General features: G+C 63.7%; 45 protein-coding genes and 2 pseudogenes. 25 read left to right on the top strand and 22 right to left on the bottom strand.

Annotated features, from left to right (window positions below; all coding sequences use genetic code 11):
- Positions 1 to 597 precede the first annotated feature (597 nt).
- The 6 genes from ACZYSP_RS34820 to ACZYSP_RS34795 all read right to left on the bottom strand — a co-directional run bounded on the left by ACZYSP_RS34820 (position 598) and on the right by ACZYSP_RS34795 (position 8,652).
- Positions 598 to 2,388 (bottom strand): acyl-CoA dehydrogenase, encoded by a 1,791-nt coding sequence (locus ACZYSP_RS34820; protein WP_354339038.1) that lies wholly within the window; start codon positions 2,386 to 2,388, stop codon positions 598 to 600.
- Between the two features lie 265 nt (positions 2,389 to 2,653).
- Positions 2,654 to 3,184 (bottom strand): MarR family winged helix-turn-helix transcriptional regulator, encoded by a 531-nt coding sequence (locus ACZYSP_RS34815; RefSeq protein WP_436318413.1) that lies wholly within the window; start codon positions 3,182 to 3,184, stop codon positions 2,654 to 2,656.
- An 83-nt stretch (positions 3,185 to 3,267) separates the two neighbouring features.
- Complete coding sequence (locus ACZYSP_RS34810; RefSeq protein ID WP_354339042.1) at positions 3,268 to 4,074, bottom strand: alpha/beta fold hydrolase; 807 nt, start codon at positions 4,072 to 4,074, stop codon at positions 3,268 to 3,270.
- Positions 4,075 to 4,199: 125 nt separating this feature from the next.
- Positions 4,200 to 5,417 carry a xanthine dehydrogenase family Fe-S subunit gene (locus ACZYSP_RS34805; RefSeq protein WP_354339043.1) on the bottom strand — a complete coding sequence of 406 codons (1,218 nt, stop codon included), beginning with the start codon at positions 5,415 to 5,417 and terminating at the stop codon, positions 4,200 to 4,202.
- Positions 5,418 to 5,422: 5 nt separating this feature from the next.
- On the bottom strand, positions 5,423 to 6,274 hold the full coding sequence (locus ACZYSP_RS34800; RefSeq protein ID WP_354339044.1) for an FAD binding domain-containing protein: 852 nt from the start codon (positions 6,272 to 6,274) through the stop codon (positions 5,423 to 5,425).
- Positions 6,271 to 8,652 carry a xanthine dehydrogenase family protein molybdopterin-binding subunit gene (locus ACZYSP_RS34795; protein WP_354339045.1) on the bottom strand — a complete coding sequence of 794 codons (2,382 nt, stop codon included), beginning with the start codon at positions 8,650 to 8,652 and terminating at the stop codon, positions 6,271 to 6,273. Before ACZYSP_RS34795 ends, ACZYSP_RS34800 begins: the two co-directional genes overlap by 4 nt.
- Positions 8,653 to 9,321: 669 nt before the next feature.
- Here ACZYSP_RS34795 and ACZYSP_RS34790 point away from each other — a divergent pair.
- The 14 genes from ACZYSP_RS34790 to ACZYSP_RS34725 all read left to right on the top strand — a co-directional run bounded on the left by ACZYSP_RS34790 (position 9,322) and on the right by ACZYSP_RS34725 (position 22,442).
- Positions 9,322 to 9,639, top strand: coding sequence for a non-heme iron oxygenase ferredoxin subunit (locus ACZYSP_RS34790; RefSeq protein WP_354339046.1), 318 nt, complete (start codon positions 9,322 to 9,324; stop codon positions 9,637 to 9,639).
- Entirely contained in the window at positions 9,636 to 10,889 is a 1,254-nt protein-coding gene (locus tag ACZYSP_RS34785) for an NAD(P)/FAD-dependent oxidoreductase (protein ID WP_354339047.1), read from the top strand. The genes ACZYSP_RS34790 and ACZYSP_RS34785 overlap by 4 nt, the downstream gene beginning before the upstream one ends.
- A gap of 29 nt (positions 10,890 to 10,918) precedes the next feature.
- The gene (locus tag ACZYSP_RS34780; RefSeq protein ID WP_354339048.1) at positions 10,919 to 12,226 is read left to right on the top strand and encodes an aromatic ring-hydroxylating oxygenase subunit alpha; all 1,308 of its coding nucleotides are present in this window, start codon (positions 10,919 to 10,921) and stop codon (positions 12,224 to 12,226) included.
- Positions 12,223 to 12,738 (top strand): aromatic-ring-hydroxylating dioxygenase subunit beta, encoded by a 516-nt coding sequence (locus ACZYSP_RS34775; protein ID WP_354339050.1) that lies wholly within the window; start codon positions 12,223 to 12,225, stop codon positions 12,736 to 12,738. Before ACZYSP_RS34780 ends, ACZYSP_RS34775 begins: the two co-directional genes overlap by 4 nt.
- A gap of 17 nt (positions 12,739 to 12,755) precedes the next feature.
- Positions 12,756 to 13,751 (top strand): amidohydrolase family protein, encoded by a 996-nt coding sequence (locus tag ACZYSP_RS34770; RefSeq protein WP_354339051.1) that lies wholly within the window; start codon positions 12,756 to 12,758, stop codon positions 13,749 to 13,751.
- Positions 13,752 to 13,774: 23 nt separating this feature from the next.
- Positions 13,775 to 14,818 (top strand): 2,5-dihydroxypyridine 5,6-dioxygenase NicX family protein, encoded by a 1,044-nt coding sequence (locus ACZYSP_RS34765; RefSeq protein WP_354339052.1) that lies wholly within the window; start codon positions 13,775 to 13,777, stop codon positions 14,816 to 14,818.
- The gene (locus ACZYSP_RS34760) at positions 14,815 to 15,456 is read left to right on the top strand and encodes an isochorismatase family protein (RefSeq protein ID WP_354339054.1); all 642 of its coding nucleotides are present in this window, start codon (positions 14,815 to 14,817) and stop codon (positions 15,454 to 15,456) included. The genes ACZYSP_RS34765 and ACZYSP_RS34760 overlap by 4 nt, the downstream gene beginning before the upstream one ends.
- 80 nt (positions 15,457 to 15,536) lie before the next feature.
- On the top strand, positions 15,537 to 16,715 hold the full coding sequence (locus ACZYSP_RS34755; RefSeq protein WP_354339055.1) for an ABC transporter substrate-binding protein: 1,179 nt from the start codon (positions 15,537 to 15,539) through the stop codon (positions 16,713 to 16,715).
- A 15-nt stretch (positions 16,716 to 16,730) separates the two neighbouring features.
- Positions 16,731 to 17,600: a branched-chain amino acid ABC transporter permease gene (locus ACZYSP_RS34750; protein WP_319362206.1), complete on the top strand. Its 870-nt coding sequence runs from the start codon at positions 16,731 to 16,733 to the stop codon at positions 17,598 to 17,600.
- Positions 17,597 to 18,610, top strand: a complete 1,014-nt coding sequence (locus tag ACZYSP_RS34745) for a branched-chain amino acid ABC transporter permease (protein WP_354339057.1) — start codon at positions 17,597 to 17,599, stop codon at positions 18,608 to 18,610. The genes ACZYSP_RS34750 and ACZYSP_RS34745 overlap by 4 nt, the downstream gene beginning before the upstream one ends.
- A complete protein-coding gene (locus ACZYSP_RS34740) occupies positions 18,607 to 19,371 on the top strand; it encodes an ABC transporter ATP-binding protein (protein ID WP_354339058.1) in 765 nt (254 codons plus the stop codon). Before ACZYSP_RS34745 ends, ACZYSP_RS34740 begins: the two co-directional genes overlap by 4 nt.
- Complete coding sequence (locus ACZYSP_RS34735; protein WP_354339059.1) at positions 19,352 to 20,074, top strand: ABC transporter ATP-binding protein; 723 nt, start codon at positions 19,352 to 19,354, stop codon at positions 20,072 to 20,074. The genes ACZYSP_RS34740 and ACZYSP_RS34735 overlap by 20 nt, the downstream gene beginning before the upstream one ends.
- A 226-nt stretch (positions 20,075 to 20,300) precedes the next feature.
- The gene (locus tag ACZYSP_RS34730) at positions 20,301 to 21,542 is read left to right on the top strand and encodes an MFS transporter (RefSeq protein WP_354339060.1); all 1,242 of its coding nucleotides are present in this window, start codon (positions 20,301 to 20,303) and stop codon (positions 21,540 to 21,542) included.
- A 27-nt stretch (positions 21,543 to 21,569) separates the two neighbouring features.
- Complete coding sequence (locus tag ACZYSP_RS34725) at positions 21,570 to 22,442, top strand: LysR substrate-binding domain-containing protein (RefSeq protein WP_354339061.1); 873 nt, start codon at positions 21,570 to 21,572, stop codon at positions 22,440 to 22,442.
- Positions 22,443 to 22,463: 21 nt separating this feature from the next.
- Here ACZYSP_RS34725 and ACZYSP_RS34720 read toward each other — a convergent pair whose 3' ends face one another.
- Together ACZYSP_RS34720 and ACZYSP_RS34715 are read right to left on the bottom strand one after the other, a co-directional pair.
- On the bottom strand, positions 22,464 to 23,324 hold the full coding sequence (locus ACZYSP_RS34720) for an EamA family transporter (protein ID WP_487849868.1): 861 nt from the start codon (positions 23,322 to 23,324) through the stop codon (positions 22,464 to 22,466).
- A complete protein-coding gene (locus ACZYSP_RS34715) occupies positions 23,324 to 24,202 on the bottom strand; it encodes a MurR/RpiR family transcriptional regulator (protein WP_354339063.1) in 879 nt (292 codons plus the stop codon). The genes ACZYSP_RS34720 and ACZYSP_RS34715 overlap by 1 nt, the downstream gene beginning before the upstream one ends.
- Positions 24,203 to 24,290: 88 nt before the next feature.
- Here ACZYSP_RS34715 and ACZYSP_RS34710 point away from each other — a divergent pair, with 88 nt between their 5' ends.
- Entirely contained in the window at positions 24,291 to 25,187 is an 897-nt protein-coding gene (locus ACZYSP_RS34710; RefSeq protein ID WP_354339065.1) for an oxidoreductase, read from the top strand.
- A 107-nt stretch (positions 25,188 to 25,294) separates the two neighbouring features.
- Here ACZYSP_RS34710 and ACZYSP_RS34705 read toward each other — a convergent pair whose 3' ends face one another.
- From ACZYSP_RS34705 to ACZYSP_RS34680, 6 genes are all read right to left on the bottom strand, one after another.
- Positions 25,295 to 26,278 (bottom strand): Bug family tripartite tricarboxylate transporter substrate binding protein, encoded by a 984-nt coding sequence (locus ACZYSP_RS34705; RefSeq protein WP_354339067.1) that lies wholly within the window; start codon positions 26,276 to 26,278, stop codon positions 25,295 to 25,297.
- 119 nt (positions 26,279 to 26,397) lie between these two features.
- On the bottom strand, positions 26,398 to 27,174 hold the full coding sequence (locus tag ACZYSP_RS34700) for an enoyl-CoA hydratase/isomerase family protein (RefSeq protein ID WP_354339068.1): 777 nt from the start codon (positions 27,172 to 27,174) through the stop codon (positions 26,398 to 26,400).
- Between the two features lie 9 nt (positions 27,175 to 27,183).
- Positions 27,184 to 28,374 (bottom strand): CaiB/BaiF CoA transferase family protein, encoded by a 1,191-nt coding sequence (locus tag ACZYSP_RS34695; protein WP_489019099.1) that lies wholly within the window; start codon positions 28,372 to 28,374, stop codon positions 27,184 to 27,186.
- A 48-nt stretch (positions 28,375 to 28,422) separates the two neighbouring features.
- A complete protein-coding gene (locus ACZYSP_RS34690; RefSeq protein WP_354339072.1) occupies positions 28,423 to 29,202 on the bottom strand; it encodes an SDR family NAD(P)-dependent oxidoreductase in 780 nt (259 codons plus the stop codon).
- A 10-nt stretch (positions 29,203 to 29,212) separates the two neighbouring features.
- Positions 29,213 to 30,349 (bottom strand): thiolase family protein, encoded by a 1,137-nt coding sequence (locus ACZYSP_RS34685; protein ID WP_354339073.1) that lies wholly within the window; start codon positions 30,347 to 30,349, stop codon positions 29,213 to 29,215.
- Position 30,350: 1 nt separating this feature from the next.
- Positions 30,351 to 30,710 carry a Zn-ribbon domain-containing OB-fold protein gene (locus ACZYSP_RS34680; RefSeq protein ID WP_354339075.1) on the bottom strand — a complete coding sequence of 120 codons (360 nt, stop codon included), beginning with the start codon at positions 30,708 to 30,710 and terminating at the stop codon, positions 30,351 to 30,353.
- 187 nt (positions 30,711 to 30,897) lie between these two features.
- Here ACZYSP_RS34680 and ACZYSP_RS34675 point away from each other — a divergent pair, with 187 nt between their 5' ends.
- Together ACZYSP_RS34675 and ACZYSP_RS34670 are read left to right on the top strand one after the other, a co-directional pair.
- Positions 30,898 to 32,043, top strand: a complete 1,146-nt coding sequence (locus ACZYSP_RS34675) for a PrpF domain-containing protein (RefSeq protein WP_354339076.1) — start codon at positions 30,898 to 30,900, stop codon at positions 32,041 to 32,043.
- A gap of 222 nt (positions 32,044 to 32,265) precedes the next feature.
- Positions 32,266 to 33,045, top strand: a complete 780-nt coding sequence (locus tag ACZYSP_RS34670) for an SDR family oxidoreductase (protein ID WP_354339077.1) — start codon at positions 32,266 to 32,268, stop codon at positions 33,043 to 33,045.
- Between the two features lie 56 nt (positions 33,046 to 33,101).
- On the opposite strand, the gene ACZYSP_RS34665 is transcribed toward ACZYSP_RS34670, so the two are convergent.
- Positions 33,102 to 33,941: an AraC family transcriptional regulator gene (locus ACZYSP_RS34665; RefSeq protein WP_489019095.1), complete on the bottom strand. Its 840-nt coding sequence runs from the start codon at positions 33,939 to 33,941 to the stop codon at positions 33,102 to 33,104.
- Positions 33,942 to 34,226: 285 nt separating this feature from the next.
- Between ACZYSP_RS34665 and ACZYSP_RS34660 the strand changes: the two genes are divergently transcribed.
- The 8 genes and pseudogenes from ACZYSP_RS34660 to ACZYSP_RS34625 form a co-directional block, all read left to right on the top strand.
- Entirely contained in the window at positions 34,227 to 34,535 is a 309-nt protein-coding gene (locus tag ACZYSP_RS34660) for a hypothetical protein (RefSeq protein ID WP_354339078.1), read from the top strand.
- Positions 34,496 to 36,550 carry an FUSC family protein gene (locus ACZYSP_RS34655; RefSeq protein ID WP_354339080.1) on the top strand — a complete coding sequence of 685 codons (2,055 nt, stop codon included), beginning with the start codon at positions 34,496 to 34,498 and terminating at the stop codon, positions 36,548 to 36,550. The genes ACZYSP_RS34660 and ACZYSP_RS34655 overlap by 40 nt, the downstream gene beginning before the upstream one ends.
- Positions 36,547 to 36,759: a DUF1656 domain-containing protein gene (locus ACZYSP_RS34650; RefSeq protein WP_354339081.1), complete on the top strand. Its 213-nt coding sequence runs from the start codon at positions 36,547 to 36,549 to the stop codon at positions 36,757 to 36,759. Before ACZYSP_RS34655 ends, ACZYSP_RS34650 begins: the two co-directional genes overlap by 4 nt.
- A gap of 20 nt (positions 36,760 to 36,779) precedes the next feature.
- A complete protein-coding gene (locus ACZYSP_RS34645) occupies positions 36,780 to 37,763 on the top strand; it encodes an HlyD family secretion protein (RefSeq protein ID WP_489019092.1) in 984 nt (327 codons plus the stop codon).
- Positions 37,760 to 39,220, top strand: coding sequence for an efflux transporter outer membrane subunit (locus tag ACZYSP_RS34640; RefSeq protein ID WP_489019090.1), 1,461 nt, complete (start codon positions 37,760 to 37,762; stop codon positions 39,218 to 39,220). Before ACZYSP_RS34645 ends, ACZYSP_RS34640 begins: the two co-directional genes overlap by 4 nt.
- Positions 39,221 to 39,301: 81 nt before the next feature.
- Positions 39,302 to 39,478, top strand: a pseudogene (locus ACZYSP_RS34635) (LysR family transcriptional regulator); the annotation flags it as partial.
- Between the two features lie 39 nt (positions 39,479 to 39,517).
- Positions 39,518 to 40,207, top strand: a complete 690-nt coding sequence (locus ACZYSP_RS34630) for a substrate binding domain-containing protein (RefSeq protein WP_489019109.1) — start codon at positions 39,518 to 39,520, stop codon at positions 40,205 to 40,207.
- A 1,517-nt stretch (positions 40,208 to 41,724) separates the two neighbouring features.
- Positions 41,725 to 42,002, top strand: a pseudogene (locus ACZYSP_RS34625) (IS630 family transposase); the annotation flags it as partial.
- Positions 42,003 to 42,026: 24 nt separating this feature from the next.
- Here the strand turns inward: ACZYSP_RS34625 and ACZYSP_RS34620 are convergent.
- From ACZYSP_RS34620 to ACZYSP_RS34590, 7 genes are all read right to left on the bottom strand, one after another.
- Positions 42,027 to 43,907, bottom strand: coding sequence for a DUF7151 family protein (locus ACZYSP_RS34620; RefSeq protein ID WP_489019088.1), 1,881 nt, complete (start codon positions 43,905 to 43,907; stop codon positions 42,027 to 42,029).
- A 452-nt stretch (positions 43,908 to 44,359) separates the two neighbouring features.
- Positions 44,360 to 44,935 carry an OmpH family outer membrane protein gene (locus ACZYSP_RS34615; RefSeq protein WP_176656917.1) on the bottom strand — a complete coding sequence of 192 codons (576 nt, stop codon included), beginning with the start codon at positions 44,933 to 44,935 and terminating at the stop codon, positions 44,360 to 44,362.
- Between the two features lie 183 nt (positions 44,936 to 45,118).
- Positions 45,119 to 45,433, bottom strand: coding sequence for a hypothetical protein (locus ACZYSP_RS34610; RefSeq protein ID WP_489019085.1), 315 nt, complete (start codon positions 45,431 to 45,433; stop codon positions 45,119 to 45,121).
- A gap of 64 nt (positions 45,434 to 45,497) precedes the next feature.
- Positions 45,498 to 45,872: a hypothetical protein gene (locus ACZYSP_RS34605; RefSeq protein ID WP_489019083.1), complete on the bottom strand. Its 375-nt coding sequence runs from the start codon at positions 45,870 to 45,872 to the stop codon at positions 45,498 to 45,500.
- A 56-nt stretch (positions 45,873 to 45,928) separates the two neighbouring features.
- Positions 45,929 to 46,264, bottom strand: coding sequence for an SMI1/KNR4 family protein (locus ACZYSP_RS34600; RefSeq protein ID WP_489019081.1), 336 nt, complete (start codon positions 46,262 to 46,264; stop codon positions 45,929 to 45,931).
- Between the two features lie 45 nt (positions 46,265 to 46,309).
- Positions 46,310 to 46,639, bottom strand: a complete 330-nt coding sequence (locus ACZYSP_RS34595; RefSeq protein ID WP_176656916.1) for a hypothetical protein — start codon at positions 46,637 to 46,639, stop codon at positions 46,310 to 46,312.
- 639 nt (positions 46,640 to 47,278) lie between these two features.
- Positions 47,279 to 47,608 (bottom strand): DUF6794 domain-containing protein, encoded by a 330-nt coding sequence (locus ACZYSP_RS34590; protein WP_489019078.1) that lies wholly within the window; start codon positions 47,606 to 47,608, stop codon positions 47,279 to 47,281.
- Positions 47,609 to 47,800: the final 192 nt, after the last annotated feature.

Genomic DNA, 47,800 nt, shown 5'->3' with positions numbered 1-47,800 from the left:
TCTGGCTTCGATCCCCTGGCTCGATGAATCGCTTCATGTGGCAACCCAGTTCGTGGCGTTGTCTCAATCTAGGCGACGGTATTCACGGATTCAATGCGTTTTCACACAGCCTCAGTCTGAAGCAGCCGCTTAGCACGCGGCATTCTGTATGGCTTGCGGAGCCATACCCTACCCTATCGAAGCGCTGCCGATACAAACCGCTTTCGCGCCAACGATGCGACGGGCGGCCAACCGACAATAACCAAAGGCACGTAAACACCCAATTACCGTCAGTTGGGCTCGCTACCTCCTCATCTCACAAGAGGGAGATTGCCACAAGGGCTAGACGAGCAGCCGCCGTCATCAGCCCGATCCACGGCCAAGCTCAACGGGCACGCCTCCCATGCCTACCTGCGCGATGTCCTGACGAAGCACTCCTTCCGCATCGCTGGCGGCAGCGTTGATCGCCGCACTCGTCATCAAGCGAGTTGCCCGGACGCCTACGCTGAATAGACACCTCGTGATGAATTCACTGACCCGTGGAGAAGTAAGTCGACATCCACCAAAGAACGAGGAATTAATACTTGCAGTAAGAGCTTCGTCTGCACATCAATCCCGTCAGTACATATCGGCTGGCAGCGCCGTGACGCTCTCGGCGCCGTCAACGATGCTGTCGCGAATGCCCGGCACCTTGTTCAGGATGTGCTCGGCATAGAAGCGCGCGGTGGCGATCTTGGCCTGCATGAAGGCGACGTCCACGTTGTGCGAGGCCTGGTCCTGCGCCACGATCAGCGAGCGCGCCAGCTGCCAGCCGGCCACGAGGTTGCCCGCGAGCATGAGGTACGGCACGCTGCCCGAGAACACGGCGTTCGGCGAGGCCTTGGTCTGGCCGGCGACGAAATCGACCACGTCGATGAAGGCCAGGCGCGCGGCGGTCAGGCGCTTGAGGACGGCTGCGGCAGCAGCACTGTCGCTCTTGGCGAGCTCGGCCTCGGTCTTCTCGATCTGCGCGGCAATCGCCTTGGCGGTCTGGCCGCCGTCGCGCGCGGTCTTGCGGCCCACGAGGTCGTTGGCCTGGATCGCGGTGGTGCCTTCGTAGATCGTGAGGATCTTGGCGTCGCGGTAGTACTGCGCCGCGCCGGTCTCCTCGATGAAGCCCATGCCGCCGTGCACCTGCACGCCCAGCGAGGTCACTTCGAGGCTCATCTCGGTGCTGTAGCCCTTCACGAGCGGCACCATGAATTCGTAGAAGGCCTGGTTCTGCTTGCGCGCGTCGGCATCGGGATGGTGGTGCGCCGCGTCGTACGCGGCGGCGGCCACCGAGGCCATCGCGCGGCAGCCTTCGGTGTAGGCGCGCATCGTCATCAGCATGCGCTTCACATCCGGGTGGTGAATGATGGGCGCGCTGGCGTTGATCGAGCCATCGACCGGGCGGCTCTGCACGCGGTCCTTGGCGTAGGCCACGGCGTGCTGGTAGGCGCGCTCGGCGATCGCGATGCCCTGCATGCCCACGGCGTAGCGGGCCGAGTTCATCATGATGAACATGTATTCGAGGCCACGGTTTTCCTGGCCCACGAGGTAGCCGACGGCGCCGCCGTGGTCACCGTACTGCAGCACGGCGGTCGGCGAGGCCTTGATGCCCATCTTGTGCTCGATGCTCACACAGTGCACGTCGTTGCGCGCACCGAGCGAACCGTCGGCGTTGACCATGAACTTCGGCACCACGAACAGGCTGATGCCCTTCACGCCCTCGGGCGCGCCGGTCACGCGGGCCAGCACGAGGTGCACGATGTTCTCGGCCATGTCGTGCTCACCGTAGGTGATGAAGATCTTGGTGCCGAACACCTTGTAGGTGCCGTCGGGCTGCGGCTCGGCGCGGCTGCGCACCATGGCCAGGTCGCTGCCGGCCTGCGGCTCGGTGAGGTTCATCGTGCCGGTCCATTGGCCGCTCACGAGCTTCTCGAGGTACACCGCCTTGAGCTCGTCGGAGCCGGCGGTGAGCAGCGCCTCGATGGCGCCGTCGCTCAGCAGCGGGCACAGCGCGAAGCTCATGTTGGCCGAGTTGAGCATCTCGCCGCAGGCCGCGCCGATGGTCTTGGGCAGGCCCTGTCCGCCGAAGTCCGACGGATGCTGCAGGCCCTGCCAGCCGCCCGACACGTACTGCGCAAAGGCTTCCTTGAAGCCCGGCGTGGTGGTGACCGCGCCGCCCTTGAACGACGAGGGGTCGCGGTCGCCCGCGACGTTCAGCGGCGCCACCACGTCCTGGTTGAAGCGCGCGCATTCCTCGAGCACGGCCTGTGCGGTCTCGAGGCCAGCGTCCTCGAAGCCGGGCAGCTTGGCGATCTCGCCGATGTTGGCCAGGTGCTCGATGTCGAACAGCATGTCCTTGAGGGGGGCGGTGTAGCTCATCTCAATCCTGCTTCCAAAAGCAGTCCCAAATTACTTAGTAAACACAACTTGCGTGTGGTCAACCGACGGCCAACAACCTGACCTTCGACGGCTTCCCACGACTCTCAAGGCATCCAGAGAAATCCCGCAGAAGACCGATGCATGGAGATATCGAGTCGACGAAGACGGCAGCTGCTGCGGCCGTTCAGCAATGAATACGGGCGCTGAAAGAAATCAGTGCGCGATAGTGATCAGTCTGTGAAAGACGGAAATGCCATCAGACGACTCAGCTTTCCTTTTCCTTCTTTTCATGTGCATCGACAAGCTGCGCAAGCAACCTCATGAAGACAACGCGATCCTCCGGCGACAACGGTTCGATCAGCAGTTCTTGGGAGCGATGAATGCTCTCATGCAAGTCGTTGATCAGGTTGAGTCCATCCGTGGTGATCACCGACAGTCTTGACCGACGATCGTCCGGGTTGACGCGGGTTTCGACCAACCCCTTGTCACTGAGACGTTTGAGCACTTCCGCCGTCGTAGTCCTGTCCAGCGAAAGCTCTCGACCGATCGCTTTCTGATCCAGCCAAGGGTTCATCGAAAGCGCTGTCAGCATGCCAACCTGAAGCGGCGTGATGCTCTCGGACTTGCATAGATCGAAAAAGATCGCCTGTCCGATCTGGGTCAGCCTGCGGATGAGGAAACCCGGGCGACGCCACATGACCTGGCGCAATGGATTGAAAGGCTCCAGGACCGGTTGCTTTGCCACATCGGCCGTGCCGACTGTCTTTTTCTGAGCGGGAGAACGCTTTGTCATTATCTCGAGATCGCTGAAGGTGTCAGCCGACGAGTTTATCGACTCCCTTGAGAGTGAATGGAAACCAAATCGCGCTTCAGGTTGCGCTAACGCAGGTCGACCTTCAGGTAATCACCAAGCAAGCGATAAAAATCTTCCTCGTCATCCCACGGGATCATGTGCCCGGCATTCAAGGCCGTGCATTGCGACAATCCAGGCGCGAGAGCCTCGATCTCAGCAAGGTCTTCCGGCAGCATCACCCCTCCTCGGCCGGCCGCCATCACAAGTCCCGGCGTCTGCAGTTTGGGTAGATCGGCGTGGATGTCGTCCTCATGGAAGCCGGCATGCGCCTGAACAATGGCACCCTGGTCGCAGGTATGAAGCCATTCGGCCCGAAGCTGCAACTGTTCGTCTGACCAGGTGGGTGCATAGGGGCGAAGCTCTTCGGCCGTGATGCCCTTGACAGCCATTTGGATCGACTCGACATACCAAGACAGGGGGACTGGGTAAGGCCGGCGCCCAGGGCCGGACATGGGCGGATCGACAAGCAGCAGCCTGTCCATGCGTCCCGGATCGCGCGCCGCGGCGCGAATCGCCACGCGGGCGCCCATGGAGTGAGCCAGCACCGTCACGGACGACCACCCCAGGACATTCAGCAGGTCCAACACATCGGCCGCCATGGCATCGAGGCCCGCGTCCATCCCGGGCGCGCTGAAGGACAGACCGCGCCCCCGGAAGTCAAGGACATGGACGTCGAAGTGCCGAGCCAATCGCTCGGCGACGAAGCCCCAGGTGATTGCAGGACTCGTGATTCCCGGCAACAGGAGCAGTCGAGGGCCCTGCCCGCCGTAGCGCAAGAGGTGCAGCCGCACTCCGTTCGCGCGCACGTGATAGCCACGAAGAAAGGAACTCATTGAGACTCCAAAAAAGATTCACTCACTCGCCCGTATGCGAGGATCCAGCGTCCCGTTGGAAGCTGCGGTGAAAGCACCATCCAATCGCTCGCGTGTTTTGCTCATCGCACCTGAAGCGAGTTATGTCAGGGCTGCGGCGGTTTTCCAAACCAGCCACGGATGCGACCCCAGAGCACGCTCCACATCATCCCGGCGACGGAAACCGTGGGTTGTAGTTCATTGGACGCAACCGTCTGCCCGCCCAACCGTCGCGTGATCTGTTTGCCGAAGTCCGCGACCATGCGGCGCACGAAATCCTTCACGAGTCCGGAACGCGAGAATTGCGCCAGTGGACCCTGGAGGGCATAGATCATGTCCACGTGGACACGAGTGTTGCCCGCCGTCAGTGCTTCCAGGCGATAGGTGATGTCTCCCTGGGTGCGCGACTTGCTCAGGCTGTCCTGGCCCGCACCGCGCAGGACTGCGCGCCTGGCAACGTCGTCACGCTCCAGCCGCGCTGCACCAGCGAACGCCGCCGACATCGGACCGAACTTGATCGCGATGGTGCCCTTGACCCGCTCTCCCTCGTGCGAGTCGATGGTCGCACCGGGCAAGCAGGACGCAACGGCAGGCAGGTCGCCCATGAACTCCCACACCTGATCGGCCGGATAGGGCACATCGAAATGCACTTCGATCGCGTTGCCCTTGGCCTTGGCCTTGGCCATCGCGACGGGATCGACCTCCGCCATTTCCGCGGCAGCCACCGGATCCGCCGTGGGCGGCTTGGCGGTCGAACGCGCGGGCGGCTGCGCCTGGCTCGGCGTCGTGACCGGGCCCAGTGCCACGGTTCGCGGCAGGCTCAGCGTCTGCCGCAGCTTTTCGACTTGCGTGTCGGGGGCGACACGCTGCTGTTGCAGCACATCCAGGATGGCGTCCACGATGCCCTGGTAGCCGGTGCAGCGGCACAGGTTCCCGGACAGCTCCAGGCGCACGCGCGCCTCGTCGGCGTGGGGCAGACGCAGCACGATGTCGCGCGCCGTGGTGAGCATGCCGGGTGTGCAGAAGCCGCACTGCAGTGCGTGATGACGCGTGAACGCCGGACGCAGCCTCTGCATCACCGCATCATCGTCGTAGCCCTCGATGGTGGTGACCTCCTGGCCTTCACATGCCACGGCGAAAGTGATGCACGAGCGCGTCGGTTGCCCGTTGACGAGCACCGTGCATGCGCCGCAGACGCCATGCTCGCAGCCAAGATGGGTTCCTGTCAGGCGCAGTTCGTCCCGCAGGAAGTCACCAAGATGCATCCGCGGTTCCGCCTGCCGGCTGAAGCCGCGGCCGTTGACCTGAATAGAGATGGGGTTCAAGTCTCTTACTCCGCTAGCTTGTGGTTGGAAAAAACACCCGACTGCTCGAGCGCGCGCTCGACGCAGGCCGTGAAGAGCTTCCGGTCGATACCGTCGCGATCAGGAAGCACGAGGCCGACGGCCGCGCCCACCTTGTCACGCCCCGCAGCCTGCGCACCCTTGCTGGCAACTTCCGCCGCGAACTCGTCCAAGAGGATCGGGGGCCCGTCCGCTGCCCCCAGAACCACGCGTGCACACTTGCGCGAGACATCGAAATAAACCGCTGCACTGGCTTCGGCAAATTCCCCAGGCTTGCGGCAGACCTTGTGATACCCCCAGCGCGTGCTCGGCGTCTCGGATGGCACATGGATCGCCACGATCAACTCGTCAGCCTCGAGCACGGTCGTATAGGCGCCGAGCATGAGGCCGTCGGCCTCGATCGTGCGTTCGCCGCGCGGCGACCTGAGCACGATGCGGGCACCAAGTGCAGCGAGCGTCACCACCCAGTCCGCAGCCGGATCTGCATGCGCCAAGCTGCCTCCGACGGTGCCGCGGCTTCGGATGGCCCGGTAGGCGATGCCACCCGCGACCTGACGCATGGGATGCGCAGCCAGCGGCGGATACACACCATCCTCGATCTCGGCATGCGTGACGGCAGCGCCGATCTCGACCCACTCGCCCTTGCGACTGACGGCGCGCAGCACCGCGATATGGGCGACGTTGACCACTTGCGCGGGTCGCGCCAGTCTCAAGTTGAGCATGGGACCGAAGGACTGGCTTCCGCTCATCGCCTTGGCCGTGCCACCGCCCTTGGCCAGCACCTGGATCGCCTCATCCACGTCGAAGACCCGCGTGTATGCAAATTTCGCAGCCTTCATTTGACGAGCTCCTGTTGCGGCTTCGCGCTTTCAAGGGCCTTGAGCAAGCGACGTGGCGTCAGGGGCGTCATCAGCACCTCGGCAGCACCCGTGCCCCGCAACGCGTCGTTCACGGCGTTGAAGATCACCGCGGGCGGCGCGATCGCGCCCCCCTCCCCCACGCCCTTGGCACCGAACTCGGTGTGAGGCGAAGGGGTCTCGAAGTGCTCGATGCGGATGCGCGGCACTTCCGTGGCGCCAGGCAGGATGTAGTCGGCCAGCGTGGAAGCCAGGGGCTGGCCTTGGTCGTCGTATGGGCTTTCTTCGTACATCGCGGTGCCGATGCCCTGCGCGATGCCCCCGATGGTCTGACCCTCCACGATCATCGGATTGACCATGGTGCCGCAATCCTCGACGACGACGTAGTCGAGGATCTCGACCTCGCCTGTCTGCGTGTCGACGGCGACAACGACCGCATGGGTGGCATAGGTGAAGGTACCCGTGTCGACCCTGGGCTTGTATGCACGCGAAACCTCCAGTCCACCGAGATGCACGTTCTCGGGCAGGTCCTGTGGCGTGAGGTACCACGCGCCGCCCACTTGGGACAGCGGAATCGACTTTTCCCCGGCGACCGCGAACCCCTCGACCAACGCGACGGTCTGCGGGTCCACGCCCATGAGATAGCCGGCGATCGACTGGATGCGAGGCAACAGTTCCTTGCACGCCGTCGAGATGGCGCCTCCGGACATGACGGTGGCCCGAGACGCGTAGGTCCCCGAGGAGAAGGGCGTGAGCGCGGTGTCGCCATGCACCACCCGGATCCGGGCAACAGGAATGCCCAGCACATCATTGGCGATCTGCGCGAAGCTGGTCTCCATGCCCTGGCCATGCGAGTGCACGCCGACGCGCACTTCCAGTCCGCCATCCGCGGTCATCCTGACCACCGCTTGATCGAAACCAGGCACCACCGGCAACCCCCAGTTGGCGAACACGGTCGTGCCGTGCGCGGACTGCTCCGTGTAGGTTGCCGTTCCGAAACCGATCCGACGTCCGTCCGGCTCTCCCCGGGCTTGCCGGTCACGCACAGCAGCCAGTCCGATCATCTCCACGGCGCGGCGCAGGCTCGCGGGAAAGTCACCGCTGTCGAAGTGCTTGTTGGCCACGTTGACGTAGGGCATGGCAGCGGCCGGGACCAGGTTGTCCATGCGGACCTCCCATGGCTCTCGGCCCACTTCACGCGCCACGGCGTCCATGAGGAGCTCGATCGCGAAGCACACGCCGGTGCGCGCCACGCCGCGGTAGGCCATGAAGCCCGGCTTGTTAGTCGCGACACACAGGGTCTCGCAACGATAGCCGCGGAAGGTGTAGGGCCCCGGCAGGTTGCCGATTGCCTGACCAGGCTCCAGACCGACGAAGAAGGGATAGTAGGAATAGGCACCGCCGTCGATGGTGATGACAGCGTCCAACGCGAGGAGCTTTCCCGTGCGGTCCGCGTAGGCAGTGAGTTGGTAGTGATGCTGCCGCGTGTTGGCGCCGACGATCAGATGCTCACGCCGATCCTCAAGATAGCGGAATGGGGTCCGGTACGTCTTGGCCAGCCAGGCGATGCACAGATCTTCGGGGTACAGCTGCCCCTTGTAGCCGAAGGCGCCACCCACGTCCGGTGACACCACGCGCACCGCTTCCTCGTTCATCGAGAGGTGCTGGGCGATACCGACGCGCAGCAGATGCGGGACTTGCGTCGCACTGACGACCACGAGTTGATCGGCCTGAAAATCCCAGTAGGCCAGCACCGATTTTCCCTCCAGCGGCACGATGCACTGACGCGACAGTTCGACGGTGCGACTGACCTTCACTTCCGCCTTCGCGGCAAGTTCATCGAAGTCGCGATCGGCCCGCAGCGTGAGAAACACATTGTCTTTCCACTCAGAATGAAGGAAGTCTCCCGTCGCGGCAAGAGAAGACTCGGCGCCGTGGTAGACGGGCAGCTCGGCATAGGAGACCTGCACCTCCTCGAGCAGGTCTTCCGCCACTGCACGCGTGGGCGCAACAGCCATGGCGACCGCCTCTCCCACGTGCCGGACCTTGCCTGAAGCCAGCGGCGGCAAGGCCGAGTACTGGTATGTGGGCAGCGAAGAAGGCGAACCGATGTCCGCTGCATCCAGCATCATCTCGCGCAGGAACACCTTCCCCGCAATCGCTTCCGGAATCTCGACACCCGTGATGGTGGCGTGCGCCAGAGGGCTGCGCAGGAACGCGACCTCCTGCAGACCCGGCAATACGAAGTCGCCCACGAAATTGCCCTTGCCCACCATGTGGCGCGCATCCTCCTTGCGAGGCACACGGGCTCCGATGCCCTCGCGCTTGAGCACTCTCGCCGGAATGTCTGCTTGGTTCATGCGTTTCCTTTTGCTTGACTAATTTTTCCCGTGCGCCGCACAGGATGTGCGACACGGCGGCACTGCCCCAGCGATCCCAGTGGCTGCTCACTCATGCGCACCGATGGCCCCGCGAAGCTGGCGCGTGACAGCACTTCGTGCGCCGCGTTCGCCGCCGCATCGCTGACTCATCGAAAGCCCCCGAGCGAAGCCATGACCTCGACCAGGCGCGCCCGATGTGCGCGCGAATTCGAAAGCACTGGGACCCCTTCGTGAACGGCGGTCCTGACCAGACACGTTCAACGCTTCATCCGCGCACTTGCCCACCCAATCGGCTCTCATCCAGAAGATGTTCACCTGCCGAATCCCACCATTCGCATCGCAGCTGTCAGCACGCCGTCCGCAGCCAGATTCCTGTTTTATGACAGTACACATGCAAAAGTATAGACGTACTGTCCACGCGTGTGAAGGCAGCGATTCTTGATGAAAACCCTGACGCCATGAACTCACTCATTCGGTGCAATACCCTAATGAATACGCACCTTCTTCGCTCTTTTTCCGGTGCGTTTCCATCCACTCTGGTGCAGTGCCAACAAGTACAAACCCGCACTTGAAAAGACAAATCGATCCAACTAATATGACAGTTCACTGAGTATCTATTTCGAATCTTTCAACGACTGGATGGAGCCCATGGATTGGATCAAGATCGCCTCGGCGCAAGAGCTGAGCAACGATGAAGCGAAGACGGTCGATGTCGCTGGTTACGGTGTCGCGCTGTACCGCATCGACGACGAGTTTTTCGCCACAGACAGCATGTGCACCCATGCCACCGCTTTGCTGTCGGAGGGTTACGTGGAAGACGGTTGTGTCGAATGCCCCCTGCATCAGGGCCGCTTCGACATTCGTACGGGCAAAGCGATGTGTGCGCCGGTCACCGTGGACCTGCGCACCCATGCCGTGAAGCGGGAGGGCGATCACATCTACGTGTTGTCGCCTGCCGGCAAATGACCTCCCGCGGCATCGTCATCGTCGGTGCGGGCCAGTCGGCGGCTGTCGCGGCACACGCCCTGCGCGAGCATGGCTACAGCGGACGCATCACGATGCTGGGGCGCGAGCGCCACAGACCGTACGAGCGCCCGCCTTTGTCCAAGGCCGTCCTGGTCGCTGCCGACGCCCTCCGGCTGGACGTCCTCACGGACGAATCCTGGGCGCGCAGCAGGATCGACCTGCTCAGCGGCAGCGATGCAGTTGCACTGGATCCTGCGCAGCAGCACGTCCGCCTTGCGCACGGGCAGGTACTCGAGTACGAGCTCTGCCTGCTCGCCACCGGCGGCGAGGCGGTCACGCTCGCGTCCGTTCCGGCCGGCCGCCCAGGTGTGCACTACATCCGGACTCTGGATGACGCGCGCAGGCTGCGCGCAGCCCTTCAAGGAACGCCGCAAGTCGCAATTCTTGGCGGGGGGTTCCTCGGCCTCGAAATCGCCCACTCGGCACTATCTGCAGGCGCTTCGGTGACGGTGCTCGAACGCGCCACAGCCCTGCTCAATCGCTTTGTGCCGCCGGAGGCGTCGGTATGGCTTGCATCGCGAATGCAGGCGGCGGGCGCGACGCTCCTGCTCGGCGCTTCCTGCAGCGGCGTTCATTCACTGCCGACCGGTCGGTTGCGCCTGAGCACCAGCACCGGCGAGCTGGAAGTGGATGAGGTGATCGTCGCCATCGGCCTGTTGCCCAACGACGCGCTGGCGCGCGATGCGGGGCTGCAGATCGCGGCAGGCGGCGGCATTCTGGTCGACACGTCCTGCCGCACCAGCGACGCACACGTGTTTGCATGTGGCGATTGCACCAGCCAACGCCGCCCAGGCCAGGCGGCGCCAACGCGCCTCGAATCCTGGCAGAACGCGAACGAGCAGGGGCGCACGGCCGCTGCCGCCATGCTGGGCCTGCCTCTTCCTGCACCCGCGGTGCCGTGGTTCTGGACCGACCAGGGGAAACACAACATCCAGATGCTGGGCCTGCCGGCCAGCGATCTCGAATATGTGCGCCGCGGCGACCCGGCCGACGACAAGGTGCTGTGGATCGGCCATCGGGGTTCCGTCCCCTTGCACGGCGTCGCCATCAATGCAGGCGCCGATCTGCGAGCCGTTCGCCCTCTCTTCGAACGCGGGCGCCCCGTGCAGCTGGAGGACTTTCAACGGGACGCCATCCCTCTACGCGCATGGGCCAAGCAGATGCAGGCCGACGTCGCAATCACCGCTTAAACCACCTCTCTCAAAGCTAAGGAGCTTTCATGTATCAATCGCAGGCGGCCATCGGCATCACGAATGCCCGAAAGAACCCGCCCTTGGAACAGTGCGTCTGGCCAGCGGACGCCATGAACAACATTCCGGACTGGGTCTACACCAGCCAGGCGATCTATGACCAGGAGATCGAGCGCATCTTTCGGGGGGACACCTGGAACTTTGTCGCCCTGGAAGCGGAGATTCCCAACCCGGGCGACTACAAGCGCGGTTACGTCGGCGCCACGGCCGTCGTGATCGTTCGCGCGGAGGACCACACGATCTCCGTCTTCGAGAACCGCTGCGCCCATCGCGGCGCTGAGTTCTGTCGCGCCAGCCAGGGCAATACGAAGGAGTTCGTCTGCCCCTACCACCAGTGGTCGTACGACCTCAAGGGAAACCTGCAGGGCGTTCCGTTCAAGCGCGGCATCAACAAGGTCGGTGGCATGCCGGCGGACTTCAAGAACGCTGACCACGGCACCCGCCAGTTGCGCGTGGCCACGCGCAACGGCGTGGTGTTCGCCACCTACTCCGACAAGACCCCGCCCCTGGAAGAGTACATGACCCAGGAGATCGTCGAGGAGTTCGACGTTCCCTTCTCGGGCAAGAAACTCAAGATCCTGGGTTACTGCCGCAACGAGCTTCCCTGCAACTGGAAGATGTACCACGAGAACCTCAAGGATCCGTACCACGCGACGCTGCTGCATTCGTTTCTCGTGGTGTTTGGCCTGCTGGTTCCCGGCATCAAGTCGATCGTGTTTGCGGACAAGGCGCATGGCCGCCATGGCTTCATGGCGTCGGCCAAGCCGGACGAGATCTATGCCACTGTCGCGGACGACGACAAGGCGCAGATGCGTTCCTTCAGCGACAACCTCCGGTTGCGCGACGAACGGTTCCTGGACTATGTACGGGAGTTCAAGTCGCCCTGGTCCGCCAACATGATGACCATGTGGCCGAACCTCATCGTTCAGCGCCAGATGAACACGATGGGTGTGCGTCAGATCATCCCGAACGGTCCGAACAGCATGGTGATGCAGTGGACGATGTTCGGGTACGAGGACGACACGCCGGAGATGACACGGCACCGCCTGCGTCAGGGCAACCTGATGGGCCCGGCCGGCTTCCTGGGCCTTGAGGACAACGAGGCATTGAAGTTCGTGCAGGAAGGCCTGCGCAACTCGTCCACGAACAACAACGTCGTCAAGCTCGATGCCGGCCACCAGGGCACGGCACGCAATCTCATCTCCGAGTCCTGCATCCGCTCCCTCTACCAGTACTACCGGGACGTGATGGACATCCGTGTTGCGGAGGGAGCATGAAGGATCGGCTCGCCTACGCCAAGACCACCATCTCGCCGCAACGCGCAGCCGAGCTGCGCGCCGAGATCGAGTCGTTTCACGTCGAGTACTGCGCGGTCCTGGATGCGAACGACGTCGAACGCTGGCCGGACTTCTTCAGCCAGGAAGCGACGTACCGCGTGACCTCGCGCCAGAACGCGCTCTTGAACATGCCCGTGGGACTCATCTACTGCGAAGGCCTGGACATGATCATCGACCGCGCCCTCGCCGTCGCGCACTCGCAGATGTTCGCGCCGCGGCACATGCTGCATGTGCTGGGGATTGCGCGCGTGCTGCAAGAGACGGGAAACACGATCAGTTCCCAGACGCCCTTCATCCTCATGCAGACCCTGGTGGAGGGCCCATCCACGGTGCACCTGGCCGGGGTCTATCACGACCGCTTCGTGCGCGAAGGCGAACGGCTGCTGCTTGCCAGCCGCGAAGTGATCCACGACACGGAAATTCTCGACACCGCCTTGGCGTACCCGGTCTGAGGCCACCTAGGAAGACTATGAATCAAATCCCAAAGATCGCGCTGGAGGAACACTTCTGCGCTCCCGGCTTCGACGCCTACTCAGCCCCATACACGCGAGCGCTGCCCGCCGAATTCGTCGCCAAGCTCGACGCCAGGCTGGCCGACTTCGACGATCAGCGCCTTGCGGAAATGGACGCAGGGAACATCGAGTACGTCGTGCTGTCGCAAACGATGCCTGGTGTACAGGCTGAGGCGGATCGCGACACCGCCGTGCGCCGGGCGCGCGAGAACAACGAATTCCTTGCCGAGCGCGTGGCACGCCATCCGCAGCGCTTCGGCGCCTTCGCGCACGTGGCCATGCAGGATCCGAGCGCCGCGGCCAAGGAGCTGGAGCGCACCGTCGTCGAACATGGCTTCAAAGGCGCCATGATCAACGGCCATACCCTGGGTCGCTACTACGAAGGTGGCGCGTTCGATGTGTTCTGGGAGCGCGCACAGGCGCTTGGCGTGCCCATCTATCTGCATCCCAACGCGTTCAGCCAGGCGCCGGCCCTGCTCGAAGGTATGCCTGTGCTCCAGGGCGCGGCATGGGGATGGGGCGTGGAGACGGCGGGCCATGCGTTGCGCCTGCTGTTCGGCGGGGTGTTCGACCGATTCCCGCGCCTGACCCTGGTGCTGGGCCACATGGGCGAGGCCCTGCCATACCAGCGCTGGCGCATCGACAGCCGTTTCGCCGCGTATCCATCCGGCATCAAGTTGGCGCGCAAACCCAGCGAGTACATCGGCAGCAACATCCTGATCACCACGTCCGGCGTGTGCTCCGCACCGGCCCTGCTGGGCGCCATTGGCGAGCTCGGGGCACAGGCCGTGCTCTTTTCGGTGGACTACCCCTATGAGTCCACCGCCCAGGCCTGCGCCTTCATCGAAGACGCCCCCCTGGACGACAAGACCCGGGCACAGGTGTGCCATGGCAATGCGCGCCGTCTCTTCAAGCTAGGCAGCCCGGAAGACCTGGCGCTGCTGCAGTTCTGACACTTCACTCCAAAGGACGAAAAATGGCAGTCAGCGATTATCAGATGATCAAGGCCTGGGACGAGGTCCTGAAGCTCAGCAAAGTCGAGCGCGGACAGACGGTCTCCATTCTGTGCGGCCCCCACACCCATCCGCAGACGCTCCAGACCGCAACGATCGCCGCGCAGGCCGCGGGCGCGATCGTGACGAGGATCGAGCTGCAACCCATCAACGCGGAAAAGGCTACCAGCCGCGACCTGATGAGCTACCTGGGCGCAACGCCCCTGACCAACAACCCGGCCGCGCTGGCGGCGATGAAGAACAGTGACCTCGTCCTGGACTTGATGCTGCTGCTGTTCTCGCCCGAACAGATGGAGATCCTCGAGTCGGGAACGAAGATCCTGCTGGCCGTGGAGCCGCCGGAGGTCCTGGTGCGGGCAGTGCCGACCGAAGCCGATCGCAAGCGCGTGCTGGACGCGTCGAAGCTGCTCAAGAAGGCCAAGAGGATGCACGTGACGTCGCCGGCCGGCACGAACGTGACGTTCCAACTCGGCGAATTTCCGGTCATCACCGAGTACGGCTTCTGCGAGGAACCCGGGCGCTGGGACCACTGGCCCAGCGGTTTTCTCTTTACTTTCGCCAACGAAGGCGGCAGCGACGGCACCATCGTGATCGATCGCGGGGACATCCTGCTGCCGCAGAAGAACTACGTCTCGGACAAGATCACGATGAATCTGAGCGGTGGCTTCGTGCGCAGCATCGAAGGTGACGTCGATGCCGCCCTGCTGCGCGAATTCATGGAAGCCTACAAGGACCCCGAGGCCTACGCCATCGCGCACATCGGCTGGGGGATGCAGCCACGGTGCTACTGGCACACACTGTCTCTGATGGACCGCGAGGCGACGACGGGCCAGGATGCGCGCTCATTCGAAGGCAATTTCCTGTTCTCTCTGGGCCCGAACAACGAGGCCGGCGGCTCTCGCACCACGCCTTGTCACCTCGACATTCCGCTGCGCAATTGCACGGTGGCGCTTGATGACATCGTCGTGGTTCGCGACGGCAAGGTGATCGACGAGGCCTTCCAATGAGCTTCGATCAAGACATCTACCAGAAGCAAGGGTTCGGCAATGCCGTGGCGCCCATGGCGCCCTACGGCCTGTTGATCATCGACTTCATCAATGGCTTCGCCGATCCGCTCACGTTTGGCGGCGGCAACATCGGCCCCGCCATCGAATGCACGCGCGGGCTTCTCTCCCAAGCGCGCCAGCGCCAATGGCCGATCGTGCACACGCGGGTCGTGTACCAGGACGATGGCGCCGACGCCAACATCTTCGCGCTCAAGGTGCCCCCCATCCTTGCCCTGCGCGAGGATGCGCCCGAAAGCCAGATCGTTCCGCAACTGCAGCCGGTAGCCGGGGAGTTGGTGCTGCGCAAGACCAGTCCCTCGGCCTTCTTCGGGACTTCGCTGGCCGCCTGGTTGTCCCTGCGCGGCATACGGACCCTCCTGATTGCCGGGTGCACGACCAGCGGTTGCGTCCGCGCCAGCGTGGTCGACGCCATGTGCCACGGGTTCCGCCCCCTCGTTATCACCGACTGCGTGGGCGACCGGTCGCTGCAGGCCCACGAGGCCAACCTGTTCGACATGAATCAGAAGTACGCAACCTTGATGGCCCGTGATGTCGCCCTTGAAGCGACCACCAGGGCAGAAAACAGCGCCTCGGTCTGACATCCGTTCGAAGGAACGTCACCTCGTTCGCCCCCCTGGCGCTCACGGCGCCAGACACGCCCCACCATTTGGAGAAAAGAATGACCATCAAATTAGTTGCCGCCTTGGCGGTCTCACTCGCGACGATCGCCTTTCAGGCCCGCGCCGACGTCATCAAGGTTGGCGTCATCGCGCCGATGTCCGGACCGTTTTCAGCCGTGGGGCAAACCTGGGAGGGTGCGACCAAGGCATACCAGAAGCTCAATGGCACGACCGTGGGCAAACACACGATCGAAGTCATCTATCGCGACCTTCCGGAGATCAACCCCGCGCAGGCCAAGGCACTGGCACAGGAACTGATTGTCAAGGAAGGCGCCCAGTACATCGCCGGCCTCTATTTCACTCCTGACACCCTGGCTGTGGCTGCGCTCGCGCAGGAGGCCAAGGTACCGGTCGTGATCTTCAACGCATCGACATCTTCGCTTCTGGACAAGTCGGACTTCCTGCTGCGCACCTCGTACACCTTGCCACAGATGGCGGTGCCTGTGGCCAAGTACGCGCTGGAGAAGAACGTCAGGAATGTTGTCACGCTCGTCAGCGACTTCGGTCCCGGCCTGGACGCCGAGAAGGGCTTCACCACGGCATTCGTCAGCGGCGGAGGCAAGCTGCTCGAGGCCATCCGCGCGCCGCTGAAGACAACCGACTTTGGTCCTCTGATGCAGCGCGTGAAGGCGCTCAAGCCCGATGCCCTGTATGTCTTTGCCCCAGGCGGTCCTGCGACCTACGCGATGGTCAAGGCATACAACGAGGCCGGATTGAGGGCGGCCGGCGTGCGCTTTCTCGGCACGGCCGAGACCGATGAGGACCAGCTGCGAGCGATCGGCCCGGATCTTCTGGGCATCGAGACCGGCATGTTCTATTCGGCCACGCACAACTCTCCTTTGAACAACGCCGTCATCAAGGCCCTCGGCGAGGTTGCCCCCAAGGCCATTCCGACCGTCCAGCTTGCGAACGCGTATGACGGTCTGCATGTGATCTATCACATGGTCAAGGCAACCGATGGGAAGCGCGATGGCGCCAAGGCGCTTGCCAGCGCAAAGGGGCATTCCTGGGAAAGTCCGCGTGGTCCCGTGAAGATCGACCCGGCCTCCCGCGAGTTCGTGCAGAACGTCTACATGCGCGTGGTCGAAAAGGATCCGTCCGGACGCTACGTCAACCGGGAATTCCGCACGTTCGAGATGCAGCCCGACTACGGCCGCACCCAGAACGCGTCCAAGTGACGCAGAGTCTGCAGCATGTCTCTCGCGCTTCTTAGCAGCATTCTGATCGACGGGATCGCGTACGCGATGATCCTGTTCATGATCACAGTGGGCCTGTCAATGACGATGGGCCTGATGCGGGTGGTGAATCTGGCCCATGGCGCCTTCGCGATGCTCGGCGGCTTCTTCGCAGCCACGATCCCGCAACGCCTGGGCGTGCCGATCTGGCTGGGTTTCGTGCTGGCCATCGTCCTGGTGGGACTGGTTGCGCTGCTGTTCGAGCGCATCCTGCTACGGCGCTTCTATCGACGCGACGATCTCGATCAGATGCTGGTGACGATCGGACTGATGTTCGTGGCAACCGCCGCGGTGAATCTGCTGTTCGGTTCGACGGTGACATCGGTGGCGCTGCCGGAGCTGTTCAACGGCACGGTCGATCTTGGCTTTCGGTCCATCCCTCGGCATCGCCTCATCGTTGTGGCCTGTGGGCTCGTTGTGGTCTGCGTTCTTTGGCTGGCGGTGGACAAATCGTCCTTTGGCATCCGGGTACGCGCTGCCGTCGACAACGCGCCCATCGCACGAGCCATCGGCATCGATACGACGAAGATCTATGCCGCCACTTTCGTGATGGGTGCAGCGCTCGCCGCACTGGGAGGCATAGCCGGCGCGGAATTGCTGCCCATGGAGCCGACTTACGCCTCCAAATACTTGGTGATCCTCCTGGCCGTCGTCGCTGTAGGAGGCAACGGAAATCTGTTCGGCTCATTCTTTGCAGCGTTGCTGCTCGGCATTGTGGAGACTTCGATGAAATACATGGTTCCGCAGCTCGCATCGGCTGCGTTTTTCCTGACGATGATCATCGTCCTGCTGGTTCGACCGCAAGGGTTGTTCGGGAGACACGCATGAACACGGTCAGTGCGCCCATGACGGTGACCGCACCGTCTCGCGCCCGCCCGTGGATGCACCTGCGCGGAGAGCTCGTGCTGATGCTGGTGGGGCTGCTGGCCTTCGTGCTGTTTCCGCAGGATCTCGGCCTGCTCACCAACATGGCGACCATGTCCATCTTCGCGCTGTCGCTGAGTCTCGTGCTGGGACAGGCCGGCATCGCGACCTTGGGCCAGGCCGCGTTGTACGGCAGCGGTGCCTACGTCGCGGGCTGGACGGCGCTGTATTTGACGGCGGACCCGATCGTCGGCCTGCTGCTGGGCGGGCTGGGCGGCGGCGTGATCGCGCTGCTGAGCGGCGCCGTCATGCTGCGGTCAACCAAACTGACGCTGGTCATGCTGACCATCGCGGTCGCCCAGCTGCTGCTTGAACTGGCCAATTGGGCGAGGTGGCTCACGGGCGGCGACGATGGGCTTGCCGGTTTCAGCATCGCTCCCCTGCTGGGCATCTGGGAATTCAACTTCCTGAGCCACACGGGCTACTTCTATGCCTTGGGCGCACTTGTGCTCGTGTACTTCCTGCTGAGGAACCTCGTGGAGTCACCGTTCGGCCTGACGGCCAGGGCCATCCGGCAGGATTCCGGACGAGTTCAGGCGCTGGGGGGGCGCGTCTACTTGCACTTGCTGGCCGTCTACACCGTCGGCGGCATCGTGGCGGGGCTGGCTGGCGCATTGACAGCGCAGACCAGCAAAGTCGCCAACCTCTTCATGCTGGATTTCACGACATCGGCCGGAGTCGTGGTCATGATCGTTCTGGGTGGAACGCGCCGTCTGTCGGGCGCCGTGCTCGGCACCGTCGCGTACATGACCATCCATCACATCGCATCGACCTTGAACCCCTATCACTGGTTGTTCTTCATCGGGTCGATGCTGATCGTCGTACTCATCGTCCTGCCCGAAGGCTTGATCGGACTTGTGGACCGCGCTGTGTCGTACACCAAACGGCCTGGCCGCAGTGGGGTGGCACGATGACCCACCGACTCCAGACTCATAACCTGAGTCACTCCTTTGGCGGCCTGGCGGTCACGCAGAACGTCACGCTGTCCCTCCCCCAGGGAGCCCGCACGGCATTGATCGGGCCGAACGGCGCCGGCAAGACGACGTTGGTCAACCTCCTGAGCGGGGCGTTGCGCCCGCAGTCGGGTGACATTCAGCTGGACGGCCGCTCGATCGTCCAGCTGCCGCAGTACGCACGCGTGCGCAACGGCATCGTTCGCACGTTCCAAATCAGCCGCCTGTTCAAGGAACTCACTGTGGCGGACAACGTCAAGGTCGCCGTGTTGCAGCGGCACCGGGCTTCCATGCAGTGGTGGCCCTCGCCGACGCGTTCCACACGCGTGCAGGAAGATGTCGACGAGACACTCGGCATGCTGGGGCTGCACCCCTATGCGAATCGGGTGGTGGGACAGTTGGCACTGGGCGAACAGCGGCTTGCGGAGATCGCCCTTGCGCTCGCGATGAGGCCCCAGGTGCTGCTCCTCGATGAACCGGGCGCAGGCGTGCCACAGGGTGAGGGCGGCCGCATCATGGAAGCCATCGGGAGCTTGCCCAAGGATCTGTCCGTCCTGCTGATCGAGCACGACATGGACCTGGTGTTCCGGTTCGCGTCGCACATCATCGTCCTGGTCGCCGGTGCGGTGATGGTCGAGGGGACGCCACAGGAAGTCGCTGCCAACGAGCAGGTCAAGCAAATCTACTTCGGACGAGACAGTCATGCCCAAGCCCACCATTGAACTCCGGTTCGACGACGTCACCGCAGGCTATGGCGGCCTGCCAGTGCTCGAGCATCTGAGCTTCAGCGTACGCGAAGGCGAGCGCCTCGGTCTGATCGGACGCAACGGCGCCGGCAAGACCACGACGCTCGCGACAGCCGTGGGCCTGGCCGACCTGATGAAGGGGCGCATTCACTTCGGCGGCAACGACATCAGCAGCGCGAGCACCTACGCACGCTCGCGCGCTGGCCTCGGTTACGTGCCGCAAAGCCGCGACATCTTCCCCTCACTGACAGTAGAGGAGAACCTGCTGTCGGGCCTGCAGGGACGCTCGGCCAGCGTTGCCCTGCCCCCGATCTATGCGCTGTTTCCGCGGCTCAAGGAGCGCCGACGCAACGGCGGCACGCAGCTGTCGGGTGGCGAGCAGCAAATGCTGTCCGTGGCACGCGCACTCGTCGGGCAGCCGCGCATCCTGTTGCTCGACGAACCGCTGGAAGGCCTGGCGCCGATGGTGCGCGAGGAGCTGATGGACGCCATCGTCCGGATGAGCCATCAGCTCGGCGTGGGCTGCATCATCGTGGAGCAACACGTGGATGTCGTTCTCGAATTTTCCAACAATGTGATCGTGCTGGAACGCGGCTTGGCCGCCTACTCCGGGTCAGCGGCTGTACTGAGCGGCGAAGAGGCATTGCTGAACCGCACCATCGGCATCCAGAAGTGCTGAAGACGAATTCATCGTTGGTTCAACGTGACCTCGAAAGGAAGGCCCACTCTCACGAGGCGATGCGCACCGCTGATCGACTCGGCGCGGTCGAACACTGAAGCCACCGATCCGTCGGCTCCGTTCGACTGCTTTTTGCGGGCGAAGGAGCGCAGCAAGTTTCTTCTCGGCGTGCATGACGACCGCGCCGTTCCACCGTTCACATTCACATCGTCATAAGGATCCGCACATGACGCCCTCTCCTCATTCACCTTCAGAACTGCGGCAGCATTGGCGCTACGTCCTGGGTTGCTTCCTTGGCTTGGCTAGCGGCGTCTCATCGCTGTACTTCTACAGTTCAGGTCTGTTTCTGAAGCCGCTCGCCGCCGAGTTCGGGTGGACCCGAGGCACCGCGTCCCTGGGCTCTCTGATCAGCAGCGTGCTGCTCGGATGCGCGGCGCCGTTCATCGGGCAGGTGATCGACCGGTACGGCGCGCGACGCGTCACCCTGCTCTCCCTGGTGGGCTTATCGACCTCGTTCCTGCTTCTGGGCGTTTGGACACAGGGGTTGGCCAGTTTTCTGGCACTGGTCACGGTCCTGACACTGCTCGGTGGCGCGACCTCGCCCTTGTCCTTCACGAAGATCCTCGTGGGCAAGTTCTCTCGGCAACGCGGACTGGCGCTGGGCATCGCCATCACCGGAACGGGCGTCGGGGCCATCCTGATTCCGCTGATCGTCACGCCGGCCATCACCCATTTCGGATGGCGCGCCACCTACCTGGGCCTTGCGGCGGTTGTCCTTGTACTCTTGCCATTGATTGCCTACTTCCTGCGGGGCGCGGATGCGGCCCCTGCAGACAAGGGCCGCCGTGCCTCAGCCGGAAATAATCTGAAGGCGCTGGCCGATCCGCACTTCTTCCGCATTGCCGCGGTCTTCCTATTGTGCTCGGTCGGCATCTTCGGCACGATCGTGCACGTCGTTCCGATGCTCACCGACCTGGGGCTTTCCCCGAACCGCGCCGCCAGTCTCGCCAGCATCCTTGGCGTGGCGGTCATCGTCGGACGGATCGTCACCGGCTTTCTGCTGGACGTGTTCGATGCCGCTCGCTTGTCGGCGACGCTCTTCATGCTGTCTGCCACCGGCATGCTGCTTCTGGCAACAGGCCAACCGGCGCTGGTGCTTCCGGGGTTGCTCATGACAGGCTTCGCGGTCGGCGCGGAGTTCGACCTCGCAGCCTATCTGGTGAGCCGAAAATTCCCGCTAAACCTCTACAGTACCCTCTTCGGGGGCGTCTATGCCACGGTGGCCATCGGTGCCGGCATCGGGCCATTCCTCGCGGGACGGCTCTTTGACATTTCCGGCAGCTATGTCTCGTGGCTCTGTCTGGCAGCGGGACTGCTGGTTGCGGCCGCAATGCTCTGCCTCACGGAGCGTCCGATCGACAAGCACGCGAGCGGCACGACCGCAGCGGCGGGTCCGGGCGAGCGCTGAGTTCGCTGCGCCTTCACTTTGGTCACGATGCACAGTCTCCGTGCGCTCCTGGGCCCGCTGCGCGTGTTCGATGCAGTGTGCCGCGCCAAGGGGATCACGCGCGCCGCTCAGGTGCTTCATGTGACGCCCGGCGCAGTCAGCCAGCAAGTCAAGCAGCTGGAGGTCGGGCTCGGAGCGCAGCTGTTCCAGAAATCCGGCCGCGAGATCGAACTCACCGCGGTGGGCAAACGACTGGCCCACCGCGTCTCGGATGCTTTCGATCGCCTGAACGATGCGCTCAATGACGTGGTCGATGTCCAGCTGGACAAGCGGCTGCGCCTGAAGGTGACGCCGAGCCTGGCCATCCGATGGTTGGTGCCTCGCCTGCGCGGCTTCTACGCGCAACACCCCGACGTTGACCTGGAGATTTCGACCATTGCAATGGCCGACGACATCCGGCTCGAGGGCGCTGACTGCGCGATCCGGCATGGCATGGGAGAGTGGGCCGATGTCGAACTGGATCACCTCTTCGACGACGAATTTCTTCCCGTCTGCGCACCCCACCTGGCCAGGCATTTGAAGACACCTCAAGACCTGCTGCAAGCCAACCTGCTGCACTCGATGATGCGCCCGGAAGCCTGGTCGCTATGGTTCAGTTCGGCCGAACTTGTGGATTCCCCGCGTCTGCATGGAATCACCTTGGCGAATGCTGCGCTGTGCTACCAGGCAGCGGCCGATGGGCTGGGGATCGCCATCGCCCAGCGCGCCTATGTGGACGATGACCTGCGCAGCGGGCGGCTCGTCATCGCCGTGGATCACGTGGCCAGAACGGAGTCGGGGTACTACCTGGTCTGCGATCCCCTGAAAGCGGCAGAGACTCCCGTGAAGCTCTTCAGAGATTGGATCCGTTCTGTCCGGTAGCAAGGGGTATCGAAGAAACCGTCAAAGACTGATCGCCGCGATCCCCGCCAGCACGATCACCGCGCCGGCCATGCGGCGCGCGAGATGACCCTCGCCAAACAGTCGGCATGCGACGAGTGAGCCGATGACGATGGACGACTCGCGCAGCGGCGCGACGAGCGCCACCGGCGCCTTCAGCATGGCGGTGAGAACGAGGATGTAGGCGAGCGGGGAGAACACAGCCACGATGAGAATCGGCACGGCGTCGACATGGATGGCCGCTCGGATGCGATGGCGCCGGCGCAGCAAACTGGGGGTCAGGATCAGGCTTTGCAGCAGCAGCGTGGCCGCGTAGTAGCTCACAGGCGCCAGGTGCAGCGCAACGACCGCGTAGCCGTCCCAGACGGTGTAGGCGGCGATGGTGGCCCCCGTCGCGGCGCCCCAAAGCAAGCCCTGCAGCGGCCGGCGGCTTGCGCTCCTGAACGGGTTGCCGGTGACGACGAGAATGCCCGCCACGACCAGCGAAGCGCCGAACATCGCCGCAACGGCGAGCTGTTCGTCCAGGAGCAGGATCGCGAACAGCATCGCCAGCACCGGCCCGGTGCCGCGGGCGACCGGATAAACCACCCCCAGCTCGGCGCGTTCGTAGCCGGCCTGCAACGTCAGAGAGTAGGCGGTGTGCAACACGGCCGAGACAGCGGCGCCCGCCGCGAGTTGCCAGCCGAGCACCTGCTGCCCATCCGCCATGAAGACGAGACTGATCGGGACACACAGCAGCGCCGAAGCGTAGGTGTAGGCGCAGACGAACAGGAAGGCATCACCGCGCTTGTACTTCGAGGCCAGGTTCCATACCGCATGGGCGAGCGCAGCGGCGAGGACCATCGCGACGGTGCCGGGCAGCATCAGGCGATATCGGGCAGGTCGATGCCCGCCCGTTCGGCGCGTCGGCTGCGCTGCGGGTCGCGCAGCGCGACAGCCGCGACCAGCGCGTCGATCACCACGAGCTGCGCCAGCCGACTCCCGGCCGCGGCCATCTGGGCCGTCAGTGGTGCCCCGCCGACGACAAGCGCGATGTTCGCGAGGCTCGCCAGCGGCGTGCCGTACTGGTTGGTGACGGCGATGAGCGAGGCGCCGGCAGAAGCTGCCGCATCGGCGATGGCGAGGGTCGTCGAGGTGCGTCCCGTCGAACTGATGGCGATGACGACGTCACCGGGGCCCAGGAGCCGCGTCGCGATCATTGCCGACAGATGGTCCGCGATGCCGATGCTCGTCACGCCGACCGCGCGCAGTCGGAAGACCGCATCGGCGGCGACCGTCGCGGAGGGGCCGGCTCCGAATGCGATCACCTGGTGCGCCTGCTCGATAGTGCTGACCGCCCGCTCGAGCGCCGACAGCTCCAGGGCGCCGCCGAGCGCCGTCAGTGCGTCAGTGCCTGCACGGATCGAAGCCTCGAGCACCGCAGCGGTCGTCGCATCCGCGGTGAGCACGTCAGATGGTGCGAAGAACCCGGTGGTACCGCGGGCACGTGCGATCTCGATCTTGAGTTCGGTGAAACCGCTGAACCCGATCGCACGCGCGGCGCGGATCACGCTCGGCGGCGAAACGCCAGCGCGGGCAGCCACCTGCGCGGTCGTGCTCACGCCCACGAACAAGGGATCGGCGAGCAGGAGCTCAACGACCTTTGCCTCGCTGGCCGCCAGATCGCCAGTTCGGGCCTGGATGCTTCCGATCCATTGCAACAAGCGCTCGTTGCCCGAAATTCTATTACCATTTTCTTTCATATTAGGTAATAGATTACATTACACCGGTGACGAGCGCAAGCACAGCGTGTACGGAACGCTGAAGGGACGCTCGAAGGAGTCTGTGTTCATGAATACAACAAGGGCTGCATCCATCGCGGTCGTGGGTCCGGGTGCCATCGGCACCGCGATCGCGGCGGCACTGCACGAAGCCGGTCGTACACCGTTGCTGTGCGGCCGCACACCCCGGGCGCGCCTGACGCTTCACGATGGCGATCGCCTCATCACCATGCCCGGCCCGGTGCAGGTGGATCCCGCAAGAATCGGCGGGACGGTTGACCTCGTGTTTCTGGCGGTCAAGGCGACACAGATCGAGGCGACGGCAGACTGGCTCACCGTGTTGAGTGGCCCGAAGACCGTCGTGTGCGTTCTGCAGAACGGCGTCGAGCAGCTGGAGCGGGTCGCTTTGCATGCCCGGGCCGGGCAGGTCGTTCCCGCGGTCGTGTGGTTCCCTGTGCAGGCCCAAGCCGACGGCTCGGTGCGCCTGCGCGCAGACATGCGCCTGAGCCTGCCAGACACGTCGCACGCCCGCGTGGTGGCCGAGGCGCTGCAAGGCACACGCTGCCGGGTCGAGCTGGCCGCGAACTTCCACGCGCTGGCCTGGCGCAAACTGCTGCAGAACGCGGTGGCCGGACTCATGGTGCTCACGCACCGCCGCAGCGGCATGTTCGGCCGGTCCGATATCGCCGCGCTCGCCCTTGCCTATCTGCGGGAATGCCTGGCCGTGGCGCGCGCCGAAGGCGCAGAACTCGACGACGGGGTGCCCCAGGAAATTCTCGACAGGTTCCAGACCTCTCCCGCAGACATGGGCACATCCATCCTCACGGATCGCGAAGCCGGCCGGCCGCTCGAATGGGATATCCGCAACGGTGTCGTCGCGCGTCGCGGCCGGGCTCTAGGCCTCGCGACGCCGATCAGCGATATCCTGGTGCCGCTGCTCGCGGCCGCGAGCGATGGCCCTGGCTGATCCTGCGGCCGATGCGCGCACCGTCGCGCCTCTTCCTCTGCGGCGCCCGCAATCCTCCGTCGAGTTGCTGTCCAGCCAGTGTGCGAACACCGGCCTTCGCGGCCCCCCTAATCCGCTTTGAATCCCGAAGCCTTGACCACCGGCTCCCAGAAGGCGCGCATTTCGCCGAACCGGGCTCGAGCCTCGGCCGGCGAGCTTCCCGCCTCCACGAAGCCGAGCGTGCGGATCTTGCGCGCGAACTGCTCGGTTGCCACCGTTTTTCGGATCGCAGTGCTCCATTCGGAGACGACGACCGCAGGCGTTCCAGGCGGCAGGCAGATGGCCAATACGCCCACCGCGGTGAGCTCCTTTCGACCGAGTTCGCCGAACGTCGGAACGTCAGGCAGAAGCGGCGAGCGTTGCGCAGAGGTGACTGCCAGCACGCGAAGCTTGCCGGCGTTGTGATGCTGCGCGAAGTCTCCGACCGTCGAACTTCCCGCGGCGACATTGCCACCGACGAGATTCACGATCATCGGGGCTGCGCCCTGAAACGGCACGTCCTGCAGCGGTGTGCCGATGACCTTGGCGATCTGCAATCCCAGGAAATGGGTTGGGCCTCCCGATGCGGCATGGCCGAAGTTGGCATGCTCGGGATGGGCGCGCACCCATTGAGCATATTCGGCAAAGGTCTTGACGGGGGAGGATGCGGGTACAGCCAGCGCCATCGGAAACTCGACCACCGTCGACGCCGGCAGGATATCCCGCTGCGCCGCGTAGCTGAGCTTGTTGAAGACGAACGGATAGATCGACTGCAGGAAGTCAGGACACAGCATGGCCACGCTCCCGTCGCTCGGCGCGGCACGCAGCGCATCGACCGCGATCTTTCCACCAGCGCCGGGTTTGTTCTCCACCACGACCGTGCGATGGAGCGGCTCATGCAGCTGATCCGCAAGCGCTCGTGTGACCACATCGAGTGTCCCGCCAGGCGAGAAGCCCACAAGAATCCTTGCGGGCGGACGGCTGGCCGACTGCGCCATGGCCGACGACGTGCCGAAGGACACGGCAACGATGAGTGCGAGGCTGCAGAGCCAGGCGGTACTTGGTTTGTTCAAGAGTTGCTCCAGGGAAATTCAGCGAGGTCACGTCGCTTGCTGTGGCCTCGGCACGAGGCCACTCGGGGGTTCGAGCGCGCAGCGACCCACGACGCTTGGCGCCTGTGTGCGAGGCACAGTCAGCGCCCGCGAAAGACCGGAGCGCGCTTGTCGGCGAACGCACGGCGTCCTTCCAGTCGGTCCTCGCTGTCCCTGAGCACGCCAAAGGCCTGGCGCTCCAATTCGAGTCCACCCGCAAGCGGCAGCTCCCGTCCGGTCATGGCCAGACGCTTGGCTGCGGTCATCGCCAATGGCGCATTGGCAGCCATTGCGCGTGCCAGGTTGACCGCCGTTTCCTGCAGCACGGAAAGGGGAACGACCTTGCTGACCAATCCGATTCGCAACGCTTCGTTCGCATCGATGCGCTCGCCCGTCAGCAGCATCCACATCGCGTCCGACTGGCCCACCGCGCGAATCAGGCGTTGCGTCCCACCGGCGCCTGGGATGCTGCCGACGCGCACTTCCGGCAATCCGAACTGCGCGTTGTCGGAACAGATGCGGATGTCCGCAAGCAAGGCCAGTTCCAGTCCGCCGCCCAGGGCATAGCCATTGATCGCGGCGATGACAGGCTTGTCGGTCTGCAGCGTGCCGAAATTGGAATGTCGGGTGCCAGCGCGAAAGACCTGTCGGGCTGCGCTGTCGGCAGGCGGCATCGTCTTCTTGAGGTCCGCACCTGTGCAGAACGCACGCTCGCCCGCGCCGGTCAGAACGAGGACGCGGATGTCCTCGTCGATCGAGATCTCCTCCCAGATCGCGAGCAACTGCTCGTTGGATTCCGGGTCGATGGAATTCATGGCTTCGGGCCGATTCAGGGTGACGATGGCGACGCCATCCTGGACTGTCTTGACGATGGGCATGGGTGTGTCTCAGTTCGAAGGAGAGTCGGCGGCGATGACCGCCTCGATGTTTGCTGGCGGCATTCCCAGTTCGAACAGCACCTCGCGCGTGTGCTGTCCGAGTGTGGGAGCGGCCCGTCGCGCCTGAGGCCGCTCGCCAACCGCACCGATGACGCTGCGTGGCATGGTCAACGCACCTGCGACCGGATGCTGCAAGGTCTCTGTGAGCGCCGCTTCGACGAAGGGCGCGGATTGCGCGACCTCGGCATAGTTGTTGATCGGCCCGCAGATGATGTCCACGGCCGCGAACTGCTCGAGCCAGAAGGCACGGGGATGCGCAAGCATGCGTGCTTCGAGCAGGCGCAACAGCGCCTCGCGGTGCTGCAACCGATTCTTGTTTTCGGCGAAGCGTGGGTCCGATGCGAGTTCAGGCGCACCGATGGCGGAACACAAGGCCTGCCATCGCGCGGGGTGATAGGCCGCCACCATGATCCATCCGTCGGCGCAACGCAAGGACTCGTTCGGCGTCGAATACGGCGCTGCGTTTCCCTGCGGGCCGGGCACCTGGCCATCTGCGAAATAGGACGCGAAACTCACATGCTGCAGCGCGATGGCGCTGGCGAACATGCTTGCTTCCACATGCTGGCCCAGCCCCGTGCGTTGGCGATCCGCGAGGGCAGCCAGGATCGAGATGGTTGCGAACGACCCCGTGACAAGATCGACCACGGGCACCGGCACCTTGCACGGCTGGCCGCCGGGCGCGCCGGTGACGCTCATGAGGCCGCTCACGGCCTGCAGCACGCCATCCACCCCGGGCAGGTCCCTCGCGGCCCCGTGCTGACCGTACGCGGAGACAGAGCAATAGATCAGCCGCGGATTGGCCGCAGCCACCGTGGCGTAATCAAGCCCCAGGCGTTCCATCACGCCCGGGCGGAAGCTTTCCACCAGCACGTCCGCCTGCGCGACCAGCTGCAGCGCCGCTTGCCGGTGGGTCGGCTGCTTCAGATCGAGCACGATGCTGCGCTTGTTGCGATTGAGCGCCAGGAAAGGAACGCCCTCGCCATGAACCCATGGCGACAGCGCTCGCGACAGATCGCCTGTGGGGGCTTCCACCTTCACGACGTCGGCCCCGAGGTCGGCCATGCACAGCGTGCACGTGGGACCCGCCATGACCTGGGTGAAGTCGATCACCTTCAATCCGCTCAATGCATTTGCGAGCATGCGACCTTCGATCTCGTTGGATGTTCTTCTTGGATCCGCATCGGTTCACTACACCGACGGACTGCTGAGACTGCGTCCACCGCAAACGTAAAGCAGCTGCCCCGTGACGTAGCTGGAGCCTGGTTCCGCGAAGAATCGAACGGCACGACCGATGTCTTCCGGCTGGCCGATGCGCTCCATCGGCACGGTCTTGTGAAGACCCTGCCTGACCTCTTCGGTGAGCGTTTCAAACAGCGGCGTCTCGACGATGCCCGGGGCGATGGCATTCACGGTGATGCCCTTGCGCGCATATTCCAGCGCCAGCGAGCGGGTCAGGCTCACCACGGCGCCTTTGGAAGCGGAATAGGCCGCCTGGCCGCGATTGCCCAGCCAGGCACGCGAACCGATGTTGATGATGCGTCCGAACCGGTTTTCCGCCATCTGGGTTAAGACCGCCTTGGAGCAAATGAATTGCGAATGGAGGTTGACCTCGATCACCCGACTCCAGAACGCCAGGTCCATCTTGGAAACAAGCTTGTCTCCACCGATGCCGGCGTTGTTGACCAGGATGTCGATGCGGGCATGGGATGCCAGCAGTTGAGTCACCGTCGACTCCACCTGCTCCACGGAGCTCACGTCGACCTTGAAGGTCTTCACGTCGAACCCCTCGCTCGCAAGGCTGCGCTGGGCCGCTTGCAAGGCTTCGTCGTCGAAGTCCCACAGCGCGATGCGGCAGCCGCTCTGCGCAAGCTCGCGGGCGATGCCAAGGCCGATGCCCTTCGCCCCTCCGGTGACGACGGCGACGAGGCCTTGCAACGAGGCAGGCGCGGTTGGATTTTTCTGGTTCATGTCGACCCGATCAGAGCGAAAGAATGTGGATGGCGCAGGCGGCGTGATCCACGCCCCAGATACCGCCGCCAGTCACCTGCGTGAGGCCGATTCGCGCCCCCTGCACTTGCCGAGCTCCCGCGCGGCCTTGCAACTGCTCGCAGACCTCCACGATCTGTGCGACGCCGGTTGCGCCGGGCGGATGTCCCTTGGCGAGAAGGCCGCCACTCGGATTGACAGGCACCCGCCCGCCCAGCGCGGTCGCACCGCTGTGCAGCAACGCAGCCGCGTTGCCGCGATCGCAAAGCCCCAGCGCCTCGTAGTAGAGCAATTCGGAGATGGTGAAGGCGTCGTGCACTTCCAGCAGACTGAGATCCTGTGGTCCCACACCGGCCTGCTCATAAGCCAACTTGGCGGCACGCGCCGTGATTTCGGCCTCCGTCATATCGACCGGTGTGGTTTCGAACAAGCCGGACTGCACCACGGACGCCAGGACCTGAACCGGCTTTGCAACGCCTTGAGAAGGTCTGGTGCTGAGCACGAGGGCCGCTGCACCATCGACCACGGCGGGACAGCACTGCAGCAGCGTGAGCGGCTCGGCCACGGGGCGGGACGCAAGGATCTCCTCGCGCGTCGCCAGCTTTGCAAACTTGGCGATGGGGTTGAGAACACCGTGCTTTCGGTTCTTCACGGAGATGTCCGCAAGCGTCTCGATCTTGAGCCCGCGGTCGTGCATGTAGCGCCGCGCGCGCATGGCGTACAAGGCGGGCATGATCATGCCCCGCCTGTTGTTCCAGTCTTGCAGGCTCAGCTGCAGCGGCCCGCCGCCCAGACCGCTCAGATGGTCCATTCCGAACACCAGGACCGTGTCGTACTGACCGACCTTGAGCGCCTGCAATGCGAGATTCAGTGCGGTCGCGCCGCTGGAGCAGGCGTTGTCCACGTTGTAGACGGCGCCCCCGTGCGCATGCAGTTCACGCAGTGCACGCTGCCCCGGCAGCATGGCCCCGAGCGCGTTGCCGCAGTAGAACGCCTGTACGTCGGAGAGTCGCGTGCCGGCATCTTCCAGAGCGTCAAGAATGGCCGACTGGACCATGGCCTCTTCGGTGAGCTCCGGAAAGCGGCCGAAGTCGGTGATGCCCACGCCGGTGATCATTGGTGGCTTCATTTCATTGCTCCTGGAAAGCGTAGTCGGGTGTGCCGTCCGGCAATGCGAAGGGCACCACGCGCACGCGGCTTTCGATCGCAGGCGGGCTTCCATCGAACAGGAGCCGACCGAAAGCGCGAACGCCCGACTCGAAGTCGACCATCGCCAGTGCGTAGGCGGGCTTGTCCTTGCCGGGATGGACCACCGTGAAGCTGTAGAGGGACCCGGTCGAGCCGAGCTCTATTTCCTCGACCGGCTGGTCGTTGTGAACGAACTCGATCGGCGGAAACTGGGGGGGCAGCCCGCCTGCCTGCGTGGCCACAAGCACCATGCCGCCGGGGGTGTCACGGATGTGGGAATCCGTACGCTTGATGATCTTCAAAGGTGTCTCCTGTTCCGGTGGCGATGGCCACGGCAGCAGGAAGTGTGGTGACCCAGGGCCGCCCGGTCATTGGATTTGTGCTGCGCACTATTTAGCTTTCCTAAAGAGTCTCAAGCGTGTAGTTCTGCTAAAGCCAGAGCAGCCGAACTGCAAGGACGCGCGCCATGCGCACGCGCATACTGAATGAATGAAAGAACAAATCAGCGTTCCGGTCACCTTGATGCGCGGCGGCACAAGCAAGGCTGTTTTTCTCGCACGGCGCGACGTGCCCTCCGATCCGCAGGCGCTGCAGCGATTCCTGCTGGCGCTGTTCGGGAGCCCCGATGTGCGCCAGATCGACGGGCTGGGAGGCGCCGACATCCTCACGAGCAAATGCGCAATCATCGGCCCCCCGTCACGGCCTGACGCAGACATCGACTACACCTTTGTCCAGATCGGCATCGATCAGCCCAGCGTGAGCTTCGAGATCGTCTGCGGCAACATCTCATCGGCCACCGGCGTCTACGCGCTGCAGGAGCGCTTGATTCCCGTGCAGGAGCCCGCCACCACGGTGCGCGTGCACAACACCAACACTGGCAAGATTCTGCGCATGGTGGTGCAATGTGCGCACGGCGAGCCCCTCGTGGAAGGCGACACCGAAGTGGATGGGGTGCCCGCCAAGGGCGCCGAGGTCGCGTTGGACTACTCCGGCACCAGCGGGGCCACCACGGGCAGGTTGCTGCCCACCGGGCAGGCACGTGATTCGGTCTACGTCGCCAAACTCGGTCGCGAGATACCCGTGTCGATCGTCGATGTGGGCACGGCATGTGTGTTCATCCGCGCAGCGGATCTGGGCGTCACCGGCACGGAGCTTCCCGGTCAGCTCGACTCCGACATCTACGAAATGGCCGAGGAGGTCAGGCGCTGGGCCGCCGATCGTTGCAACCTGCCAGCGTCAGGAACCCTCACGCCCTACCAGATCCTCATCGGCGAAGCGCAGGACTACCGAACCATCGGCGGCGACCGAATCGTCAAGTCATCGGAGATCGACTTCGTGGCGCGCATGGTTCTCAATGGCGGCGCGATGCACAAGGCCTTTCCAGGCGGTGGCTCGGTCTGCCTTTCCGTGGCAGCACAGATCGCAGGAACGATCCCGGCTGAGGCGCGAGGCAGTCATGCCGGTCCCACGCGCATCCGCATCGGTCATCCGAGCGGCGTGATCGGAATTTTTGCGAACGTGGCTCGCGCTGCCGACGACGAGTGGTCGGTCCGAGAAGTGCACTTCACCCGAACCGCTCGGCGGCTGTTGGATGGCACCGCCTACGTGAGACGAGCCCTTCTCGAAGTGGACTGATCCCGCCGGACTGCCGATGCGGCAGTTCCGCAGACAGCGGCGCAGCGGGCCTGTGGTCACGAACCTTGGGGCCACACCGGTGGGCCAGCCGGGGAGCACGGACCGCCTGCGCTCTGCCAGAGCTCCCGTGTCGTTTTCATCCAGGCCAGTACGTCATTGGCGCCCAAAAATCAGACAGGAGATATTTCACATGCGCAAGAACACCACGGCCGAGGCATCGCGATGCTGACGCGCGACCTTTTTTCTCTGCAAGGCCGTACCGCACTCGTCACGGGTGGCTCGCGGGGCATTGGCCGCATGATCGCCGAGGGATTTCTGGCGCAAGGCGCACGCGTCTACATCAGCGCGCGCAAGGCCGCGGCATGCGATCTGGCGGCTTCGGAACTGTCGACGCACGGACACTGTGTCTCGCTGCCCTACGACGTCTCCACCGTCGACGGCTGCCAGGCCCTGGCCGCTGCCTACGCGCAGCATGAGACCACCTTGGACATCCTGGTCAACAACGCGGGCGCGGCCTGGGGAGAAGACTTCGATGCTTTCCCCGAAAGCGGCTGGGACAAGGTGGTCGATCTCAACATGAAGACACCCTTCTTCCTGACGAAGGCGCTGTCCGACCCGCTGCGCGCCGCGGCCAAGGAGCGTGTGGGGAAGATCATCAACATCGCGTCCACAGATGGCATCGGGCTCAATCCTCAGGAGAACTACTCCTACGTCGCCAGCAAGGCGGGCTTGATCCACCTGACGCGGCGCATGGCACTGCGCCTGGCGCAAGACAACATCGCGGTCAGCGCCATCGCACCTGGCGCGTTTCCCTCCGAGATGAACCGCAACGCGCGCGACCGCGGCGACGAACTGTCCGAACACATACCCGCCAGACGCATCGGCACTTCAGAGGACATCGCAGGCGCGGCGATCTTCCTGGCGTCGCGTGCAGGTGACTACGTGATGGGCGCTACCCTGGTGGTGGACGGTGGTGTGACCCACGCCCGGGCCTACAGGTGAGTGTGTCGATGGGATGGCCGCTGGTGTGCGGCGACGCGCTGACATGAAATCGCGTGTCATCCATCGACCCGAAAGCGGTCGTTGATGTAGGTGGCGGGCGGCTTTCCAAAAGCCTTCTTGAACATCGTGTTGAAGGCAGAGGGCGACTCATAGCCCAGGTTATAGGCGACTTGCTGGACGGTCGCGCCACCAGACAGCTCGCGAAGCGCCACGATCATCTGCAGCTGGCGCCGCCAGCGGCCAAAACTCAGGCCCGTCAGCGAGGTGCACAGTCGATTCAACGTTCGATCGCTCATGCCCAGTTCGCTTGCCCAGTTCGTCTGGGTCCTGCGATCGGAGGGATCGCGCATCATCGCCGTTGAGATCTTTCTGAGCCTTGCGTCCTCGGGCATCGGCAGGAACATTTCCTCCGTGGGCATCGCGCACAGCTGGTCGAGCAGCACCTGCGCCAGTCGATCGGTCGACCCGCCGGCTTCGTACAAGGGCGGCAATCCTGCGAGGTACTGAATCATCTCACTGAGCATCGGGCTGATGCGCAAGGTGCAGCAACGATCTGGCAATGGGGCAGCGCCAGGTTCGACGAAGAGGTAGAAGATCTGCGCGTTCGCCGTTCCTCGGTTGCTGTGCGGCGTGCCGCCCGGAATCCACACGCCCGCCTGGGGTGGGACCATCCACAGCGCGCCGGGCACCTCGCAGGAGACCGCACCGCGCAGTGCGATCACGAGCTGGCCGGACCGGTGCTCGTGCACAGGAATCTCTCGCTCGCGCGCCGCCACATCGACGCGCAGTGCCATCACGGGTACTGACGGTTCGTAGTCCAGACCTAGCTCACCGAATTCTGCGCTTCGCATGTTGAGAAAGTGGGTGTTGCTCCCGCCACGGGCTTGTTCGTGCATTGGAACGGGTGCTCTGTTCGAAGCGGTTTCGATCGGCCAAGGCACGCAGAGGGACCGCTCTTCCTGCTGCTGCACCGAAGGCATCGCCGCCGCGCTGCAGCGCCTGTCGCTCGGACGTGCTGGCGGGCAAGGCCCACTTCAGGCCTCACACCGAGTCACGACATCCGCGCTGACGCAGGCTCCGCATCGTTGCCGGGGCACGCCTTCTGCGCGATGACCGAAAAGAGAAGTCATTCGTCCAACTTTGCAATTCTCGGCGCATGCGCCGATCACTAGCATCGTCGCATGAAAATGATTCTCAATAAGAACGAGATGGTTTCGGCCCAGCCACTGCTCATTCTTCTCATCGGGCTGGTGCTGACGGGCGCGGTTCGCCGATCATGGGACACCGCCGGCGGTGCCCTTCCGGAATCGATCTCGCAATGCTTCAGCACGCTGCTGTGCCCAACGATTCCGACGCGGGAGCTGGCACAGCTGACGAGCACCGCTCACCCACGGCTTCGCGATTTTGCCAGCATCACTGTCGGCGGTTTGCGCTTGCGCTCGCGTTTCGCATGGATGCGCGCTCGTGCGATTTCTCGGGGCGCCGCGTGATCGCGCTGCCGCGTTTCTCTCGGCAGGAGTTGCTCTTTTCTCTCAAGAGCTTCGTCGCCGCCATGTTTGCGCTGTACCTGTCGAGCCGCTTCGGACTGCCCCGGCCCTTCTGGGCCATGATGACCGCCTACATCGTGGCCCATCCTCTGGCCAGTCATGTGCGCTCCAAGGCGCTCTACCGCTTTGCGGGCACCTTGCTTGGGTGCGCAGCAACCGTGGTGCTCGTTCCCTCGCTGTCCGGGTCCCCGGAGCTCCTGTCGCTGGCCTTGGCGTTGTGGGTGGGACTGTGCCTGTATGTGTCGCTGCTGGACCGCAGCGCGCGTTCTTACGTCTTCATGCTGGCTGGCTACTCGGCCGCTTTGATCGGCTTCCCTCTGGTCGAAGCGCCCGCGGCGATGTTCGACACGGCCGTCGCACGGGTCACTGAAATCGGGCTGGGCATCCTGTGTGCCAGCGTGGTCCACAGCATCGCGCTTCCTGCCGGCCTGGCCCCGTCCCTGCTTGGCGTGATGGATCGCGCACTTGGCGATGCGCGGCAATGGCTCACCGACCTGCTGCGCGAGCCGCCGATCGAAGCCAAGGACGCTCGAATGGCGGCGGACCGCCAGCGGCTGGCCCTGGACATCACACAACTGCGCCTGCTGTCCACGCATGTGCCCTTTGACACCCATCTGCGCTGGACCGGGGGCGCCATCGACGCCCTGCAGGACCGTCTGGCCGCCCTCACCCCGGTGCTCTCGGCGGTGGAAGATTGCCTGCAAGCGCTGTGCACCGCCACAGGCGGCGTGCCGGATGACATCGGCTCGACCTTCGCGCAGCATTCAGGCTGGCTGGCCCCGAGCGCGACGAACGCAGTAGTGGACGAAGCGCGCACCGCCTTTGGCGCCATAGCGGACGGTCCGGCCGCTTCAGCCTGGATCCGCGCGTTGCGGATCGATCTGGCAACCCGCCTGGAGGACCTGGTCGCGCACTGGGAGGCCTGCACCGCGTTGCGCGGCGATATCGACGCCGGCATCGCCGGGAACCCGGTGGCGTTGCGGCGCACCGCGGCTTTGGGTCGCAGGGTGCTTCACCTGGACAGAGGGCTTGCGCTGCGGTCGGCGATCACTGCGGTGTTGGGCACCTGCCTCTCGTGCGCGCTGTGGATTGCGGCGGGCTGGCCCTTCGGATCGGCCATGGCCATGGGCGCTGCCGTGTTTTGCAGCTTCTTCGCCACCCTGGACGATCCGGTGCCTGCCATGCACAAGTTCATCACGGCGCTGTTGTGGTCGTTGCCTGTGTCGGCTTTTTATGTCCTGGGGGTCATGCCGCTGGCACATGACTTCGGCATGCTGGTGCTGTGCATCGCGCCTGTGTTCTTGGTGGTTGGGTGCTACATGGCACGACCGGCCAGTTCCCTGTCGGCCCTTGGCATGTTCTTCGGCGTCGCCGGAACGCTCGCCCTTCAAGACACGGCCACCGCCGATTGGGTGAGCTTCATCGGCTCCAACCTGGCCTTGTTCGTGGGTGCGGTGATCGCGGCCCGCGTCACCGCGCTCATGCGCAGCGTGGGGCGCGACTGGACGGTCAGGCGCATACGCCGCGCGACGTGGCATGACCTCGCCGATCTGGCCGCCCATGCGCAGGACGCATCCGCCCGGGACGCCTTTGCCTCGCGCATGCTCGACCGGATCGCGCTGTTGGCGCCGCGCATCGCTCCCGACGGTCCCGAAGCGGTCCGGATCGCAGCACACCGCGCGCTGCGCGAACTGCGCATGGGGGCAGACATCGCCGCGCTGCAGGGGCATCGCGCGCGCCTTCCGGCAGGCCCCGTCAGCCGCCTCTTCAAGGAATTGGCGCTCGTCTTTCGCGCCCAGGTGGCAGGAGCACCACCGCGTCATGCGCCGCTGCTGCCGCATATCGATCGGCTGTTGCTCGATGCCCTGATCGCGGACACCGAGCGGCCTGCCGTCGCGGCACTCGTGGGCCTTCGACGCAACCTCTTTCCGGCCGCTCCCGCCGCGCTCCAACCATGATCGAAGTCAACTTTTGGGGCATGCAGTTGCCCTGGCTTTTGCTGCTGGCAGCCGGCGCGCTGCCGTGTGCCTGGGCAATGCGCCGCCTGCTGGCCATCGTCGGTGCCTACCGATGGATCTGGCACCCCACCCTGTTTGACCTTGCGCTGTACGTCCTGGTGCTCAGTGCCTTGGCTTGTCTCACCGGCGCAACCGCCACCTCGTCCTGATATCCGGACCGCTTCAACCCATGAAACCTGACGCCCTCCCTTTGCCCATCTCAACTTCCCGTCTTGCCCGTCCCGTCGTTCGTCTGTTAGTCACCGTGCTGATGGTGGCTGCAGCCGCCTGGGCGGGATGGCGCCTATGGGATCACTATGAACTCGCCCCGTGGACACGCAACGGACGCGTGCGGGCCAATGTCGTGCAAGTCGCGCCTGACGTGTCCGGCATGGTCGCGAACGTGGCGGTGCACGACAACCAGTTCGTTGCCGCTGGCGCCTTGCTGTTCTCGGTGGACAAGGCCCGCTTCGAGCTGGCGCGAGAGCAGGCCCAGGCCGCCGTCGAGACGCAGTGCATCGCGATCAGCAACCAGCGCATCACGCTCGCACAGGCGCAGCGCGAGAGCCAGCGCAATTCCAACCTGGGCGATCTGATCTCGCTGGAAGCTCGCGAGCAGTCGCGTCTGAAGGTGGACCAGGCCAAAGGGGCACTTCAAGCTGCCGAAGCGGCGTTGCGGCAAGCGCAGGTCGCGTTGAATACCTCGACGTTGAACCTGGAGCGCGCCCAGGTGCGCGCACCCACCGCGGGGCTCGTGACCAACCTCGACCTGCGCCAGGGCGCCTATGCGAGCGCCGGCCACCCCGTGATGGCGTTGGTTGACGCGAGTTCCTTCTATGTCGAAGGCTATTTCGAGGAAAACAAGCTGGCTCGGATTCGTCAGGGCGACCGCGTGCGGGTCACGCCCATGGGGGGCCCGGCACTCGAGGGCACCGTCGAGAGCATCGCCGCCGGGATCGCCGACCGTGACCGCAGCACCAGCGCCAACCTGCTTCCCAGCGTCAATCCCACCTTCAACTGGGTGCGGCTCGCGCAGCGCGTGCCCGTGCGCGTGAAGCTCGACCAGACGTCGTCTGGCACCCGTCTCGTCGCAGGCCAGACGGTCACCGTTGAAATTCTCGAGACCGCTCGGACCACGGCTGTCACGGCCCGAACTTCGGAAAACCGGGGATGACTGCCGTGTATCGACTTCTGGCCACCGTCGCGGCCGCAAGCGCGCTGCTCGCCGGTTGTGCCCACGCGCCCGTGGGACCGGACTACGTGCCTCCTGCCCCCCTGTCTTTCGCGCAATCGGCCTCCGCGGGCACCTTCCGATCTGCCGGCGGTGATGCGGCGGACACGACGCTGCCGCCGCAATGGTGGAGGCTCTACGACGACCGGCAACTGGACGCGTTGATCACACAGGCGCTGGAACACAACACCGACCTGCGGCAGGCCGTGGCCAACCTGGAGCGCGACCGAGCGCTGGCGGCAGAGGTGCACGGATATGAGAGGCCAACGGTGGCAGCCAGCGGTGGTCCCGGCTTCGGGCACGTGTCGGGCTTGAGCCTCCTGCAGCGCGACGACGAGCCGCCCAGCCGCGGCACATACAGCGCGGGGGTTTCCTTGTCGTATCAACTGGACCTGTTTGGTCAGCTGCGCCGCGCCATCGAAGCGGCCGAGGCCGGCACCGGCGCCGCGCAGGCGGCGTTGGACCTTGTGCGTGTGAACGTGGCCGGCGGGGTGGCGCATGCGTATGCACAGGCATGTTCAAGCGGCTATCGCTTGCGTGCAGCGCAGGCGTCGGTTCGTCTGCAGGAAGAGGCGATCCGAGTCTCCGAGCGGCTGCAGCGAGCGGGCAAGGTGGGGGAAACCGACATTGCACGTGCGCAAGGCCAGTTGGAACAACTGCGCGCGGCGTTGCCGCCGCTTCGCGCTCAGCGTCAAGGTGCGTTGTATCGGTTGACCACCCTGACCGGCGCTGCACCTCGCGACTTCCCCGCAGCAGTGGCCATATGCGAGCAGCCACCGCGTTTGACGGGACTGCTTCCGGTCGGAGACGGCGCAGCCCTTTTGCGCCGGCGGCCCGACGTTCGCCAGGCCGAACGCAGCCTCGCCGTCGCCACGGCCCGCATCGGCGTCGCAACAGCCGACCTCTACCCCAAGGTGTCGCTTGGCCTGTCTGCCAGTTCGGCGGGCTTCCTGGCAAGATTGGGAAACCGGGAGACGCTCAGCTACAGCCTGGGTCCGTTGATCAACTGGACGCTAGCCAACACCGGGGCTGCCCGCGCTCGCATCGCGCAGGCCGAGGCGGCCACCCGGGTTGCCGCCGCCCGCTTCGACGGGACCGTCCTGACGGCACTGCGCGAGGTGGAAACGGCACTCGATGTCTACGCCCGCGAACTGGAACGCCACGCTGCGCTCTCGGCCGCGCGAGATCAAAGTGCCATCGTCGTCCGGCAGGCGCGCAAGCTCTATGTCAACGGCAAGACCGGTCAGCTTGAAGCATTGGATGCCGAGCGCACCCTGGCAGCCAGCGAAGCCGCTCTGGCAACGTCCGCGGCCCTGTTGGCAGAGGATCAAGTCGCCGTCTTCATGGCGCTGGGAGGTGGCTGGGAAGCCGATGGGCTCCTCGTGAATGCCGTGCACTAGCGCACGCCTGAGCGTTTCTAAAAAGAAAAATGAGACAAGCGGAAAGTCCACAACGTCAGTCCGAGCGGGCCGGGATGCTTGATGGACGGGTTTAATCTTCTGAAGACCTTTTTGGAGGTCGCCAATGTCGGCAGCTTCTCGCGCGCAGCGGGCAAGCTGGGAATCTCCAAGGCCAGCGCAAGCAAGCATGTCGCGACGCTTGAGGCGCGCTTCAACGTACGACTTATGAACCGCTCAACGCGTTCGGTGACATTGACCGATGCTGGAAAGCTGCTCCAGCTTCGCAGCGCGCCGCTGATGGAGATGGTCGAGTCCACGCACAGCGAATTGCAGGCGCATGGCTCCCGCCCAAGCGGTCGTCTGCGCGTGGCGGGGCTTCACGGGCTCGTGCAGACCGATTTCCCCAGCCTGCTGAGCGAGTTCCTCACGCTCTACCCAGATGTCCATATCGACCTACAGATCGGAAATCGCGTGGTCGATCTCGTGGAGGAAGGTGTCGACATCGCCCTGAGGTTCGGGCGCATCGACGACGAGAACCTCATCGTGCGTCGCCTCCAACGCGTGGAACTGATCCTTTGCGCCACACCCAGTTACTGGGCCAGGCGCGGCATCCCTCAAACGATCGATGACATGCGACAGCACGACGTGCTGACTTACTCGCTATCGGGGGGGGCCCCGCACATTCCGTTCGAAGTCGATGGCGAGCCATACAACCTCCCGATCTACGGACGCATGGATGCAAACGACTCAAGCACTCTCGTCGCCGCGGCACTCGCCGGCATCGGCGCAGTGTGTGTGCCGGCGCTGCTGGCTCAGCCCTACACAGAACGCGGCAGCCTGGTCCCAGTGCTCAAGGAATTCATGCCACGTGACATCTGGCTCTACGCGGCGTACACGCAGCGCCGGCACAACAGTGCCGCCCTGCGCGCACTACTGAAACTGCTTGAAACGCGTATGGGAGGCGACGCGCCCAACCATCCGACCTAGAAGCAGAGGGCTGAGACACATCCATTCACAAGCGCCCGTCGCGTATCGCTCAATCTCGCCGAAGCAACCATGCCGTGGAAGTACAACGCCACGGCGCACTCCGCAAGCTGCGTTGCCACCTGAGCATGCGTCTCAAGCCATCGACACAGTGTTGCGCAGAATACGCTGCAAGATCCCATTGAACGCAGCAGGGCTACTCGTACTGCACCACCGTCCAGTCATGCGCTCTCCTACGGCGTTGTCCGCGTGCAGCGCCAGGCGAGTTCGTCGATCGCAAGATCTCGTGCAAGCATCAAAGCGCCCCGGTTGTGTCTATGTTCGGCGCGACGCTGCCGCGAAGCCCAACGCCGCGGACCAACCGACGATACCGAAAGGAACGTAAATACCCCTTATCGGCGACTGAGAGCGCGCCGCAAACAGTCGGAACGTGCTGCACCCAGGTCGGCACTCGAGTCTGCGAACGGCGGGTATGCAGCGATTGGCGACATCCATCGGCCTCACGCGAGTGGGTACTATCGGCCAAGACCAGTCATTCCCAATCACCCCCAACGAAGATGAGCCGCGTGACCATTTCTACAGCGCCGTGTGACCCGTCCGCCTCGTTGGTGAGCGAAGTTCGGCGAATTACAAACTTCGGAGTTCTTGACGTGCGAGACCGTCTTTCCGCCGGAAAGCCAGTGTTCGACCAAGAGCTTTTCTGCAATCGAACAGAAGACGTCTTTGCAAAAGCGCGAGCGCTGCTTTCGGCTCTGGAACGTGGCGGGCATCAGCCTCTTGTCAGTGAGGCTGGTCGGCCTATCACTCCGCAGATTATGCGAAATATCTTCCTGGCTTCCGAGGAGGGCGCCGAGGAGCTCCGACGGCTCGATGACTTGGGACATGTGTAGGCGACAGCAGAATTTGGCCAGAGGCAGACTCGATGCTTCTACTAAGCAGTAAGCTTCAAACCATGCCAGCAGCAAATACGCAGAAGTTCCGCTCGATAGTTCGGCTACTACTAGCACTGGTTCTTCCCGCGGTGCTATTGGTGACTAGCGGATGTGCTCCGATCGAAGTGAGGGAAAGTCGAAAGCTTGATGCCGTTTTGACTGCATCCAAGGGCGAGCCGCTTGCAGAACTAGCTCGGAAGTTGACTTTGCAGGGCTATGCCTGTACCGCAGCCCCCGAGGTTCCATCGAGCAAGAAGGCGATGCTGCAGTGCTCAATTCAGAGAGACAATCTGTGGCCTCCTTACTCCTGCGTCTTCCGCGTCAACCTGGAAGTCGAACCGCAAGTAAGTTCGAGCGAAACATCTCCAGTCATGAGCCATGCGTGCGCTGGACTATAGGCGGAATCCGGCCAGGACCCGACATTGAAAACCGACACCGATGTAGGTCTTCATTCAAAGGGAACCGCTGTCTTTTTGAAATCAAAGACATACGCCCGCACCGATCATTCAAAGTGGAACCCGTGTTTCACTCAAATGGAATCCCCGGGGATTTGCATCACTGGTTTGGAATTTTCGGCCAGCGTATTAGATCAAGGCGTGGCTGGCGACTCGCCCGCGCTGGCACGTGCACTTCCATTCCGACCTACAGCTCCTGACTTAATCGGGTCGAATGTTTATTCGCCCTCATCACCGACAAGAGCCCCCACCGCGGCTCATTCTCCAGCGTCAAGCAGCTCGTGCAACGCATCGAGCGCTCACCACCGCTTACAACCCCCGATGCCAGCCCTTCGAGTGGACCGCCATCGCCGTTCGGTCCTTGAAAAGCTACATCGACTTTGCTCACGTATCAACGGGACCGCACACTAGCGTGCGAGGAGCCGCGAAGCGGATTCAGCGAATGACGAATGCCACATTGGCCAACACATAGCCGACGGGCAAGAACACGCCGCCTCCCACGTATTGCAACTCCAGCGAGTCCTGCTGCCCTCCGGAAATCGACCCGGCCGTCCCGAGGGTGGTCGAAGTGCGGCGCGTGCCGAGTTGGATAACTGAGCCCGCCTTGGCAACGGCCACCTTCACGCCGTCGGCGCTGCTCGCGACCGCAGTCCAGGCACCGGCGTCGCTGGTCGCGCGCCAGGTCTGGCCGCTGTCGCTGGACTCGTAGAGGCGGCCGCCGCTGGTGGCGGCCACGACGTAGCGGCCGTCGGCGGACGTGGCGATGCCTCGCCAGTCCCGGTTGACGCTCTGCACTCCCCAAGTGGTACCCGAATCGGTGGAAACCCAGACGGCGCCCGTGTCCGCGGTGGCGTACAGGATGCTGCCGTCGGCCGACGCCGCGGCTGACCACCAGAACTGGCCGCTCGCGCGCGGGGTCCAGCTCACTCCATAGTCTGTCGAGACATACAGCTGGGCGCCATTGGTGGCCGCCACCAGAACCCGGCCATCGGCCGAAGAGGCCACGGCGCGCCAGGCGCGGTTCGAATCACGCGCCGTCCAGCTGCTGCCGCCGTCCGACGAAGTCCAGATCTGCCCGAGGTAGGCAGTCGCGACCAGGCGCGACCCGTCGGCGGAACTGGCCACCGCGCTCCAGGCTCGGGACGATCCGTCGTTGGACCACGTGCCGCCGCCATCGGTCGAGCGGAAAATCGCACCGCCGTTGGTTACGGCGACCAGCGCAAGTCCATCGCTGGAAGAAGCGACGCCACTCCAGACCTGTCCAGTGAGGCGCAGGACCCAGTTCGCGCCGGAATCGCTCGAGGTATACAGCTCTCCGCTGGTGGACACTGCCGACAGACGGGTGGCATCGGCGGACGAGGCCAGGCCGCTCCAGCTACCGGTGGGCGCCGCCGAGCGCCAGTCCAAGTCCGTTCCGCCGGGCAGGCCGCGCGTTTCGATTCGCTGCCCTGCGTTCTGCGCGATGGTCCACCCGCCGCTGCCCACCCCCACCACCTTGATCCAATCGCCCACTGTGGGCGCGGGCGGCAGCGTCAGCGTGACGCCGGCGCTCGCATTCGCCTGATAGCCGGTGTTCGACTCGGTCTGGACACTCGAGGCGGTGACGCTGACCCAGCGCGTGTCGGCCGGCGCGGCCGCGCACACGTAGGCCGTGGCCGTGACTTCTGCGGCATCGAGCACGCCGTTGGCGTTCAGGTCCAGCCCGGACTGCACCCGTTGACCGCCATAGGCGCAGGTGCCGCCCGGTGCTTCGGCGGCGAATGCGAGCAGGCTGTCGCGGCCATTCGACCCCGCAGCGCCTGTCGCACCCGGCTTACCGCCGCAGACGTAGGCCGAGCTGGTCACCTCCGCATCCTCAAGGACGTCATTGCGGTTCAGGTCCTTGCCGGCCAGCACCTGCGAGCCGCCATGTGCGCAATTGCTGCCGGCGGGCTCGGCCCGCATGCGCACCAGCGTGCTGAGGCCATCCACCGCAGCGGTGGCGTTGCAGATGTACTGGGTGGACGTGACTTCGCTGTCCGCGAGCACGTGATTGTTGTCGGCGTCCAGGCCGGCCTCGACGCGTGCGCCGCCCAAGGTGCAGTTGACGCCGACCGCCTCCGGCTTGACGCGCATCAGCACAGTGGATTCGCCGGATGGGCTGGATGGGCCGGCGGGCGCAGGCGCGGCGGGCTGCTGCGCGGGGGGAACGAAGAATGCCGGGTTACCCGCACCACCTCCACCTCCGCCGCAGGCGAACAGTGCCAGAGAGGCGGTCAGCCCTGCGGCTAGACGGGCATTGCGAATGATGTGGCAGGCGGGTCTGGACGAAGGCATGAGCGGGTGCAAATGGATATACGAGGCGCGAGTTGTGCTGCGCGGCGAAACGTAACGCAACGGATTGTAAGTAATTGATGCCGCGCAATGGAATCCTAAGAAGCTGGTAGAGGGACACGCGGCACGAGCCTGGAACTGCGGAGCGCCAATGAACCTTAGCGAGTGAATCCGGGCCCTCCTTTGTTGCTCCGCTGGCGCCATCCGACTTTCGCGCAGCGCGCCGTTGGGCCTTCGCAAATTTCGATTTCCAGCCATTGGACCCGCGAGTGTGTGCGCTCTTGCACCGACCTGGACTCCCGACCGGCTGCTTTGGGCGAGGTCCAATTTCTCAAATGGGCCCCAAGCAGCCACTCATCGAGCTGTCGGCACCAGCCCGCTGATAAAGAGCCTGTTATCGATCGTCAAGCTCACAAAGTTCTCTCAAAATGAGTGATGTTCGTCGTGAGTGCCTGTCACTGCGCCGCAGGGGCAGCAGTCGCGAGCGCTTTGATCACCTCGTTAGTGATGTCCACCGTGGGCGCAGCCATAACGGCATCCTGCAGTATCAGGTCGTACTTTTCCTGCTTGAAGATCTGCCGGATCGCACGGTGTGTCAGGTCCCATAGCTCGGCCTTCTGCTCGTTGAGGCGCTGAGCCACCTCTTCATTGAACTCAAGGAGCTTTCGCCTGAGGTCGCGTTCCTGATCGAGCAGTTCGCGCCGCCTGCGACCGATATCGTGTTCGGACAGCGTGGGTCCATCCTTATCCAGTTGGTCGGCCACGGCCTTGAGGTGAGCTTCCAACTCATCCAGTTGCTTCTGTCGAGGGCGGATTTCGGCAGCCAGCTTGTCCTGCATAGCCCTGGCGGGGAGCGACAGGAGCATCGCGCGCTCGAAGTCCACGTAGCCGATCTTAAGTTGCTGAGCCAGCGCGGATGAAGGAGCCAGAGAGAGCATACACGCCGCCGCCGCACCGGCGGCAAAGACAACCGCTTCACGGCGGGCCACCGCGCAGGCAGCCACCGCAATGGTCTGAATAAGTCTGTTCATTAGAATGCCCCTCCGACGTGGATGTGAAAGCACTGGATGTTATACGGCGCCCCATAAACAGCCGTTCCTACACGCAACGCTCAGACGTCATTGGGCAGCTCTGCAGGTTTCAAAAGCCTCTGTGTCGACTCTCTGTGAAGACGGTCACCGACCGTCCGCTTTTGGCCGAATTCTGTCTGACGCCTAAATCTTTCGCAGTTGCTCAGCAAGCACAACAAAACTGCTGCTACCTGCGGTGGACTCGACTCCCCAGGGTCGCGTCGTCGCAGCACGGACCACCAAGCGCCCCTCCGAATCAAGCCACTCTGACTCGACTTCACAAGCGATAACGCCAAGCGCGGGAAGCGACTCGATGTCGATCGCAGTCGCACTCACGACGGGCTCCTTCTCTACGAAGCGGTGAATCTGACCCATCGCATCGATCAAGAGGCATTCCACGAAAGCCGGAAACCCGCTGTCGTCAACCACTTGAGAGATTTCAACAGCGATGGCTTTCATGAGGCGTCATTTCTCCGTGCCAGAGGTAATAGTCGAAGGACCGGGTCTGGCCGAACCTTGCCTGTCAACGAAGAGAGGAAGTAGGCCCGCGGGGAACGCAATCGTAAGGGAAGGCCAGAAGATGTTGAATCGCATCGGCGATGGTCCACTGCTCGAAGCCAGGGGTGGCGATAGACCCATCGGGTGCGACCTCTGAAACGTTGAACCCATCTTCAACGTCTTCGTAGTAAATGGCCATTTCTTCAAGCTGCGCTACGACAAATACTGATTCGCTCACACCGTTACGCATGATCGAAGCGGTCCGAAACGGGACGCGAACACGGGCAAATTGCTGGGCGTATTCTGATGAACACTCGGAGAGCTGAGCGGACACCAACTCCTCCAGTTCGTCACGAGAAATCGGAGTCCAGCGGTTCATAGTTTTTGAATGAGAGCTCATGAAGGGTCTGAGGGCCTGGCGAACGGCCGGTTGTGGCCCCATGCAGCGTTCACGGGTCACTTTCCCGACGACACTGCCCGCTGAAAACCCCGCGCAAACTCGAGAAAGTCGTCAGCCACCTTGATTGCTGCTTCTGGCTCCATGCCGATCATCGGAAGCATGAAGACAGCGCCAACCGTGTCGAAGGCATAGATTTCACCACCACCGTTCCCAGCGATGGCCACGAAACCTGGCGCGTACACATCCACGCCCATCTCTGAATTAGCGGTGGCGACCTCATCTTCGCTCCAGAGGATCACGTAGTGTTCCTCACCCGACAAGTCAGCGAAGCCCTCAAACAGACCGTTCGTTTCGATGAAAACGCGGTAGACAGCGGGCAGCTGGATGGTCATTGGGAATGTCTGGTTATGGCCGGCTGCAGCCGGACGCGGCGGTCGTCAGTAGGCGCCGCCCCTAGGTACGCAGCCATCCGAGTCATGCAGCTTACCTTCAGCGAGCACGTTTTCCGTCTTGCAGACCTCGTTGAAGCTCCAGACCTCAAAGGCATCACCCGGAATTGCATGCTGTTCCAGATAGGCTTCAAATTCTTCGAGGTCCTCGAACGAAACGACACATGGACAACTTGCCCCTCGATAGAACCAGTGCTGAACAATGACAGGACCTCTAGCCAACGCATTCTTGATTTTCGCAAGGCTTGCTTCGGAAAGAATCTTGGCTCCTTCCTCAGTCCAATCGTCGGGGGCGTGGCGATCAGGAATTCGTTTCATAGGTTATCGCGAGAAGTGATTTTTTGGACTCGACCACTCCGAGAGTAGACCGTGTTGAGCGGCCGCTCTTGGCCGGTCGCTTAGCGGTTTCGATGCAAGCATCTCAGATGCTTGGTTACGGCTGGCGACCGAATCTCAGCCCACGCCCAGGCCGAGCAGACCACGCGAGCAGAAACACCGTAGCGCTCAAGCCAAGGCCAAGTGCCGCGAAGCCAGCGAAGTTCGTCTCCACAGACCCGAACCTCGCACACGTTGGGGAGAAACCACGCTTCCCTGGCAAAGATATAGCGTCGCAGTGCGACAGATTGGCAGGGATTCTCCCGTAATCAGCTTGGTATCGAACTAAGGGAATCGCGAATGCTGCCTCAATCACCAGCGCGCTCAGCGAGAAGAAAGCCAGCACGAGGAAGACTTGCAAGAGCACCCATTTGAGCTTGGGCCTAGCTACCCCGGATGAAATGGGTGTCGATCTCATGGGTGGATTGGACGTCAGAGGCGAAGGTCTGATCTTGGCCGGTTGCCGAATCTTGCCCTACGCGGCATGCGGTTCAAATGAGCCCACTGTCGAGGCGAAGTGCGGGGGGAGCGCTGATGACTTGACTTGGCCAGACAGCCCTCGCGCAAGAAACTGCGCCATGCTCATCTTGAAATACTCGGGCGAATCGCTGCGTGGCACTGTGACGACTTCCCACACACCGCTCGCACCAACAGTGCTCCAGCAGAATAGATCCCCGTCGCGGAGTCACCTTCGACAGCGAGACGGTGGGGCATCTTTGCGTTGATGTCGAAGAGCGGCTTCGCCTCCTCTGACCACAGTCCGAATTCGTTCCTCAACTGGTGTCCGACCGTCATATGCAATCGCCAACCGGCCTCTTCCAGCGAACAGTTCCGAAGCACGTCCTTGTCCTCAGCGGAAAGAAGCCCTCGGGCTTTGGAGACAGCTTCATCAACCGTTCTTGGATAGATCATGGGTAGGTCTGCTTTTGGCCGATAGTACCCATCCGCGAGAGCGCGCCAAATGTCTGCAATCAGTCGAGGCTGTGTGAAAACGCATTGAATCCGTGAATACCGTCGCCTAGATTGAGACAACGCCACGAACTGGGTTGCCACATGAAGCGATTCATCGAGCCAGGGGATCGAAGCCAGATCACGCTGCTGCCA

The organism is Variovorax sp. F042, assembly GCF_057814215.1.
Note: the sequence above shows the minus strand (reverse complement) of the source record. Positions and strands in the feature narration are given on the sequence as shown.

Excerpts from the sequence above, each read along its gene's own strand:
- ACZYSP_RS34820 (WP_354339038.1), bottom strand. The coding sequence starts at position 2,388 with ATGAGCTACACCGCCCCCCTCAAGGACATGCTGTTCGACATCGAGCAC.
- ACZYSP_RS34810 (WP_354339042.1), bottom strand. The coding sequence starts at position 4,074 with ATGAGTTCCTTTCTTCGTGGCTATCACGTGCGCGCGAACGGAGTGCGG.
- ACZYSP_RS34800 (WP_354339044.1), bottom strand. The coding sequence starts at position 6,274 with ATGAAGGCTGCGAAATTTGCATACACGCGGGTCTTCGACGTGGATGAG.
- ACZYSP_RS34795 (WP_354339045.1), bottom strand. The coding sequence starts at position 8,652 with ATGAACCAAGCAGACATTCCGGCGAGAGTGCTCAAGCGCGAGGGCATC.
- ACZYSP_RS34790 (WP_354339046.1), top strand. The coding sequence starts at position 9,322 with ATGGATTGGATCAAGATCGCCTCGGCGCAAGAGCTGAGCAACGATGAA.
- ACZYSP_RS34785 (WP_354339047.1), top strand. The coding sequence starts at position 9,636 with ATGACCTCCCGCGGCATCGTCATCGTCGGTGCGGGCCAGTCGGCGGCT.
- ACZYSP_RS34780 (WP_354339048.1), top strand. The coding sequence starts at position 10,919 with ATGTATCAATCGCAGGCGGCCATCGGCATCACGAATGCCCGAAAGAAC.
- ACZYSP_RS34775 (WP_354339050.1), top strand. The coding sequence starts at position 12,223 with ATGAAGGATCGGCTCGCCTACGCCAAGACCACCATCTCGCCGCAACGC.
- ACZYSP_RS34770 (WP_354339051.1), top strand. The coding sequence starts at position 12,756 with ATGAATCAAATCCCAAAGATCGCGCTGGAGGAACACTTCTGCGCTCCC.
- ACZYSP_RS34765 (WP_354339052.1), top strand. The coding sequence starts at position 13,775 with ATGGCAGTCAGCGATTATCAGATGATCAAGGCCTGGGACGAGGTCCTG.
- ACZYSP_RS34760 (WP_354339054.1), top strand. The coding sequence starts at position 14,815 with ATGAGCTTCGATCAAGACATCTACCAGAAGCAAGGGTTCGGCAATGCC.
- ACZYSP_RS34755 (WP_354339055.1), top strand. The coding sequence starts at position 15,537 with ATGACCATCAAATTAGTTGCCGCCTTGGCGGTCTCACTCGCGACGATC.
- ACZYSP_RS34750 (WP_319362206.1), top strand. The coding sequence starts at position 16,731 with ATGTCTCTCGCGCTTCTTAGCAGCATTCTGATCGACGGGATCGCGTAC.
- ACZYSP_RS34745 (WP_354339057.1), top strand. The coding sequence starts at position 17,597 with ATGAACACGGTCAGTGCGCCCATGACGGTGACCGCACCGTCTCGCGCC.
- ACZYSP_RS34740 (WP_354339058.1), top strand. The coding sequence starts at position 18,607 with ATGACCCACCGACTCCAGACTCATAACCTGAGTCACTCCTTTGGCGGC.
- ACZYSP_RS34735 (WP_354339059.1), top strand. The coding sequence starts at position 19,352 with ATGCCCAAGCCCACCATTGAACTCCGGTTCGACGACGTCACCGCAGGC.
- ACZYSP_RS34730 (WP_354339060.1), top strand. The coding sequence starts at position 20,301 with ATGACGCCCTCTCCTCATTCACCTTCAGAACTGCGGCAGCATTGGCGC.
- ACZYSP_RS34725 (WP_354339061.1), top strand. The coding sequence starts at position 21,570 with ATGCACAGTCTCCGTGCGCTCCTGGGCCCGCTGCGCGTGTTCGATGCA.
- ACZYSP_RS34720 (WP_487849868.1), bottom strand. The coding sequence starts at position 23,324 with ATGCTGCCCGGCACCGTCGCGATGGTCCTCGCCGCTGCGCTCGCCCAT.
- ACZYSP_RS34715 (WP_354339063.1), bottom strand. The coding sequence starts at position 24,202 with ATGAAAGAAAATGGTAATAGAATTTCGGGCAACGAGCGCTTGTTGCAA.
- ACZYSP_RS34710 (WP_354339065.1), top strand. The coding sequence starts at position 24,291 with ATGAATACAACAAGGGCTGCATCCATCGCGGTCGTGGGTCCGGGTGCC.
- ACZYSP_RS34700 (WP_354339068.1), bottom strand. The coding sequence starts at position 27,174 with ATGCCCATCGTCAAGACAGTCCAGGATGGCGTCGCCATCGTCACCCTG.
- ACZYSP_RS34695 (WP_489019099.1), bottom strand. The coding sequence starts at position 28,374 with ATGCTCGCAAATGCATTGAGCGGATTGAAGGTGATCGACTTCACCCAG.
- ACZYSP_RS34690 (WP_354339072.1), bottom strand. The coding sequence starts at position 29,202 with ATGAACCAGAAAAATCCAACCGCGCCTGCCTCGTTGCAAGGCCTCGTC.
- ACZYSP_RS34685 (WP_354339073.1), bottom strand. The coding sequence starts at position 30,349 with ATGAAGCCACCAATGATCACCGGCGTGGGCATCACCGACTTCGGCCGC.
- ACZYSP_RS34675 (WP_354339076.1), top strand. The coding sequence starts at position 30,898 with ATGAAAGAACAAATCAGCGTTCCGGTCACCTTGATGCGCGGCGGCACA.
- ACZYSP_RS34670 (WP_354339077.1), top strand. The coding sequence starts at position 32,266 with ATGCTGACGCGCGACCTTTTTTCTCTGCAAGGCCGTACCGCACTCGTC.
- ACZYSP_RS34665 (WP_489019095.1), bottom strand. The coding sequence starts at position 33,941 with ATGCACGAACAAGCCCGTGGCGGGAGCAACACCCACTTTCTCAACATG.
- ACZYSP_RS34660 (WP_354339078.1), top strand. The coding sequence starts at position 34,227 with ATGAAAATGATTCTCAATAAGAACGAGATGGTTTCGGCCCAGCCACTG.
- ACZYSP_RS34655 (WP_354339080.1), top strand. The coding sequence starts at position 34,496 with ATGGATGCGCGCTCGTGCGATTTCTCGGGGCGCCGCGTGATCGCGCTG.
- ACZYSP_RS34650 (WP_354339081.1), top strand. The coding sequence starts at position 36,547 with ATGATCGAAGTCAACTTTTGGGGCATGCAGTTGCCCTGGCTTTTGCTG.
- ACZYSP_RS34645 (WP_489019092.1), top strand. The coding sequence starts at position 36,780 with ATGAAACCTGACGCCCTCCCTTTGCCCATCTCAACTTCCCGTCTTGCC.
- ACZYSP_RS34640 (WP_489019090.1), top strand. The coding sequence starts at position 37,760 with ATGACTGCCGTGTATCGACTTCTGGCCACCGTCGCGGCCGCAAGCGCG.
- ACZYSP_RS34630 (WP_489019109.1), top strand. The coding sequence starts at position 39,518 with ATGGAGATGGTCGAGTCCACGCACAGCGAATTGCAGGCGCATGGCTCC.
- ACZYSP_RS34620 (WP_489019088.1), bottom strand. The coding sequence starts at position 43,907 with ATGCCTTCGTCCAGACCCGCCTGCCACATCATTCGCAATGCCCGTCTA.
- ACZYSP_RS34615 (WP_176656917.1), bottom strand. The coding sequence starts at position 44,935 with ATGAACAGACTTATTCAGACCATTGCGGTGGCTGCCTGCGCGGTGGCC.
- ACZYSP_RS34610 (WP_489019085.1), bottom strand. The coding sequence starts at position 45,433 with ATGAAAGCCATCGCTGTTGAAATCTCTCAAGTGGTTGACGACAGCGGG.
- ACZYSP_RS34605 (WP_489019083.1), bottom strand. The coding sequence starts at position 45,872 with ATGAGCTCTCATTCAAAAACTATGAACCGCTGGACTCCGATTTCTCGT.
- ACZYSP_RS34600 (WP_489019081.1), bottom strand. The coding sequence starts at position 46,264 with ATGACCATCCAGCTGCCCGCTGTCTACCGCGTTTTCATCGAAACGAAC.
- ACZYSP_RS34595 (WP_176656916.1), bottom strand. The coding sequence starts at position 46,639 with ATGAAACGAATTCCTGATCGCCACGCCCCCGACGATTGGACTGAGGAA.
- ACZYSP_RS34590 (WP_489019078.1), bottom strand. The coding sequence starts at position 47,608 with ATGATCTATCCAAGAACGGTTGATGAAGCTGTCTCCAAAGCCCGAGGG.